Source organism: Daejeonella sp. (assembly GCF_030684675.1).
Classification (GTDB): domain Bacteria; phylum Bacteroidota; class Bacteroidia; order Sphingobacteriales; family Sphingobacteriaceae; genus Daejeonella.
Genome location: NZ_JAUXXZ010000009.1, coordinates 57,672 through 115,342 on the forward strand (window position 1 = coordinate 57,672; position 57,671 = coordinate 115,342).

Genomic DNA, 57,671 nt, shown 5'->3' on the forward strand with positions numbered 1-57,671 from the left:
GCGGAGGCGGTGTCATTGCAACCAATCCCGTCGGAGGCTTTTATAAACACATAGGCAAGCAGATTTTGATGTAATGCCGAAGGGTTTAAGCGTGTGGTATATTGAAGAATGGTATTTTTTAGTTCCAGTTTTTTTACCCTTTCGAGCACAGCAGATGGGGCCATGCTCAGTTCCCTTGCAATATCAGCATTTGAGATTCGGGCATTTCCCTGCAACAGGCCAAGGATTTCCCGGTCTACCTGATCCAGTTGATATTCTTTTTGATGCATTGTTCGGTAAAATTATTTTATTCGGAATAAAATTCAAAATATTTAACTATTAATTGAATAAAATTCTGTCACTTGTAAAAAAATCCATTGTCCTGAAACCTTGTGAATTAGAATTTGCTGAATTTTTGTTGGGATAGACATGTTCTTTAGCCTTAATCTGAAAGATATTTAGGAAACAAACATAAAAAAGTGGAAATTTGAGATACTGGAAAATATTTGCTTTGGGGTACTTACATGGGGATGTTTAAACGTTTATACAGTATTATTCTTGTATTATTTCTGATTAACTCATTTGCTTTCGCGCAGACAGACAGTCTCAGACTTAATTCAAATACTCCAGTTTATCAAACTTATGATGCAGCCGGCCTTGCCAGAAGAGCTGCTTACAGAGATTCTATCCAAGCCATAAGAGATTCATTGTCTGTTGTCTGGATTAAAGCTCCTGATCCGGATCGCGCCAATCCATTCCTTGACAGCCTCATTAGTTTGTATAAAGTAGAGAACCTCGATTTTTCTGCCTGGGCTGCAAAATTTCCAAAGAAAGACAGTCACAATAGGTATGGAATAGTAAGACCCAAAGGCGAAGCATGGATTATTGGTGTTATTTTGTTTCTGGTAATATTCTTTTCGCTAGTCAGGTATTTCTTTCCGGCAGAGTTGAATAGCATAGTTATGGCCTTTTACAGTAACCAGATTCTGACCAGAATTAATAAAGAAGACAGTCTGTTTAATTCCTGGCCTTTCGTTTTTTTCTATTTACTCTTTGGTCTTATTATTGGCCTCTACCTGTATTTATCAGGTAAGTATATGCAATTAACCTATCCATTTGATGGCTTTGAACTTTTCCTTTTCCTGACTGCACTTGTCATTGGTTTGTTCACTTTCAAAATAATAGTACTTCGGGTTTTAGGGTTTTTGTTTGATGTTAAAAGGCTTGTAAGGGAGTATGTATCAGTATTATATCTAAGCTATTTCAATGCTGCAATTTTGTTTTTGCCAGTGGTTATTGCCTTTAGTCTCACTTCCAGTCGTTTTGCAGGAATTTACAGTTATATTGGAATTGTGATGCTTCTCGGAATTTTCGTTGTTCAATTTCTCAGAGCGGGGGCAAATATTTTATCAAATTACAAGTTTCCAAAAGTTTATTTAATTATTTACCTTTGTGCCCTCGAATTTTGTCCTTTAATTATCCTTTTTAAAGTACTCGGGTATTAGCCTTTTTAAGAAATATGCAAGTAAGTCCAATTGAAAAACCAAGGAAAGTCAAAAGTATCCTTGTTACTTTGCCAAAGCCTGATTCGGAAAAGTCGCCTTATTTTGATTTAGCTAAAAAATATAATCTGAAAATAGATTTTAGATCCTTCATCCATGTAGAGGGCGTTCCGGCAAAAGAATTTCGTAAAGAGAAAATAAATTTAGCGGATTTTACTGCAGTAATATTCACAAGCAGGAATGCGGTTGATCATTTCTTCAGGATATGTGAAGAAATGCGATATGATGTACCTGCTGATATGAAATACTTCTGTATATCGGAAACAATTGCGCTCTATCTTCAGAAATATATTCAATATAGAAAACGCAAAATATTCTTTGGAAAACAAACTGCAGCTGATCTTGCAGATCTTTTGAAAAAGCATACATCCGAAATTTTTTTATATCCCTGTTCTGATGTTGCAGCCGAAGAAACTCAGAAATTCCTTTCCGCAAATGGCTATGATTTTAAGCCTGCGGTTTTATTTCATACCGTATGCAGTGACCTTTCTGACCTTGCAGAGGTTTTTTATGATGTAATTGCATTTTTCAGTCCGAGCAGCATTCATTCACTCTTCATTAACTTTCCCGATTTCAAGCAGAATTATACCCGAATTGCTGCCTTTGGTGTAAGCACCCATAAAGCAGTTCTGGAACATGAACTGGTCCTTAATATACCTGCACCCACTCCTGAAGCGCCCAGTATGACGATGGCACTTGAGCAATATATTAAACAAGTCAATAAATAAATTGAAACAAATTGGAAGCGGATTCGTTTTTATTTTTAAATAGTTAAACCCTGGACTTGATTTATACGTACTAATAAGAAATCGCGGATAATAATAATGCGATATTTTGGCAAATTAATTTATCCTTAAATTTTGATATTTTTAATATGAAAAGTTTAATATCAACGCAGATAGATTAGTTTTGTCGTATATGATATATGCTTTTTTATTATATTCGAAATTATATTGTTGAGCGAATGCAAACTGGAATCATATAAAATGAGAAAAATATACTTTATCGTTCTTGCAGCTATCGCCGTTTTGGGCACCAGTTGTGGTAAAGGTGGTACAAACGGTGAATTGATTGGTGTTGCAACTAAAAAGTTTAAAAACAATCAGGTACCCTACGGGATGGTTTACATTCCCGCCGGAACTTTTATTATGGGTCAAACCGACCAGGATATCACTTTTGCTCAGATATCTCAGAACAAGCAGGTAACCGTACAGGCGTTCTACATGGATGAAACTGAGATTACTAACAGCGAATACCGTCAATTCGTGAATTGGGTACGCGATTCTATAGCAATTACGACCTATCTGCAGGATGAACAGTATTATCTTAAACCTAAGGGCAAAGTTGATCCCAATGATGCAGGTAAAAAGTACATTAACTGGAAAAAGGTCGGCAATGGCAGTGCAATATGGGGTGGGAAAAAAGGTGCATCTGCTAATGGACCCAAATTGCAAGCCATGTATTATCAGGGTGAAGACAGGGTATTTGACCGGAATGAAATTGATGTTAGATTGCTGAAATATAATTTCGCGATAATGAAATTAAGGGAAGCAGCAAATAATCGTAATAATAGAGAAGCTAAACGTTCTGATTTTATTCTGAGGGATACAGTCGGTGTATATCCGGATACTCTTGTGTGGTTATCCGATTTCGCCTATGCTCAGAATGAGCCTATGGTTAAGGGATATTTTTCGCATCCTGCCTTTGCAAACTACCCTGTAGTTGGTGTTAACTGGCGTCAGGCACGTGCCTTTACAGTTTGGAGGACACGTTTCAATGAAGCTTATATGGATAGTCGACGCCTTCCAAAACGTGCTGATTATGATCTTCCTACTGAAGCAGAATTTGAGTATGCTGCAAGGGGAGGCCGGGTTGGAACAAGTTATCCATGGGGGGGGCCGTACATTAGAAATGCAAAGGGCTGTCTGATGGCTAATTTCAAACCAGGAAGAGGTAATTACATTGATGATGGCGGTCCATTTACGGTGAATGTAAAGGCTTATTATCCAAACGACTATGGTTTATATAATATGGCAGGAAATGTCTCTGAATGGACTTCTTCTGCATTTGATGAATCTGCTTCTACATTCACTCATGATATGAATCCTACCTTCAGTTATGAGGCCCGCCCGGAAGATCCTGAAGTGATGAAGCGTAAGGTTGTTCGCGGAGGTTCATGGAAAGATATAGGTTATTTCCTTCAAAATTCAGCAAGTGCTTTTGAATATCAGGACACTGCAAAATCTTACATCGGTTTTCGTTGTATAACCAAGTATCAGGGTCGCGATATCAAAGATAAGCTCTAAATAAAAACTACAATCCTCTCTAATATTAAAAGCGTTCATATTATGGCTCAAAAGAAAAAGTTTAAACTGGGTATTAATACCTTAATTTCATGGGGTGCCTCCGTAGTTATTGTTGGTCTGATGTTCAAGATCCTGCACTGGCAGGGTGGAGAGATCATGATCGCAGTGGGATTGATCACAGAGGCTATTCTGTTTTTTATTTTGGGTTTTCAGGCAGAGTCCACCGACCCCGACTGGACAAGGGTTTACCCTGAACTTGATGAAGAATTTAAGGGTGATTTAGCACAGGCCTCATTAAGCGGTTCTGGTTCATCAACTGCAGCTTTGGATAAAATGATGGTGGAAGCCAAAATCGGACCTGAACTTATTGAGAGCCTTGGCTCAGGTTTAAGATCTTTTGGAGATAAAGTTTCTGCGATTTCAGGAATTGCTGATACTGCAAGTGCAACTACTGAACTGGCAGCTAAAGTTAAAACCGCTTCAGGTAGTTTTGATAGTCTGAACACAGCTTTCGATAAGGCAACAGTCAGCCTCAGGGAAATGGCTGATACCAATATTGATTCTAAATCATACCATGAGCAGGTAAATAACCTGGCAAGAAATATTTCAGCACTCAACGCTGTATATGAGCTTGAATTACAGGATTCAAGTGCTCATTTGAAGTCAATGAACAAATTCTATCAGAATCTTTCTCTGACCATGCAAAATTTTAATGAGTCAATGGAAGATTCCAAACAATTCAAAGAGGAAGTAGGCAAACTGGCGAAGAATTTATCATCCTTAAATTCTATTTACGGAAATATGCTTTCTGCTATGAATCAACCTAATCGGTGATAATTGCCAAACGAATTATAGATCTTTAATTTTTTAAATATAATTGCATGGCTGGAGGTAAACAAACCCCAAGGCAGAAAATGATTGGAATACTTTACCTGGTGTTATTGGGTTTAGTAGCACTGAATATTAGTGATTCAATCTTAGAAGCTTTCAAAAATTTAACGGACAGTTTAAATGCTTCAACACAGAATGTCCAAATTGGTGTTGATGCAACTTATGCTTCATTTGAAGCAACTAAACTAAAAAATGAGCCCGAAAGAGCGCGTCCAATTTATGAGAAGGCTAAAAAGGCAAGTTCATATACAAGTGAATTAAATGCTTATGTTGAAGAACTCCAGAAACTTTTTGAAACTGAGGGTGGCGGATATAATGAGTCGACGGGGGACATAAGCAAAAGAGATAATCTTGATATTTCTCCAAGGTTAATGATCAATAAGCCACGTGCTACTGAATTGAAGAATAAAATCAATGCAACACGAGAAAAGTTAATTTCATTAATGGATGTAAAAGATCGTAAAAATGTCAGTTTTTCTCTAGAGGCGAAAGATCCTGCAAATCGCGGTGGTGTTAACAGAACCTGGGAACAATCAAATTTTGGTGATGGTATTCCATTGACTGCAGCTTTAACCGCATTGGCAAAGATAAAGGCAGACAGCAAAAACGCTGAGGCTGAAGTTGTAAAGAGGATACTTGGGCAGATGGATATGGCTGTTGTCAATCTGGATCAGTTTTCTGCAGTTGCCGTTGCCCCAACTTCCTATCTTATTGCCGGTCAGCCATATACAGCTGAGGTGTTTTTGACTGCATCAGATTCGAAATCTAGCCCCGAAATATCTGTTGGTGGTTCAAGATTGCAGGTAAAGGAAGGGAGAGGAACGTATACAGTCAATACTTCCAGAGAAGGAATGTTCAGTTGGACAGGTACTGTTCGTGTTAAGCAAACAGATGGAACAATAAAAACCTACACTACTACAGAACAGAAATATCAGGTAGCCCGCCCTTCGGCAGTCGTTTCTCCGGATAAAATGAATGTATTCTATGTGGGTGTTCCGAACCCTGTATCAGTTTCGGCTCCAGGCATTCCCAAAGAGAACTTAGTGGTTACCATGAGCGGAGGAACAATATCAGGGTCCAATGGAAAATATACAGTTACAGTAAGTACTCCCGGAACAAATGCTAAAGTAAATGTTTCGGCGAATGTTAGTGGTAAGGTTCAAAACATTGGTTCAAGTGATTTCAGGGTTAAGCGGATTCCGGATCCCAAAGCGAAATTTGCAGGTAAAACCGGAGGAGCTTTAAGTTCTGTAGTTATAAAATCACAAAATTCAATTTTTGCGATTCTTGAAGGTTTCGATTTTGATGCCAAGTTTAATGTTACCCGCTTTAGTTTGGTGATTGCCAGACCTCGTGCAGATGTTGTTGTACTTCAAACAAATGGAAATACGTTAAGTGCTCAAATGAGTGCAGCTGTGGCCGCAATAACACCTGGCACAAGGGTAATATTTGACGATATAGTTGCCGTTGGCCCTGATGGAACCCAAAGACAGCTTGACCCTATGGCTTTTAAAGCAAATTAAGTGCTATGAAAAAGATATTTTTTGCCCTGATTTTGATTGCCGGTACTCTTCAATTGAGTGCCCAGGCACCTAATTTAACGAATGATACCAAACCAAAAGCGGTAGAAAAGCCCCTGGATGGATATTATCAAAAGACCAATGTTATTAATGCTAAGGTTGCTCCATATGCCAGTCTGAGAGAATCGGATGTGATGTTCAGCAAACGTGTATGGCGGGAAATAGATGTCCGCGACAAGGTGAATATGATTTTTGCATCACCTAAAGCCCGTCTGATTACAATTTTAACAGATGCAATTATTGCTGGTGAGCTTACTGCATACGATGCCAGCAGCACTAAGGATGATGTTAATGGAGATGAGTTTAATGTCATTTTGAAACCTGAACAGGCAATGGCAAAGTTTGCTGACAGTGTTTTGGTTCCAATTTTTGATACAGATGGTAACCAAACCGGGACGGTAGTAAAAGCTGGGGAATTCAACCCTGACAGTATCTTAAAATTTCGTATAAAGGAGGATTGGATTTTTGATAAGCAACGTTCAGTTTTTGAACCGCGTATCATCGGTATAGCACCAATGATTCGTATTTCAGCAGCTGGTCAATCTTTTGATGAGCAACCTGCATTCTGGATATACTTCCCTGAAGTTCGTCATTTATTGGTAACTAAGCCCGCAGTAAACAGAAATAATGACGCCACCGGACTCAGTTTTGACGATTTATTTATGAAGCGGATATTTGCGAGTTATATTGTAAAGGAGTCTAATCCCGAAGATTTACGTATTAAAGATTATGCAATGGGAATAGATAAACTTTATGAATCTGAACGTGTGAAGAAAGCCCTGATGGATTTTGAACACGATCTCTGGTCATATTAATCAGGATCTTAAAATATTTAGAAATGCCGCCCTGTTATTTATTCGGGACGGCGTTTTTATTTAAAGTAATCCAATAAGGCAGCAGTCTGACTTTTATTCAATACCTTCAGCAGTTCTATTTCAGAAGCTTCTTTTATCTTTTTGACAGACCTGAAATGTCTCAGCAATTTTTCGGCAGATGCCTTTCCTACTCCAGGAATACTTTCAAGTTCACTTGCCAGAGTCGCATTATTTCGTTTTTTTCTGTGAAATGTAATTCCAAAGCGGTGGGCTTCGTCCCTTAACTGTTGAATAATTTTTAATGTTTCAGACTTTTTATCCAGATACAATGGGTATTGATCTCCTGGATAATAGATTTCTTCGAGTCTTTTGGCAATGCCAATAATAGTTACCTGCTTATCTATTCCCAATAATCTTAAGCTTTTTATTGCAGATGATAACTGTCCTTTGCCGCCATCAATTACGATCAGTTGTGGCAGACTTTGTTCTTCATCAAGCAATCTTCTGTATCTTCTGAAAACAGCTTCCTCCATGGTCGCAAAATCATCAGGGCCTTCAACTGTCTTTACATTAAAATGCCTGTAATCCTTTTTGGATGGCTTTGCATTCTTAAAAACTACTATTGCCGACACCGGAAATTTTCCATGAAAGTTCGAGTTGTCAAAACATTCAATATGTATTGGCAATTGATTTAAACGGAGATCTTTCATCATCTGGGCCAGAAGTCGGTCTGTTCTTAATCCCGGATTCAGTTTTTCATATTGATCTAATTTTTCACGCTTGAAATAGGCCACATTCTTTTGTGAAAGTTCCAGTAATTTCTTTTTCTCGCCAAGTTTTGGAACAGTGAATTTAATTCCTGAGTCGGGAATCTCAAGTTCAAAAGGAATGATAATCTCTTTTGAATTGCTGTCAAACCTCGATCTGAATTCGGTTATCGCTATACTTAGCAACTCTTCATCAGATTCGTCAAGTCGTTTTTTGATTTCCAGGGTCTGAGTCTGAATAACTGTCCCATTCATTACTTTCAGGAAATTCACAAAGGCATGTTTATCGTCTGTTGCGATACTGAATACATCCACATCTGTTATGGATGAATTCACAATAGTCGATTTGCTTTGATAGTTATCGAGCAGGTCGAGCTTTTGCTTCAGGCTATGTGCAAGTTCAAAGTTTAGTCCGCTTACAGATTCTTCAAGTTGACTTTTAAGGCGTCTGATCACGGAACCTGTTTTTCCGTTCAGGATTTCTTTGATCTCCGAAATGCTCTGATCATAATCATCCTCTGATTGATAGGCCTGGCAAGGTCCTTTGCAATTACCAATCTGATATTCCAGACAAACTCTGAACTTTCCTGAATGAATATTTTCACGGGTCAGGGGCAATGTGCAGGTCCTTAAAGGATAAATTTCTTTGATCATCCCTAAAATGGTGTGCATCATCCCCACGGATGCATAAGGTCCAAAATAGGTTGAACCATCGCGGATAATCCTTCTTGTCCAAAAAATGCGGGGAAACTTTTCGTTTTTGATGATGATCCATGGATAGGTCTTATCATCCTTGAGCATCACATTGTACTTCGGTTGATGTTTCTTGATCAGGCTATTTTCAAGCAGCCAGGCATCGATTTCGGTATCTACAATGGTGAAGGTGATTTTCCTGATCTTGCTGACCAGAATCCGGGTCTTAGCATTCACCCGAATATTATCTTTATTGAAATAGGATGAAACCCTGTTTTTTAAGTTCTTGGCCTTACCGATATAGATAAGCTCTTCGGTCTCCGACCAAAATTGGTATACACCGGGTTTTTGCGGAATATTCTTTAACTCAGGCCGGGGATCAAATTCTTTCATGTCAGGATAATGGTCAAGGCAGAACCTGATCTGCAAAATTGCAAATTGTAAAGAAAAACATTAATATCAGAAACCCAGCTTTTTATCAAGTTCGCTCACTCCTGATTGCTGTTTGGTATATTCACCGCAATCAATAACAGTGGTAATCCCACCTTTTGGAGGAGGAAAATCACCTTTGCTATATTTCAATGCGGGATCTGCATAAACCTTTTGCATATAGATCGCAAATACTGGGAGTGCCGTATTTGCACCCTCACCGAAATTGGTTGTACTGAAATGGATGGCACGGTCTTCCGCACCGGTCCAAACACCGGTTACCAGCTCAGGGGTAATTCCCATAAACCATCCATCAGAATTATTCTGCGTGGTGCCCGTTTTTCCTCCGATAGGATTAGTTAGTTTATATTTCCAGCCTAATCTGACACCAGTGCCTTCTGTAACTACGGCCTTTAACATATCGGTCATAATATAGGCCGTCTGTTCATCCAGAACAACCTTTATTCTTGGACGACGTTCGTAAATAACGTTTCCATTCTTATCAGCTATTCGTAAGAGGTAGATAGGTTCTGTCCAAACACCATGATTTACAAATACAGAATAAGCACCTACCATGTCGTAAACAGAAGCATCGAATGAACCCAGACAAATCGAAGGTACTGCCGGCACATCACTGGTAATACCCATATTTTTCGTCAGGGTTGCAACAGCGGTCTGACCTACCTGTTTCATCATATAGGCAGTAATATAATTCTGTGAATTAGCCAATGCCTTTTTTAGTGTAAGCGTTCCTGGTATTGGCTTGTAAGCTTTGGGATACCAGGTAGTGCCGTCACCTGCGTCTATACCAACGGGCTCATTTGCAACGGTGTAACATGGCGAATATCCGCCATTACCAATCGCAACCGCATAGGTAAAAGGTTTTGCTGTAGATCCCACCTGACGGGTTCCCATTTTTACCTGATCATATTTAAAATGGGTGTAATTCGTACCTCCTACCCATGCCCTGACATAACCGGTTTGGGGTTCCATTGACATGAGGGCATTACGAAGCATGAGTTTGTAATATTTAATGGAATCGACAGGCCTCATCAGGGTATCGATTTCACCTCTCCAGCTAAAAATTGTCATTTGGGTTGGTGTCCTGAAATTTTTGAGGATCTCTTCTTCAGTTTTCCCCTCAGCTTTTAGTTGCTGATAGCGGTCAGAACGGCGCATACCCTGATTTATCAGTAATTTTGCTTCCGGGATATTAAAAGGGTCGCGGCCTTTCCATGAATTATTGAACTGAACCTGCAGTGTTTTTAAATACTCCCTCTGAGCATCTTCTGCATATTTCTGCATCCGTGAATTGATTGTTGTATAGATCTTGAGGCCATCTCTATCCAGATCATAAGGTGTGCCATCAGCTTTATAGATCGAATTTTCTTCAAGTGTCTGCTGAATATCTTTCTTGAGTACAGCCCTGAAATAGGGTGCCGATCCTTCGTTATGATCAGAAGGATTGAATGCGAGATTTAAGGGGCTTTTTTTCAGAAGTTCAACTTCTGCATCACTGATGTAATTTGCGTTATGCATGTTTTCCAGAACCGTATTTCTGCGTCTGAGGGCTCTTTCAGGATTCCGGTTAGGATTATATAATGAAGGACCTTTCAGCATCCCGATAAGAATCGCAGCTTGTTCAGGTTTAAGCTTATCAGGTGTTGTACTGAAATAAGTTCTTGCCGCCGACTTAATTCCAAATGTATTGTAAGACCCAAAATCTACTGTGTTGAGGTACATCGTAATAATCTCCTCCTTGGTATACTGCCTTTCCAGTTTTACGGCAACGATGAGTTCCTGTGATTTCTGAATCAGTCGCTTGGTAAAGTTTCTGGATCTTCCTTCTTTTGAGAATAGGTTCAAAGCAAGCTGCTGGGTAATCGTACTTGCGCCTTGTCGTTTTCCTACCAGGTTATAAAAAATAACTGTAAACGTACGTTTGAAATCAATACCCGAGTGACTGTAAAAGCGGATATCTTCAGTTGCGATCAGTGCATTAATGACATTAGGGGAAATCTCATCATAGCGAACATTAGAGCGATTTTGAACATAATAGGTGCCCAATACAATATCATCACTCGAAATAACCTCTGAAGCCTGATAGCTCTTTGGATTTTCAAGCATGCGAAGGTCAGGTAGTCTCCCAAATAATCCCAGACCGATGCTGAAGATCAGTATAGCTCCAAATGCAATCAATCCCAGGATCCATTTCCAGAACAGGATAGTATAGCGATTTAAGTCATGCTGCGTCAGCTTGGTATTCATATAAAGCTTGTATTAATAGTTCTTTTTGTAATACTCGACATAAAGGTCGAGTGTCTCTTTATCAATTATTTTTTCGAGATTCTGAGAATTAATTATGAAGGTATTGTATTTGCCAAGGGGTATCTTCATAATTGCCCTCATCAGGGGGCTGATATTTGTAAAATAAGTTGTGACCAGTTCCTTTCCTGCGAACGGGCCTACAAATATCAGTTGATTTTGGTTAGCAACCGATTTTAATTGATGTTTTATTGCTGATCCAGGTAAATTGGCCCGGTTAAACTGCCCGATCCCAAATCGGGATGAACTTAAGTTAACTGAAGGGTCAGAAATATTCACTACGAAATAATGCTCTGCAGAATCATCCTTCCTGAAAAGACCGGTTTCTAACTCAGTTTCTAATTTGACGGTTTGAGGTTTCTCCTTATTATCAGCAATTGGCTTATTGTCATTAGGTTCCACGACTAAGATCGCAGGCTGTTCAATTTCGGCCTCCTGTAAAAATCTGTTATTGAAATCCAGGTCACTTAATGCTACAATCCGATCTGCCATTGCGACCCTGTTCGAATCGATGAATGCAAGATGTTGCTTAATGAGAGGAACGATTAGTTTTTCGTCGGGGAAATTGCTGACTATCTCTTTAAAAGCATTTTCCAGACCTGGAAGTTTTTGCGTATGGCCAATGGCCAGCGAATTTAAGTAAGCTAATTGTGCAGGCACTTTTTGTACCCCTGAAACTTGTCTGTACTTTTCAACAGAATTAAGCATTTCTGTATAATTCTTTTTAACGTAAAGGTCGTAAATGTCATTATATAGACGGTTGAAGGCAGCTTCCTGCTCATCCTGCTTTTGACTGAAATTCGGGTCCAAAATTATTTTTGCAAATGGGGACTCAGGGAATTTAGTAAGAAGGATATTTTTGTATTCGTCAGAGCGTTTCTTGTTGGCAGTGCTGTAAAGTCTGTATAAATTATAATAGACGGCCAGTTTGTCCTGATTTTCAGGGAAGCGGTTTAATAATTGTTCATAGGTTTTTACGGCTTCGGCAGTATCGGCAGAGATATCACGATAATAATTGGCAATGTCGTATAGTGCTACTGCTATTTTCTGATTTGACTCGGCCTTTTGTTCAGGGCTTATAGGAACCGACAGGAGATATTCCTTTATCCGGGCATCCATATTGGCCTCAGTTTTTATTTCCTGCATCGGAAAAGGGTTTGCGCCACTGCCCGGGTCCGGTAGAATTGCAGAAGGCATCTCAGATACTGATCTCTGGCTTCGTCGCCAGTTATCTTCCAATTTTCTTGGACCCCAGCGTTTCTTAAAATCGGCGAGACCCTGACTTAATGCCGCTGAATTATTAAAATAGAATCTCGTATCCCTGGAATTAGTAGAAATTTGAGTTGTTGGCATAAATGCATTTCCGCCAACAGGAATTCCTGAACCAGCCTGTGCTTTTTCGGTTTGTGCCAGCATTATTTTGCCAATTCTTTCTTTGCGCTCAGCATCAGACAATTGCGCCAACATTTGCAGGGTATCCTGCTGGGCTATGATATTTAAACTGTTTGCCAGTACCTCCAGATTATCGGCTTTCTTTTTAATCAGAAGGTAATCAGGGTAGTTTTTAGGTAAGCTGATGAGCGTACTGTCATAATAGGCCTTGGACATCAGAAAATCTGACTTCGTAAAGTAAATTTCGGCAAGCTCAAGATAGGCCAGTCCTTTCAGGTTTAGATTTTTTGTGCTTTTCGATACCGCCAGATTATAATTTTCGATTGCTTTTTCAAAATTATTTACTTGTGCATAGCTATTGGCTATCTGAAAATAGACCTGGTCAAGAAGTTCCCTGTTTTTGTCATCCTTAAGAAGAGCCATGATCTCTCTGGTTCTTCCTGAAGTATCCCCGCTTAATTCAGTTTTAAGATTAATTCTACTAAGGTTTGCATTAAATGCCATATCGAAAGGGGCATTGCTTTTAATTACTTTCGTATAATTCGATAATGCATTCTGTGCCTGGTCGGTAATTTCATAAAGCTGAGCAGTAAGATAGGTCCAGCGGATCTTCTTCTGTTTATTTTTGACCGTTTTCAGGGCCTTTTCGAGCAAGTTTATTGCTTCCTCATCCTGCTTTGCATAAATGTAAAGCTGAGCACGTGTTGCATATATATCAGCAACAGATTTTTTTTCTGATAATATATTGCTGATGGCTGTGTCAAGGGTGCTTTCAGCTTCCTCCAGACGGTCGGATGCAATCAGGGATCTTGCTTTCCATGAAAGTGCCGCCTGCCTTATCTCTTTCTCTGTGGGATAATTAATATACACGTAGTTAAAAAATTCAACTGCATTGAAAAAATTAGACTTCAAATGGTTTGCCTTAGCGATTAGAAAATAAGCATCATCAACATACTTACTCAATGACTTTTCATTGGCAATGGTGTTTGCCTTTAAAATTGCATCATCCAGATTTTTTAATTCTGATCGTGAAAGACTCTCATTAGGCTCTTTATATACAGAAATCACCCGGTCATAATTATCAGCGTAATTTAACTGAATGTTTTTTTCGCTTAGATTAATCAGTTCTTTAGCATTATAAAGGATATTATAATGCGCTGTTAAATTCTGCATACCTCTGCTGGCCACAGTTTCTTTCTGTGAGCTGCATGAAAGCAGGCAAAAGCAAAAAAAGCAGCTTAGGAATATAAAACGAAATGCAATCAGAATATTTGAATTCAATTTAATCTTGCTTGAAATATATAACAGAATCTTTGCAAAGATATTTTATCATAACGGATTTGTCCTGATAAATATAAACTCTTTCTGTCATAAAACTCTTTCAATAGAGGGCGCTAACTATTTTTGGCTTTGATTTATTTCGTTGAATGCAGCTTATATTTTGATAATTTTGCGATATAAAAATGAGTTTATGGAGCAGGAGGATGAAAATCACAAGAATAGTGACAAAACTGACGGAATTGAAGCTGAAAAGCAGGCCCTGAACAGTTATGTAAAATATACCGGTGTGGCTTTTCAGATGATGGCTATTATCGGACTTTCGGCATATATTGGTTATAAGACCGATCAGTATTATGAACATAAGACGCAGTGGGTAACGGCAATTGCCTGTGTTTTGGGTGTCTTTTTATCAATTTATCAGACCATCAGACAGTTAAAGCCATGAATACTAGTCGTTTTTTCATTTATTTCATTCTGTTCACAATTTTCCTGGCCATTGCTCCCCTGGTATTTCAGTTCTTTTATCCTGAAATTAAGTTCCTGATTCCAAAATTCTGGGCCCTGTTCTGGATATTTGAAATTTTAACCTTAAGTATCTATCTCCTGGCTTCCTGGAGGATGAGAATCAGCGATAAAGCATCCGGTCAGGCATTGCTTGGCAGTGTTACTATAAAGTTGCTTTTTTGCATGATAATAGCCTTTGTTTACATCAACGCAAACCCGGTTGATCCCTTTAAATTTATCATCAATTTTTTTTATCTATATTTCTTTCATACAGTGTTTGAAATATATTGTTTGTTATGTAACTTGCGCAACCAAAAATTTAAGTAAATTCCTTATAATAAATGGATTTGAGCCATATTTTCAATTCAAAAAAATTCTTCAGCGTAGCTATTTGTGCAGTTTTATTTTCGTTTTTGAGTTTTTCCGCTTTTTCTCAGGAGCATGCATCATCAGATACAGCACATGCTACAGCAGCAGAGGCACATGATGCTAAACCAGAAAAAGAAGAAGATATTTCAAAGGTAATTCTTCATCATATCGCGGATTCGCACGAATGGCACTTTTTTGGTCATGTAGCACTTCCTTTACCGGTTATTTTGTGGACTGATAATGGATTGGTTAGTTTTCTTTCCAATAAGTTTGGACATAATGATCATGGGACTGAATTGTTAGATGCGGATGGGACTAAATTGGTTTATTATCATGGAAAGTATTACTACCCGGAATCGGTAAAAAGTGCAGATGGAACTTACATCGCATACAACAACAAGGGGGAGATCATGAATACTAAGCCTCTTGATATTTCAATTACCAAGAATGTGGTTTCTCTGTTAATCTCAGTTACAATTTTGCTTGTGGTGTTTATCGGCGTTGCAAATGCTTACAAGAAGCGTGAAGGTAAAGCCCCAAAAGGTTTGCAGTCTATTCTAGAGCCAATCATCATCTTTGTCCGCGACGATATTGCCAAGCCACAATTAGGCCATAAATACAGAGGTTTTATGCCCTATTTATTAACGGTATTTTTCTTTGTATGGTTGAATAACCTGATGGGATTGATTCCTTTTTTCCCGGGAGGTGCAAACTTAACTGGAAATATTGCGGTGACTATGATGTTAGCACTCTGTACCTTTATTTTAACAACTGTAAATGGTAACAAGAATTACTGGGGTCACGTATTTACCCCACATGTTCCATGGTGGTTATATCCATTAATGATCCCGGTTGAGATCATTGGTTTGTTTACCAAGCCCATCGCTCTGATGATTCGTTTATTTGCAAACATTACTGCAGGTCACATCCTTATTTTAAGTTTGATCTCTCTGATCTTTATCTTAAAGTCGGTTCTTGTTGCAGGTATTGCAGTTCCGTTTGTTCTTTTTATCAGTGTGATCGAGCTAGTGGTAGGTTTTATTCAGGCATTTATTTTCACAATTCTGTCGGCCTTATTCATAGGGATGGCAGTTGAAGAGAAGCATGCTGAGCATTAATATGAATTTATTTTTTGTTTAATATATATTTAAAAATCAGATTATGATCGTAGGAAGTATCGCTGGTATTGGTGCAGGATTAGCTGCTATCGGAGCAGGCATTGGTATCGGAAACATTGGTGGAAAAGCCATGGAAGGTATGGCTCGTCAGCCAGAAGCAGCATCTAAAATTCAAACAGCAATGTTAATCGCAGCAGCATTCGTTGAAGCGGTAGCACTGTTTGCAGTGGTTGTTGCGTTCTTAGGAACAGGACAAGTAAACTAAAAAAATAAGGCTTGTGCGATTGGCACCGGCCTTATTTTATTGTTTTGATTGATTTATTAAATAATATAACAAAATGACATTACTGGCATTAAATCCATTAGTTTCTCCGGATCCGGGTTTATTTATCTGGTCAACAGTAGCTTTTTTAATACTGTTCTTCCTTTTAAGCAAGTTTGCATGGAAGCCGATTGTAAAGGCACTTGATGAGCGTGAGCGTTCAATTGAGGATGCTTTATCGAAAGCCGAAATGGCGAAGGCTGAAATGGCTAAGCTAATCAGCGAGAATGAGGATCTTTTAAAAGAAGCACGTTTAGAGAGAGACAACATCCTTAAAGAAGCCAAAGAAATTAAAGATCAGATCATCAATGATGCGAAAGATCAGGCTAAGACTGAAGGAACTAAATTGATCGAAAAAGCAAAAGACGAGATCACGAACCAAAAGCTTGCTGCTATGGCAGAGATCAAGAATCAGGTTTCAAGCTTGTCATTAGCTATTGCTGAGAAAGTATTGCGCAAGCAACTGGAGGATCAGGATAAACAACAGGCTCTTGTAAATGACCTGTTGAAGGAAGTAAAACTTAATTAAGTTGACACCCGATAGCTATCGGGTTGAAAGTGGAGAATGGAGAGTTGAGAGTGGAGAATGGGAGTAGGACTTAACAATGGAAAGGCCAAACGACCAACAACTAGCAACCAACAACTAATACAATATGTCAGAAATACAAGTTTCATCGCGTTACGCAAAATCTATCATTGACCTGGCTGTTGAGCAGAATGCTCTTGAACTGGTTAAGAAGGATATTGAGTTGTTTCTCGGAACATGCAGAGAAAATCCTGCTTTACAGGCAATTCTAAAGAATCCGATTATAAGCCTTGAAAAAAAGGCAAATATTCTGGATGGCTTATTTGGTGATAAGTTGCATAAGATGATTCTTTCTTTTTTCCATATTGTGATCAGGAAGGGTCGTTCAGAAATTTTATATGCAACAGCTAAGGAATTTATCAGTCAGTACAACATCATTAAAAATGTGGTAAAGGCTACTGTAACCTCAGCTTCTCCATTGAGTAAAGAAAATATTGCTCAGATAGAAGATGTGGTGAAGCAGGCAACAAAGGGTGAGGTTATCCTTTCGGCTCAGGTTGATCCTGATCTGATTGGAGGGTTTATTCTGAAAGTTGGCGATAAGCAGTTTGATACCAGTTTATCCAGCAAGCTGAATAAGCTGAAAAAGGAATTTGAAAATAACTAAATAACCCCAAATCCTTTAAAGGGCTATTGATTGCTTCCTTATAGGGGTAGGGGGCGTAAGATTTACAATATAAAACTCAAAAAATACTACTATGGTAGAGGTAAGACCAGATGAAGTTTCGGCGATTTTAAGACAACAACTGTCGGGCTTTAAGTCGGAGGCTGAACTCGAAGAGGTTGGCACCGTGTTACAGGTGGGTGATGGTATCGCACGTGTATACGGTTTAACTAAGGTTCAATCAGGAGAGCTGGTTGAATTTGAAAGCGGTTTACAGGGTATCGTATTAAACCTTGAAGAAGATAACGTGGGTGTTGTATTGCTTGGCGCTTTTGATGAGATCAAAGAAGGTGCTACAGTAAAACGTACCAATAAAATTGCTTCCATCAAAGTTGGTGAAGGAATGCTTGGCCGTGTTGTTAACACACTGGGTCAGCCAATTGATGGTAAAGGACCAATTTTGGGCGAAACTTATGAGATGCCATTGGAGCGTAAAGCACCGGGTGTAATTTATCGTCAGCCGGTTACTGAGCCATTGCAAACTGGTATCAAGGCAATTGATGCGATGATTCCAATTGGTCGCGGACAGCGTGAGCTTGTGATCGGTGATCGTCAAACTGGAAAAACTGCGGTTTGTATTGATACTATCATCAACCAAAAGGAATTTTATGAAGCAGGCAAGCCTGTATTCTGTATATATGTGGCCATCGGTCAGAAAAACTCTACGGTAGCTCAAATATTAAAAGTATTGGAAGAAAATGGTGCATTACCATATACAGTGATTGTTGCGGCTTCTGCTGCTGATCCTGCTCCAATGCAGTTCTATGCTCCTTTCGCTGGTGCTGCAATTGGTGAGTTCTTCCGTGATACCGGCAGACCTGCATTGATCGTTTATGATGATCTTTCAAAGCAGGCTGTTTCTTATCGTGAGGTTTCTCTTTTATTACGTCGTCCTCCGGGCCGTGAGGCTTATCCTGGAGACGTATTCTACCTGCACAGCCGTTTACTGGAGCGTGCGGCAAAGATCAATCAGAACGACTCTATCGCACAGTCAATGAATGATCTTCCTGAGTCAATTAAGCATATCGTTAAAGGTGGTGGTTCCCTAACTGCTCTGCCGATCATTGAAACTCAGGCAGGTGACGTTTCTGCATATATTCCAACCAACGTAATTTCGATTACTGATGGTCAGATCTTCCTTGAGTCTAACTTATTCAACGCAGGTGTTCGTCCGGCTATCAACGTAGGTATTTCGGTATCACGTGTGGGTGGTAATGCGCAGATCAAATCGATGAAGAAAGTTGCAGGTACCTTGAAACTTGATCAGGCTCAGTACCGTGAATTAGAGGCTTTCTCAAAATTCGGTTCCGACCTTGATGCGGCTACTAAATCTGTCTTGGATAAAGGTGCGCGTAACGTGGAATTGTTAAAGCAGGCACAATTCTCTCCTGAGACAGTTGAAAAGCAAGTTGCAATTCTTTACATAGGTACCAAGAACCTGATGAGAAATGTTCCGGTTAATAAAGTGAAAGCTTTTGAAGCAGAATTCATCCAGCAATTGGAGCAACGTCATCCGGAAGCTTTACAGGGTTTAAAAGCCGGTAAACTTGATGATGCTATTACAGGTGCTCTGGAAACAGTAGCGAAAGAGCTAAGTGATAAATATTAAAAGATATTAGTATTGAGTATTGAGTATTGAGAAACACAAATCTCACTACTCAAACTCACTACTTTGTACTCCTTAAAATGGCTAATTTAAAAGAAGTAAGAAATCGTATAGCATCTGTCAGCTCGACTCAGCAGATCACCAAGGCCATGAAAATGGTTTCTGCAGCAAAGTTGAAACGGGCAACCAGTGCGATTATTCAGCTGCGTCCTTATGCAAATAAGATGAAAGACATTCTTTCAAATCTTTCAGCAAGCATGGACGGTTCCAATTCTCCATATACTCAGGAGCGTGAGCCGAATAAAGTATTGATTATCAGTATTTCATCTAATCGGGGTCTTGCAGGAGCATTCAATATGAATGTGATCAAGACGACCAATAATCTGATTTCAGAAAAATATTCAGAGCAACTCCGTAAGGGCAATGTTCACATTGTTGCTATCGGTAAAAAAGTTCAGGATTTTTATGAGAAGAGAAAATATACTGTTGTTGGGAATAACAATGAATTATTTAGTGATCTGAGTTTTGAAAATACCTCTAAGATTACTGAATCGGTGATGACTGCTTTTGCAAAAGGTGACTATGACAGGGTTGAACTGGTGTATAATCAATTCAGAAATGCTGCTGTACAGATCCTTACAACCGAGCAATTGTTACCTGTACCTAAATCGGATAACCTTACAGCAAAAACAACACAGGTTGATTATATACTTGAGCCTTCACAGGATGAGATTGTTGAACAACTGATCCCTAAATCAATCAACACTCAGGTTTATAAAGCTGTTCTTGATTCCCATGCTTCCGAGCATGGTGCACGTATGACTGCAATGGATAAGGCAACTGAAAATGCGGGCGACTTATTGAAAGCTTTAAAACTTTCTTACAACCAGGCCAGGCAAGCTGCTATTACAACTGAGTTGACAGAGATCGTAAGTGGTGCTGCTGCTTTATCGAATGGCTAATATTTAGCAGATTCAGTTTTGAACTGTAAAATAGATTTGTAAATTTATACTTTCTCAATAAAAGGAAATGGAAGACACATCAAACAACAATAACTCTACCGCTGAAGCTAACGATCCTTCACATTATACCACTATTACGGTAGGTATAGTAATCGGTCTTATCGGTATCTTTTTACGTTTTACCGGTACATGGCCTATGATCGACATCGTGTCGAACATTATTTGGGTTGTTGGAATTGTAATCTGCTTAAGATCAGTTTTAAAAATATTAAAATAAACTTGTTTTAAGGTGAAGGGCTCATATCCTAGCGGTTATGGGCCTTTTTTTATTTTGCGGCAAGCAGACTTTTTAGTTTAGAGTCTGTTTTCAGTTTTCTTAAAGCTGCTTCATAAGATAACCAGAATATCTCTTCAGTTTTTCTAACATCAAATACACTGGTTGCCCCCATACCATGGGGCTCGATTATTACATCACAATATTCTGCTTTCACGGCCATGTCTGAATTGATTGACATGATTATTGACCGTTCTACGAGCCTGCGATAGCTTTCAATTCTATCAGCTTCAGGCAGATGGTTACAGGATGAACCGATAATAAAATCGCATTCTGATCGTATTGGCTCAACCGGGAAATTATTTAAAATACCACCGTCGATATAAATTTTTCCGCCCATATGGATTGGTTTAAAAAAGACAGGTATAGCGCTTGAAGCTAATATGGGATTAATTAATTCACCGGAACGGAAATAGGCTACTTTACATTCATTAAAATTTGTAGCGGTAATAACCGTAGGAATCTTGAGGCCTTCAAATGAATCGTGCGGAAGGTATTCCAATAAAAGAGTTCTGATTTTATCCAGTGACATCAGTCCTTTAGCCCCGAAAGCAGGTCTGATGTATTTATAAAGATGGGTCTTCATAAAGACCTTAAGAATTTCGGCAGGTTCAATACCTTGTGCGAAAAGTGCGCCAACAATCGAGCCTGCACTGGTTCCACTGATCATGTCAAATTTAATCCCAGCTTCTGTAAGTGCCTGGAGAACACCTAAATGTGCTACACCTCGTATTCCCCCTCCGGATAGTACCAGCCCTATTTTCATTTCCTTAAGCCATTAATCTCTTGGTTTGTATTTAGATCCGGCAAGAATTTTTTGCGCATCTTTCTCAAGCATTAGTTCTTGAAGACTAATATCCGGATTCTTTTCCATGTATTGTCTGACGATTTGCCAACCTGTCCAGACCCCCAATTTAGGAGCCGAGGAGGAGTTTTCTCCGATTCCGGGAGTGAAAGGGGCCTCAGCAAGATATTTTTGAATTTTAAGATAATCGCTTTCGAACAGAAGTTCATTATCCAGAAAGTATGCCCAAATTCCGGCTTCAGAATCCTTGCACCACTGTAGCTGTTCTGTGGTATAGCCTATTTTCAGAATATCAGGAGTGTCAGCTAAAACGGCGTCCATGAAATATAGAATTTTGCCATTGTAGATCATTTTTGATATCAGATTTCGATCTGAATCATTCTCAGGGAACATCTCTTCACGGATGAAGGCCTCAATTACCCGGGGACTAATATTCTCCGGACTGAATCTTCTGGAAATGTATTGAGGAATGCTCTGTCTTAAAGCCGGATAGAACCGGTCGCCATTCTTTCCCAGAAACATGTCGAGACCAATTCCGATATAATCATTACCGATGGGGGTTTGTACTGCAAATCCCGAAATAAAGCTGATGAGACGGGGAAATTTCTGCTTTGGGTAATAGTAGCGGATATACTTAAATGCCTGATCAAGTTCGAGCTGCTGCTTATTCAAATCAGGAAATGTTTGGGCTACTGTTGACCGGAGTTCGAGGTAGTCCTTATTTCCAAGTATTGTACGAAGATTGCTGTAATAGGCCGTGTCTCTGGTATATCCTGCGCTGATCATCTTTTCCATATAATCATCGTAGAACCAGGTATATTTTTTTCTGAGATCGGGAGCTTTTACTTCAATAGAACCAGGATTTACATTATTGAGTTCCTGGTCAAACCGCTCAATAGGAATACTGACTTTGATCTTGCTGATATCAGGTGACTTTTTGTTATTGCAGGAAAGAGCTGCAAGGCATATAAAAAAAAACAGGTAAATTTGAAGGTGTCTCATGGATACAGATTATCTGCTAAATTATAAAAATGCTCATGAAATATTTACGGACCCTCTTCTTAAATTGGCCGGAAAAAATTCATAGCCTTTCATATTAACGAAATACGGGATGAAGATTGCGCTTGCTCAACTAAATTACATTATTGGCGACTTTGAACACAATACACAGAAAATAATCGAGACTATTCAGGATGCCCGAAAAAAGGGTGCTGATCTGGTAGTTTTTGCAGAGTTGTCTGTATGTGGCTATTCACCCAGGGATTTTCTTGAATTTTCTGAGTTTATAGAACTGTCTGAGCAATCAGCAAAGAAAATAGCAGCTGCCTGTACGGATATTGCCTGTATCCTGGGGCTGCCAACTCCAAATCCTAAAATCGAAGGGAAGGATCTTTACAATTCAGCTTGGTTCATTGAGAACACAAAGGTAAAGGCAATTGTAAACAAGGCTTTATTACCCAATTATGATGTTTTTGATGAATACCGTTATTTCGAACCTTCTGTAGATTTTGCATGTGTAGATTTTATGGGGCATAAAATTGCTTTGACTATCTGTGAGGACCTGTGGAACATCAATGATAATCCGATGTACACAATTTGCCCCATGGATGAACTGATCAAAGAGAAGCCTGATCTGATGATAAATATTGCCGCTTCTCCTTTTGCATATAATCATGATGAAGAAAGGGTGCGGATACTCGGAGATAATTGCCGGAAATACAAACTACCACTATTCTATGTAAATCAGGTCGGAGCGCAGACTGAAATCATTTTCGATGGTGGTTCATTGGCTTTCGATGATTCCGGGATGCTTTTGGATGAAATGGCCTATTTCTCTGAAGACCTGAAGATATATGAGTTTGAAGGCCGAAAAGTGAAAGGCTTTGAACCCAAAGTTCACGATGCCCAGAATGATATTCATCAGGTTCATGATGCGCTGATACTCGGAATTAAGGATTATTTTCAGAAATCAGGGTTCAGCAAAGCCATACTCGGACTTTCAGGTGGTATAGATTCGGCCCTTGTATGTGTCCTGGCCGCAGAAGCTCTTGGCCCTGAAAATGTGATGGCAGTGCTAATGCCATCAGAGTTTTCTACTGATCATTCTGTACAGGATGCTTTGGATCTGGTTAAGAACCTGGGGTGTAAACATGAAATCATACCGATCAGGGAAGCAGCTTCAGCATTCGAAAATATGATGAAGCCGGTATTTAAAGACCTGCCTTTTAGTGTTGCTGAAGAGAATATCCAGGCAAGGAGCCGGGCAATTATTGTAATGGCGATGTCGAATAAGTTTGGATACATATTGCTTAATACTTCTAATAAGAGTGAGTGTGCTGTAGGCTATGGCACCCTATACGGAGATATGGCAGGTGCTATTGCGGTACTTGGGGATGTTTATAAAACACAGGTATATAAATTGTCAAATTATATTAACCGCGAAAGGGAAATTATCCCAATGAATAGTATTACCAAACCGCCTTCAGCCGAACTGCGCCCCGGACAGAAGGACTCAGATTCCCTACCTGAATATGATATTCTGGATGCAATATTATTTCAATACATCGAACTTAAGAAGAGCTCCGCAGCAATAATTGAACAGGGATTTGATGAAAGCCTTGTAAAAAGGGTGCTACGAATGGTTAATGTTGCCGAATTTAAGCGAAATCAGGCACCACCAATATTAAGGGTGTCTCCTAAAGCTTTTGGGATGGGCAGGAGACTGCCGATTGTAGGGAAATACCTTAGTTAATTGAGAGTTGAGAATTGACAGTTGAAAATTGTTGAAACTCCAGACTAAATAAAAAACCTCCGAAAGGAGGTTTTTTATTTGTAAAAATGGGGTTTACCTTGTATTAATTATTAGGCTTAACCTTTACACTATCGCCATCTATCTTCACTTTACCGTCTTCATCTTTCATCTTCATCTCATCTCCGTCAATTTTGATCTTAGCACCATCCGGGTATTTAATTTTGATCTTATCACCATCGCGTTTAACTTTTGTTTCATCAAGCATCCATTTACCATCTGCTTGCATGAGCGCATGATTCACAACCAAACCTGTTTGAAATAAAGTATCACCCGCATTATTGGTATAGAACTCTACAGGAACTCTTTCAATACTGTCAATAGCCCATCCTGTTTGTGGATCCATAATGATATAAACTGTCTTTCCGGTATTCAGATTCGTATAATTCCCGGGTACGACTCTGGCTTCAGCTTCGGTATACTCAGACTCAGTAGCCATCGTTGAATCGCCATCCATATCGTTCTTTTTATCGCTGTTACATCCTATAAAAGCTGAACTTATAATCACAGCAAATAGAATTGATTTAATGTTTTTCATTTTTTTTAGTTTTAAAAGGCTTAATGATTAGAAAGCAATGTGGCGTGTTTTGCTTATCAGAAAAGAATGTTCTTCAATCCCACATAACAAATATTCCATTTGTAATACTCTCTTAATTTTTATATATGAAATTTAATTTTTTTGTTTTGTGACAACTCCGTCTTCAATTTTTGTTTTTGAATCGCCGTCTTTGATCTTTACATCGCCGTCTTCATCAATTTTCTTTTTGTAGTCACCATCTTTGATCTTTATATCACCATCACCTTCAACTTTGATCTTGTAATCACCATCTTTAATTTTATAGTCATCACCATCAACTTTTTTCTTGTAATCGTCATATTTGATCTTTATTTCTTCATCATCAATTTTAACCTTGGTTTCATCCACATCATAGTATCCTCCTTCTGAAGCAATAAGTTTATCGTTTACAATAATACCGGTAGTGAAGATGGTGTCCTTATTGTTGTTAACGTAGAGATAAACCGGCTTCCTGGTTTCACTGTTGATGGCATAGCCTGTTTCCGGGTCGGCAATAACCATAATTGAATCTCCGGTATTGAGATCTACATAGGTTCCGGGTTCAACTTTGCCTCCATTGTTACAGGATGCGAGAGCCAGTAAGGATACTGCGCTCATTAATTTAATAGAAGTTTTCATAGTCATTTTTGGTTAATAAAGGGTTAACAATCAATCTGGTAAAAGTTTTAAAAAATAAAACCGGGTAATTAAGAATTCAGACTGAAGTTTGAGAATGGAAAATTTCATATTTCCCATTCCCTATTCCCATTATTAAAAATGCCTATATCATCGTTGCACGTACACGTTCAAGCAGGGCTTTGGTTTTAAGGATACCTTCATATTCTCCCAATTGCTCCCCTTCGTATTCAATCCCCACATAGCCTTTAAATCCTGAATCCTTAACAATTTTAAGCATTCTATTATAATCGGTTTCGATGCAATTACCTTGTGCATCAAAGTCCATAGATTTTGCACTTACCGCTTTGGCATAAGCCATCATTTCATAAGTACCTTTATATTTATCATATTCTTCAATGCATTTATTCTTACTATCACGAGTGAGGCAAAAGTTATTAAAGTCTGGTAGGGTACCTACATTTTTCATGCCAACATTCTTCATTACGGTCGAAAGCCAGTAACCATTTGAGCTATATCCTCCATGGTTTTCAACGATGACATTGATATTCTCTTTTACAGCATACTCACCTAAAAGTCCGAGACCCTCAATAGCTGCCTTCTGTACATCTTCTGCGCTGCCTACCCCATAAGCATTCACCCGGATAGAGCTGCAGCCCAGATATTTGGCAGCTTCTACCCACTTTTTATGGTTATCTACAGCCTGAGTGCGCTTTGTGGTATCGAGTTCTCCTAAATTGCCTTCTCCATCACACATGATCAGATGATTTTTTACACCATTATCAGAGCAGCGTTTCAGTAATTCGTTCAGGTATGCGGTGTCCTTTGCTTTATCCTTGAAAAAGGTGTTAACATATTCCACTGCACTGATACCAAATTCTTTTTTGGTTATCACCGGAAAATCCAGATTGTCTATTTTTTTGCTACGAAGTGTTCTGTGCAATGACCACTGTGCAAGAGAGATCTCGAAAAATGAGTTTTTTATATCTGCTGCGTTTGAATGATTACGCGGGTTCATTTTCCCTGAACATGAATAAAATGCAGAGGGCAAAATTGCAATTCCTGCAAGGCCTGTGACCTGTTGTATGAATTTACGGCGGTTGTTAGACATGTATCGTTTTTTTAAATTGGTGAATTTTGAATTTACGATAAATAAAATTATGGTGAAAATTTAAGGGAGATAATATTTAATGGTCAATTATTGGAATCGTGTTTTAAATGCCGGAATTAATCATTTATCATAGAACCGTCAGATGCTTGTAACAAAGCTGAAAATTGAACATTTTGCCCTTCAAAATACGTTCCTTTGTATAGTGAATTAATGAATTATAAAGGTTCTGTGATCCTTATATAAAGCACGAGCCTGAATAAGATCTGGTTTTTAGTTTAGTTTTAGTTTAGTGAGATCCGTTCTTTTCAGAACGGATCTTTGTTTTTAAAATACCTCAGAATTTCGTTTTTTCAATAATGCTATTACCAGAATAAGTGCAAATACACCACTTCCTATTGATCCGCCTCTGGCTATATAATCGCCAAACCTGACATAAAAACTAAGTTCTTCATTCAGGTTAATATCCTGTTTAATAGCTCCCTGAACCCACCATTGGGTTCGCTGAACAATATCGCCACGTTGGTTAATAAATGCTGAAATTCCGGTGTTTGCCGACCTTGCCACCCATCTTCTGGTTTCAATTGCCCTGAGTTTGGCATAGTGCAGGTGCTGATCTTTGCCTGAAGTATTTCCCCACCAGCCATCATTGGTAATTATCGCAATGAATTGCGCGTCTTTTTTTATGTATTCGGCTACATATTCACCCCAGATTGATTCATAACAAATTACAGGAGCAGAACCAATGCCACTTTGGGAATAAAATACCGAGGGTTCATCCTGCTTTCCATAACTCCCGGTAGCTCCTCCAAATGCAGCAAAAGCAGGTTTTAAGAAGGATAATGCGTTCGAAAAGGGGGTTTGTTCGACACCCGGAACAAGTTTCGACTTATGATAGAATTGCAGTGTGCCTGAATTTTCTATAGATACTGCAGCATTGAACACATCAAAATAAATTCCGCTATTTCTGTTGTATCGCGCAGTAACTGTCGCAGCTGAATCATAAATGGCAAAACTCTCAATTCCGGAGATTAGATTTGAATTTTTGTACTTATTCAGAAAATTCTGAATTGTTTTAAAGTTTTCATCCTCCCTGAATGTTTTCTCTTCCGTGCCCTGTGATATTGCAGTTTCCGGCCAGATGAAATATTCGGTATTGCTTTGCCCCACTGAATCCGAAAGATGAATCAAACGATTAATTTGTTCGGAAGGTGGCATGGTTCCGAATTTTTTATAGGGATCGATGTTAGGTTGTACGACAACAATATTAGCCGGATTTGATTTTTCAGTGTGGGTGAAATAAATGAATAGTGAAATTAATATCGGTAATGTGACCAGTATTAATGTTGGTAAAATCAAGCGGATTCTATTCAATTTTAAAGTACCAGCCTTTATGGCCAGCCAGATCTCAAAAAATAAAATATTTGAGAGGAGGACCCATAATGTACCACCGTAAACACCGGTATACTCATACCATTGTACCAACTGATGAGTAGCTGCGAAACCATTTCCGAGGTTCATCCAGGGGAATGCGAGGTCCCAGCTTTGATGCAGGTATTCGTAGCCAATCCAGAAACAGATTAGTCCGGCATAAGCCCATACTTTTGAAGTGATTAATCTTAATCTATAGTAGAGCCAGAATGCAAGAGTCATTAAAACTGCTCCCAAACCAAAGGGGATCAGTGAAATCAGGGCAGCAACCCAGGTAGGTATTGCCGAATCCAGGGAATTGAAAACCCAGTAAATACTGGCTGTATTCCATGCAAAAAAGCAAAGAAAGGCTGTCCGGAAAATCAATTTCCCTTTTTTCTTTGCTTGCGCCCCAATAATGTTTTCTGTCGCCAGTAATATAGGAACAAGCGCTATTAGTAGAATTGGGGAGCTGAATGGAATCGGTGGCCAGGCGAACCAAAGTAAGAAGGCGCTTAAAAGTGCAAGCTGATAATTTCTTTTCATCAAAGTCTGGCTAAGATTTCGGCTTTTTTATTTTCATACTCTTCCTGACTGATGAGTTGTTTTTCGTACAGCGTTTTTAGTTTCTGCAGCTTTTGGGTTAGTTCGTCTTCAGGCTCTGCTATTTGTACCTCTGCAATTGATGGAGGAGTCTGATCCTCGATTTCTATGTATGATGCATAGTCATCCCCAAGATTCTCATTCTGCAAGACGCTGATTTTTTCATCAAATCCTGGCAAGGTCTTTACTTTTTCCAGTTGTTCATTGCAGAACTGATAGAGTTTACGTGCCTGAACTTTTGGAATGAAATCTATGGCGATGTTTTCACCTCTCTGCGGGATGGTAATAAACTTAGATCCAAAGAACTCTTCTTTGAAAGAAACCTCTTTCACTTCAGCCCATGGGAACGTTTTATAAGCCGTAGTAAGCCCCAGATTTTCAGGTATACAAAATACAATACGTTTATTGGTTACTGCGATGCAATCTGGAATCAGGGTTACGGCAGGCTTTTTTTGTATTGCCAGATAGATAACGGCCTCACCTGAGGTAAGCATATCCCGTAGTTTCCCTAGAACTTTTTCTGCAGTTCTTGGATCCTGATCATCTGTTAAATATTGTTCAATTAACATAATCTAGTATTTAATAATTATAAATTTTATTTGCCTGCTACACAAATAACTATCTCACCCTTTAAGGTATGAGTTTCAAAATGTATTTTAATTTCCTCAAGAGTGCCTCTAACAGTCTCTTCAAACAGCTTGGTTAATTCTCTCGAAACTGACGCCTGTCTCTCTGGTCCAAAGTACTGTGCGAACTCTTCGAGTGTTTTTAAAAGTCGGTGTGGCGATTCGTAAAATATCATCGTCCGGCTTTCGTTTACCAGTTCTTTCATTCGCGTTTGCCGACCTTTCTTAACTGGCAGGAAGCCTTCAAATGTAAAACGATCGGCAGCCAGACCTGAATTAACCAGGGCAGGAACAAATGCAGTAGCACCCGGCAGGCATTCTATTGGCAGATCATTACGGATTGCTTCACGAACGAGTAAAAATCCCGGGTCGGAGATCGCCGGTGTACCTGCATCAGAAATTAATGCGATTTGTTTGCCCTCTTTAAGGAAGCGAATTACCTCTGTTACCGACTTATGCTCATTATGCTGGTGGTGCGAAAATAATTTCTTGTCTATCCCAAAATGCTTCAGCAGAGGCGCGCTGGTGCGGGTATCTTCTGCCAGGATCAGGTCTACTTCCTTCAGAATGCGAACTGCCCTGAAACTCATGTCTTCCAGATTGCCGATCGGTGTAGGTACAAGATAAAGTCTGCCGCTCATTATTTCTATTCTTTTTCGGTTATTCATTCTGGAAAAACTCCAAAATCAAAGCCCAAACCCCAAACTGTTTATATCTTTGTCTAAAATTATTAAAGATGCTGCAAGTTAGTTATATCCGCGAAAATAGGGAGGAAGTTTTAAATCGTTTATCTGTCAGGAATTTTAAAAATCCTGAACTGGTTGATCAGATCATAAAGCTTGATGATGACCGTCGTCAGACTCAAACTCTTTTGGATTCTATTGCTGCCGAGGCTAATGCCGCTGCAAAAAGGGTTGGAGAACTGATGCGTCAGGGCTTAAAAGAGGAGGCTGAAGCAATAAAGACACAGACTACAACATTCAAAGAACAAACACGTATGCTCGGAGATAAACTTTCTGCCATTGAAATCCTCTTGCAGGCTGAGTTGGTGCTTTTGCCTAATTTACCTCATCAATCGGTACCCAAAGGCTTTGGAGCCGATGATAATCAGGTTGCATCAGAACATGGAGTGATTCCCCAGCTCATGCAGGGTGCCTTACCTCATTGGGAACTCGCCGCAAAATATGACATCATAGATTTTGAACTGGGCAATAAAATTGCCGGTGCCGGTTTCCCGGTTTATAAGGGTAAGGGTGCGAAACTACAACGTGCGCTGATAAATTTCTTTCTTGATAATGCAGATGCAGCAGGTTACCGTGAGATGCAGCCACCAATTGTTGTGAATGAGGCCTCAGGTTTCGGTACCGGACAACTTCCCGATAAGGAAGGACAGATGTATCATATTACCGGCGATAATCTTTATCTGATTCCTACTGCCGAGGTTCCGGTCACAAATCTATACCGTGACGTGATTCTGAAAGAGGAAGAATTACCGATAAAAAATTGCGCATATACCCCATGTTTCCGCCGTGAAGCAGGGTCTTATGGTGCACATGTTCGCGGATTAAACCGTCTTCATCAGTTCGATAAGGTTGAGATTGTACAGGTTGTTCATCCTGATCACTCTTACGATGTTTTGGAAGATATGAGCAATTATGTTCAATCCTTATTGAAAAAACTTGAATTGCCATACCGTGTACTTAGTTTGTGCGGTGGTGATATGGGCTTCACTTCTGCAAAAACTTATGACATGGAAGTTTGGTGTGCTGCCCAGGCACGCTGGCTGGAAGTTTCTTCAGTTTCCAATTTTGAAACATATCAGAGTAATCGCCTTAAACTGCGTTATAAGAGCGGCGATGGAAAGCCTCAGCTCGCTCATACTTTAAATGGAAGTGCACTGGCATTGCCGCGTATTGTGGCTTCTCTGTTGGAAAATAATCAGGATGAAAAGGGTATAAAAATTCCGACTGCTCTTGTGCCTTATACAGGTTTTGAGTATATCAACTAGGCTTTTTAACAGAATACGTTTAATTAACCTGAATCGATATAAGGAAGGGTAAAATAATACAGTTATAATTTCCAAATTAGGCTCCAGAGCCTGAATAATTTGATTTTGTAAAGCAATACCTGCGTGTTATAGGCTAGTTCAGCCCTTTCCTCCGGAGTAGTTCCGGCAAGAAATCGCGTTCTACATCAAATTACCAATAGCCGGAAGCTACCTCCTCCGGCAAGGTTTATTTTACCCGCACCTGTATTTCATCGGGAAGGGCAGCCCGGCAAAAGGACCACCTGGCATTTGAAATAAACCCGGGTGGCGGCTCTAGCTTTTTTGCTTAATGAATTTCATAATATCTATTAAATCTGATGCAAAAAACCAGGGCAGAACACGGGACTGCCGGAACCGAAGAGGCACAAACCCTGCTTTCTAAAACAAGAGAAAATCTGTCAAATAAACTTAACTCAGTAAGAGTTGATATCTCCTCAAGTTAATTTAAAAAAGGTCAATAATCAATTCCAGGATTTTCCACATCAGCCAGACAAAAATCAGAATAAAGATGATAAGGAAGATTACGATCCAGAGTAGCGTACCCTTACCACTGCCCTGATGTTTTCCTTCTTCATAATATTCTTTCAGGAGACGGATGTTTCTTGAGTTTGATTTATAGGCAAAGTCAAATACTTGCCCAATGATTGGGATTGCGCCAATGGTTGAGTCCAGAATCACATTCAGAAACATCAGAATTAGAACTTTCCGGCTTAGGCCATGTCTTGCCATGGTGAGTATCAACACAATCGAAACTGCAAAACCCGAAATATCCCCCAAAACCGGAATTAAATTTAAGAGGGGGTCGATGCCAAATCTGAAATTCGTTCCGGGGACACGAAATCTTTCGTCCATCAGGTAGGAAACACGTTCTGCCCAGCTCAATTTTGGACTCAGCTTTTTTTGCATAAAAAATTGTTTAGTTTATTTTATCCAGATGGCTATCCAAATTAGTGCCATTTTCATCAAAAAAATAAGTTTTTGAACCAAAATCTTATTTGGTATCAGGTTTTTAATTTTTTACCTTAGGAACAAATTAGGTTATTTATGAATATCAAGAAAATACTGATAGCAAACAGGGGAGAGATTGCAATCAGGATTAGTCGAGCATGTAATGAATTGAATATACAGACTGCGGCTATTTATACTTACGAAGATCGCTATTCTCTTCATCGTTACAAGGCGGATGAGGCCTATCAGATTGGAGAGGATAATGACCCCCTAAAACCCTACCTTGATATTCAGGCCATTATTGAGATGGCTAAATACTGTAAAGCCGATGCTATCCACCCCGGATACGGCTTTTTATCAGAAAATCCTGAGTTTGCCCGTCAGTGTGCTGAAAATGGAATTATTTTTATCGGGCCAAGGCCAGATGTAATGATTGCATTGGGGGATAAGATTACAGCAAAAACTGTTGCTAAAAATGCTCAAATCCCTATCATTGAAAGTAACGAACCGGATCTGAGCAGTCTTGAAATTGCTCTTTCGGAAGCTCATCGTATTGGCTTTCCAATGATTTTAAAGGCAGCTTCCGGTGGTGGTGGACGGGGAATGAGGGTTGTTAGAACTGAAGAAGAGCTTAAAAAAGCCTTTCCGGAAGCCAAAAGTGAGGCAAAAAATGCCTTTGGTGATGATACTGTTTTCCTTGAGAAGTTCATTGAGCGCCCCCGTCATATAGAAGTTCAGATTGTTGCTGATAACCATCAAAATGTGATGCACTTGTATGAGCGTGATTGTTCAGTTCAAAGGCGTTTCCAGAAGGTCGTAGAGGTAGCACCTTCCCTGAATTTAAAGGATGAGACCCGCGAGAAATTATATCATTATGCTGTAAGCATCGCTAAAGCTGTTAACTACAATAATGTTGGAACGGTTGAGTTCCTTGTTGACTCGGATGAACAAATCTATTTCATTGAGGTTAATCCAAGGATACAGGTAGAGCATACCGTTACAGAAATGATTACCGGTATAGATCTGATCAAAACTCAGATTTACATTGCCGATGGTTATGAACTATCAAGTCCGGAGATCGGACTTCCGGATCAGGCTCATGTCATGAAAAATGGTTTTGCGATGCAATGCCGTATCACCACCGAGGATCCATCAAACGGATTTAAGCCTGATTATGGAACATTGATCACCTACCGTAACGCAACTGGTTTTGGCGTGCGTTTGGATGAGGGGAGTACCTATCCGGGTATGAAGATCAGTCCATTTTTTGATTCCATGCTCGTTAAAGTTAGTACCCAGGGAGCTACTTTAATTGATGCGGCCCGTAAAATGAACCGTGCATTACGCGAGTTCAGGATCAGGGGTGTTAAAAACAATATTCAGTTTCTCGAGAACCTGATCAATCATCCCGTTTTTGTTGAAGGCAAGGCTACCGTAAATTTTATACAGGAATATCCGGAATTGTTTGCCATTACCACCGGGCTTGACCGTGGGACACGTGTTTTATCCTTCCTGGGCGACATTTCATTGAACGGCAATCCCGATGTAAAAAACTTTGATCCGAAGGTACGTCTTGAAAAACCACCGATTCCTGAGTTTGATCATATTGCCCCTTATCCAAAGGGTACCAAAGATATGCTTACTGAAATGGGTGCTGAAGGATTTTGTACCTGGTTGAAGAACGAAAAGAAGATCTATTATACCGATACAACTTTCCGTGATGGTCATCAGTCATTACTGGCGACACGCATGCGTACCTATGATATGCTGAAGGTTGCCGAAGCTTATGCCAAGGACCATCCGCAAACTTTTAGTATGGAGGCATGGGGCGGTGCAACTTTTGATGTATGCCTGAGGTTCCTTCACGAAGATCCATGGATCAGATTACAGAAGCTTAGGGCTGCAATGCCAAATATCCTGATTCAGATGCTGATCAGGGGTTGTAACGGTGTTGGATATTCGGCTTATCCGGATAATCTCGTTGAATCATTTGTTCAGAAAAGCTGGGAGAATGGAGTGGATGTATTCCGGATTTTTGATTCCCTGAACTGGATGGAAAATATTGCTCCATGTATCGATATGGTGCGCAAAACAGGCGGTATTGCCGAAGGTGCATTATGTTATACCGGTGATATTCTGGATCCAAAACGTACAAAGTATAATCTTGATTATTATTTACGCCTTGCCAAAGATCTTGAAAATGCCGGAGCGCATATTCTGGGTGTTAAAGACATGTCGGGTTTACTTAAACCCTACGCAGCCAAAATATTAATTGAGGCATTAAAAGATACAGTGAAGATCCCAATTCACCTGCATACTCATGATACTTCCTCATTGCAGTCGGCAACTTATATGCAGGCTATTGATGCAGGCGTGGATGTTGTGGATTGTGCTTTGGGTGCATTATCCGGCATGACTTCACAGCCTAATTTCAATTCCATAGTTGAAATGATGCGTTTCCATGAGCGTGAGAACCCTTACAATATTAAATCTTTGAATCAGTTCAGTAATTACTGGGAAAGTGTTCGTGATTATTATCATCCCTTTGAATCTGGCATGAAATCCAGTTCTGCGGAAGTATTCCAGCATGAAATACCGGGTGGCCAATATTCCAATCTGAAACCCCAGGCGATTGCCCTGGGTCTGGGAGATAAATTTGAAGAGATCAAGGAGCGTTATGCTGATGTGAATGAGATGTTTGGAGATATTGTTAAGGTTACACCAAGTTCGAAAGTGGTTGGTGATCTTGCCCAGTATATGGTTGCAAACAATATCAGTAAGGAAGATATATTTACCAAAGGAGATCAGATCTCTTTCCCTGAATCTGTTGTTTCTTATTTTATGGGAGAGCTCGGACAGCCTGAAGGTGGATTCCCTCAGGAGTTGCAACGAATCGTGTTGAAAGGCAAAGTGCCTCTTACTGACCGTGCAGGTAAACATATCCCCGCATTGGATCTTGACCAGGATTTTAAGGATTTTAAGAAAAAATTTGGTGATGATCTTCCCTACACTACCTATCTGTCTTATAAGTTCTATCCTAAAGTAACTGAAGATTACCTGCTCATGTTCAGGAAATATGGTGATGTAGATGTTGTGCCTACCAAATATTTCCTTTACGGGATGAAGCCGGGTGAGGAAACAACGGTGCAAATTGCCCCGGGTAAAACCCTGCTCGTCAGACTGCAATCTATTGGCCCTGCTGATGATAAGGGAATGCGTACAGCATTCTTTAAGTTGAACGGCCAAACCAGGAATATTGAAGTTCAGGACAGGTCGATTAAGGTGATCCGTCAGGAAAACAAAAAGGCTGAAAAAGATAATGAACGTCATGTTGCTTCACCTTTGCAGGGGATGCTTTCCAAAGTTTTTGTTAAAAAGGGTGATGAAGTGAAGAAAAATCAGCCTTTGTTTATGGTCGAAGCCATGAAAATGGAAACCAATATAGCAGCAAATAACGATGGTATTGTTGGGGATATTATTCTAACGCCCGGTACATTAGTTAATACGGATGATTTGGTACTGGAGATAGCATCTAGGTAGATATGAGATATGAGATATGAGATATGAGATGTGAGATGTGAGATGTGAGATGAGGTCCCTCCTGCGTCGGGATGACAGAGAGTGGAGAATGACTATTAATTTGACATTTAGCAGGACATCCCTGACAACTGGCAACAGATAACCCACTAGCTCATTCTCTTTCCAACAATCTGGTGCAAGCTTTCAAAAACCAGTTTCCCCATCATATCACAGCTTTTGAAAGCCGGGTTCTTATGATAGGATGCAAGTTCTTTGCCTAGCTGGATGACTTTTTCTTCAGGTGCTATGGAATCAGTATTCATAACTTCGAACAGATCCTGCAAACGGTAGTATCCTGAACGAAAGCGGTTGGCGATCAGACTTCTTTCTTCTTCCTGATACTGCCGCATAGTAGTGAGATCCATATGCTGCATCCCAAGCTGAACCAGGGCCAGATTTTCCTTGAAGTAATGCGGAAGGTACATTTTTAGCCTTCCTTCATAGGATTGCTGATCAAAATCGATTGCCCTGAAACGGTATTGATTGCCTTCAATATCCGGAGTGATATCGACAACGAAATTATAAGAACGCATATCTCCCAGCAACCTAACAAAACAGCGCTCATTGAATTTAACGAACTCCTTGCAAATACGAATCTGATTAAATTTCGAAGTGTGGAGGCTTCGCTTAATAAACTCATCGCCAGGCAGACCGGGAATATGCTCTTCAATAAGTGTATTCCCATCCGTCATATAAATTATCCGGTTTGGGGATAAAACATGCTCAAGTTCAAGTCCATAAACACGCGATGCATCCCCAACCTTGATGTAGAAATGATCATAATTATCATTCAGACGGTTGATGATCCGCACCCTGAAAGGCCTTGTATTGGCAAAGGTGCAGTAATCGATACGGGCTACCGAAAGGTGCTCCATCACTGCGGTATCACCATCGGTATTCATTAAGGCATAGATATAAGTGAGATTCGGGAATAATTCCTTCATCTCACTTTCATCGTAATATACTGTATACCAGAGCGTATCACGCCCTTCCTTATCCCGAAGAGGGGTTTTTAGATTGAAGCGAAGTAAATCTTTGTATTGTACAGGTAGCTTTACCTCACGGTCGTATTTGATCAGATAATCACGAAGCCCAGCCCTGATCGGGTAAAGTGTTTTTTTCTTCGAGGGGACAATACCTCTGGGCTCCTTTTGTACATGCATGTTTTAGTTGGTTGGTTGTTAGTTGGTTAGTTGTTGGTGATGTATTACTACATTGTCAAATTAGTAATACATTCTAAATTTTCAACTATCAATTAAATTCCTATCTGAATGCCGGCAAGGCCGACGCAGGAGGGATCCATCTTCACTCTCAATTCTCCACTCTCAATTCTCAATTAAATTTCTACTTTATTTCAAACACCGCTCTCATCTGGTAATTCAGCTTGATCTTTTTGAAATCAATGTCGGGCATTGCTGCTTCAGTTGAAGCCATAGCATCGGCTTTCATCATTACGTTGGCACGATACATTGGCTGAGGATAATATTCATTATTGATTTCCTGAATCTCCATTGGTCCACCCAAAGTTCCCCCAATTGAAGTAATCAGATAGTCTGCTTTATTTTTTGCAGCCTGAAGTGCTTTTATTTTCAGCTCTTTTTTCAGGGATTCAATTTTAGAATAATCGTAGCTCTCAATATTGCTATATTCTATTCCTTTAGGATCTACAGCACTCATAATTTCATTGAATTTGGTCAGATCAGTGACTTTAATCCTGTATTGCTTGCGGGCCAAAAAATCAGGTGCTTTTTTCTTTTCCCACCAGTTATTATAGCTGGAAATATTGTTGATTGTAAAATTTTCCTGAGGAATGCCTGCTTTCAGAACCGCCGACTGTAACTGACGTTCAAGTTCTTCGATCTCAACTTTCTTCTTGTTATTTGAATCCCTGAAGTATTCTTTCAATGACATTCCGATATAAATAATATCCGGTGTTACTTCAGCTTCTGCTGACCCGTTTACTTCAATTTTTCTTCGTGTGTCTATATTTTGGGAAAAGGCACTTAAGCTGAATACACTTAAGAGGGCAATAGCTAAAATATTTTTCATGTTTCTTTGTTTAATTAAATCTATAAATATAGGATGAAAAATTCGTGCCAAATCCATAAGAAGAGTTGAGAGTTGAGAATTGAGAGTTGAGAATTAAGATTGGATTTCAGTTTAAAATACGTTAAAGGCAACAAAAAAGGCCCTTTCAGGCCTCGGTTTTATTCTTCAATACTTTCATTGTGTGGGAAGACTTCTTCTTCCTTTTCTTCTTTAAAATATCTTTTCTGGTAGATGAGTATTAGGATTACCCCAATAGATATGGCTGAATCGGCTAAATTGAAAACCGGACGGAAGAAAATGAATTCTTCACCGGCCCAGAATGGAAACCATTGCGGATAGATTCCCTGAAGGATAGGGATATAAAACATATCGACCACTTTACCATGGAAGAGGCTGGAATAGCCTCCTTCGGCAGGAAAAAGCACTGAGGGTTCATAATAAGAACTTTCATTGAAAATGATACCATAGAAGGTTGAATCAATGATATTTCCCAGCGCTCCGGCAAATATGAGCGCAAGATTCATGATCAGTCCCCGATGATACTTCTTTTTAATTAAATGGACCAGCCCATAACCAATCCCGCAAACGGCCACAATTCGGAATAAGGACAAAGCAAGTTTCCCTGCTTCACCTCCAAACTCGATACCGAATGCCATTCCATTGTTTTCGGTGAAATGTATAATCGCCCAGTTACCAAATATTTTGTACTCCTGTCCTAAGGACATGTTAAGCTTAATCCAGAATTTTAGTGCCTGGTCGGCTAAAAGAATAAGAAAAATTGCAACAAAGGGCTTAGTATAAGCTTTCATTTACGCTTGCTTCAATTTAGCTTCCATACTTAAAGTAGCATGCGGAACAGCTCGTAAACGTTCTTTTGGAATTAGCTTGCCGGTTTCTCTGCAAACACCATAAGTTTTATTTTCAATACGAACCAAAGCGTTTTCAAGGTTATCGATGAATTTTCTCTGGCGTGCCGCCAACTGATTGATTGATTCTTTTTCAAGGGTTGCAGAACCATCCTCAAGTGTTTTGTAGGTTCCTGCAGTATCATCTGTCCCGTTCATATTCGGATTGCTTAACGATTGCGTTAAGGCAGCTAATTCTTCTTTTGAGCTACGGAGCTTCTCAATAATGAGAACTTTAAATTCCTGTAATTCTGTATCGGAATATCTGGTTTTTTCGTGCTTATCCATTTCTATCCTTTGTTTATTTGTATTATTAAATTCTTATCATCAATGCTTACCGTTTCACCCGAATCAAGATCTGCCACAAGCTCTAATGAGTCAGCCAGAATTTCCGCGCAAATATAGGTTAAATTATTTTTCAGGGCTTCAGAAATATACGGATGGTCCTTTACCCGTACCCTGATCTTATCCGTTACCTCAAAACCAAGTTCTTTTCTGAGATTCTGGATGCGGTTTACCAATTCTCTTGAAATCCCTTCCTGCTTCAATTCTTCGGTTATTGTAACATCCAAAGCAACAGTTAAGTTTCCAAGGTTTGCAACCTGCCATCCCGGAACATCCTCAGCAAGAACTTCTGCATCTGCAAGATCCACAACATATGAAGTTCCCGGAATAGCAATACTGCCTTCATTCTCAAAGCGACTGATATCCTGTTGCGACATCGTGTTCAATGCTTCTGCCACAAGTTTCATATCCTTACCAACTTTCGGGCCTAAAGCTTTAAAATTTGGTTTTATTTTTTTGCTGATGATTCCTGAGGTATCGGTAATGTATTCAATACTCTTCAGGTTTGTCTCAGAAAGGATAAGATCTTTTACCTTTTCAACCTTTGTTTTGAAGCGTTTGTCCAATACCGGGATCATCGCTTTACTCAATGGCTGCCTTACATTGATACTTACCTTTTTACGTAGTGAGAGTATCAGCGAGGAGATATCCTGTGCCAATGCCATGCGTTCTTCGAGGGCTTTGTCTACCAGCGTCTTGTTATAAACCGGGAAGTCTGCAAGGTGAACTGAAATTACCTCTTCTTTACCGGTTGCTTTGTTCAGGTCTATGAATAATCGATCGCTGAAGAATGGCGCAACAGGAGACATTAATTTTGCGATTGTACTCAAACAGGTATAAAGTGTCTGGTATGCCGAGATCTTGTCTTCGGTGTATTCACCTTTCCAGAATCTGCGGCGGCATAAACGCACGTACCAGTTGCTCAAATGTTCGTCTACAAAATTTTGAATAGCCCGTGTAGCCCGTGTTGGTTCAAAATCTGCATAATAGTTATCCACCTCAAGACTAAGGGAATTTAATAAGGAAATGATCCAGCGATCAATTTCAGGACGTTCTTTAATATCTTCTTCTTTATAGCTGAATCCGTCGATATTGGCATACAATGCGAAGAATGCGTAAGTATTGTGCAGGGTTCCGAAAAACTTGCGGCGAACCTCATCAATTCCTTCAATATTGAATTTCAGGTTATCCCATGGTGATGCATTGCTGATCATATACCATCTGGTTGGATCTGCACCATATTTTTCAATGGTCTCAAACGGATCAGCTGCATTCCCAAGACGTTTGGACATCTTATTGCCATTCTTGTCGAGCACAAGGCCATTTGACACCACGTTTTTAAATGAAATGCTATCATGCAGCATCACCCCAATGGCATGCAGGGTAAAGAACCATCCGCGGGTTTGGTCAACTCCTTCTGCGATGAAATCGGCAGGGTAGATTGAACCCGGTTCACTGTCAGAACCTGTATGTTTATTCCAATATTCTAAAAATGCTTCCGGACTGATATTACCACTCTTACCTTCTGCCGTTGGAGGGAGACCCCATTGCGCATAAGGCATAGCTCCTGAATCGAACCAGACATCGATCAGATCAGTCTCACGGATCATTTTCTTGCCTGATTTGGAAACAAGGATTACATCATCCACATAAGGACGGTGCATATCATTGATCTCAAATGAAGCATCCATAAATCCGGCTGCCACCGCTTTTTTGATCTCTAATCTGAGTTCGTCAACAGAACCGATACACTTTTCTTCAGCTCCGTCAACTGTTCTCCAGATTGGCAGTGGGGTACCCCAATACCTTGAACGTGATAGATTCCAGTCCACCAGGTTTTCGAGCCAGTTGCCGAAACGACCGGTTCCGGTTGATTCGGGTTTCCAGTTAATAGTCTTATTCAGTTCAACAAGGCGATCTTTTACCGCTGTTGTTTTTATAAACCAGCTATCTAAAGGATAATACAGAACCGGTTTATCAGTTCGCCAGCAATGCGGGTAACTGTGTTCGTATTTCTTAACGTCAAAAGCCTTGTTATCTTCTTTTAATTTGATCGCAATGAGGACATCCGTAGGCCTGAAATCAGGGTCTTTGCGTTCCTCGTCGCTGTAATATTCTTCTTTTACAAATCTTCCTGCAAAATCACTGACCTCCTGAACAAAACGTCCCTGTTTGTCGACAAGCGGCAGCTCATTTCCTTTTTCATCAGTGATCATCACTGATGGCACATTGTTTTCACGGGCCGCCCTGAAGTCATCTGCACCAAAAACAGAAGCAGTATGCACAACACCGGTACCGTCTTCAGTAGTTACGAAGTCGGCAGGAATAACACGGAAAGCATTCTTCTCAAGATCAGCATTGCTTACGTAAGGCATTAATTGATGATAACGCAAACCGACAAGATCAGAACCCTTAAAATCAGCGACCTGATTCCATGGAATTACTTTGTCGCCAGCCTTATAATCGTCAAAGGGCAAGGCTTTGTGTTCCTCTTTAAAGTATTTCGAAACCAGATCCTTTGCAAGAATCACACTAACCGGTTGGAAAGTATATGGATTGAACGTGCGGATCTTTACATAGCTGATTGATGCTCCAACAGCCAGCGCGCAGTTCGATGGTAAGGTCCATGGGGTAGTTGTCCATGCCAGTATTACGGTGTCCTCTTCTGCATTCTCAAACACTTTATCCATCAGTGGATGATCCTGATCCCTTTTTAAATGGAACTGAGCAACGATGGAAGTATCCTTAAGCATTTTGTAGGTGCCGGGTTGATTCAATTCATGAGAACTTAATCCGGTTCCTGCAGCAGGAGAGTAGGGCTGAACAGTATAACCTTTGTATAAAAGGCCTTTTTCATGAAACTGCTTCAGTATCCACCAAAGCGTTTCGATGTATTCATTTTCATAAGTGATGTACGGATTTTCGAGATCAACCCAATAACCCATTTTCTCTGTCAGGTCGTTCCAAACGTCGGTATACTTCATCACCTCAGTACGGCAGGCAGCATTATAATCGTCAACACTTATCGTTTTGCCGATATCATCTTTAGTAATTCCCAGCTTTTTCTCAACAGCCAGTTCGATCGGCAAACCATGGGTATCCCAACCTCCTTTACGCTCCACCCGATAACCTTTCAGGGTTTTATAACGACAGAAAATATCTTTGATTGAACGGGCCATTACATGATGAATTCCCGGCATCCCATTCGCAGATGGAGGACCTTCATAAAAGATATAAGGTTTAGTAGCAGGACGGTTGGAAATACTTTTATCGAATACCTGGTTTTGTTTCCAGTAATCTAAGATCTCTTTCCCGGTTTTTGATAAATCAAGTTGCTTATATTCTTTGTACATCAGTGCTTTAACTCCCAAAATTTAAGGATGCAAAGTTAAGAAATTTAAGCCTTAAAATGCAGATTTTTGAAATCATTAATCCGCGTTTGGATGAACAGAATTCAAAATAAGTATTTTGCTTACCTTTGTATCAAACTGATTGAGTTCTATGGGAAATAAATACATGCGTCGCGGCCTTTGGTTGATCCTGATCGGAATTGCATTTAACTTCCTTGGATATTACCTGATGGAAGGGGATGAATTCAAATATGGTTGGGCAATGGTCATCGGAACAGTTGCATTTGGCCTTGGTTTTTTGCTGGTGATCTATAGTTTAATCCGCAAAATGGACAGGAGTGCCTTGATTAAAGGACGTTCTGAGACAGAAACAGAAGAATAGGTTTGTTTAGGTCTGCTTGCTAGCGCACGCGTGTGCTTCTTTATTTAATTCCTGGAACCCCCCTTCCCAATTCGTCATTCTGATAAATGCTGGAACTCCTCTCCCAATTCGTTATTATAGTAAAAGGGAACCTCCCAATCCTTAAATAATGAAATTGAGCACAGGAGTGCCCTTCTCTTAGTTCACATAATTTATGAGAATAGCACACCCAGCATCCAACAAAGGATTCAATAAAGAATTGCAAGTCTGCAATTCTTAGAGTATTTTTGAAAAAAAACTAAAATCAAAATACAATGAATTTTCCTGCAGAATTAAAATACACTAAAGATCACGAATGGGTACGCGTTGAAGGTAATCATGCTTATGTTGGTATTACTGAATTTGCACAGCACGAACTGGGCGATATCGTGTATGTCGATATTAATACTCTGGGAAAAGAAGTAGCTCGTGAAGATGTATTTGGAACGGTGGAGGCTGTAAAAACAGTTTCAGATCTGTTCATGCCACTAACAGGCAGAATTCTTGAAATCAATAAAAAACTGGATGCAAAGCCTGAACTGGTTAACAGTGATCCTTATGGAGACGGTTGGATGGTTAAGATCGAGTTGACAGAAACTGCCCAGGTTGAAGAATTATTGTCAGCCGGAGATTACAAAACACAGATAGGGGTTTAATGTTCAAATCCTTACGATACCAGTATCTTTCAATTCTTTGGGCCATTTTCGTGGTCATTCTCTGTGAGATGCCCCCAACTGATACTAGTAAGGTAGGCCTCACCTTCTTTGAAGGGTTTGATAAATTAGCCCATACAGGCTTTTTCTTCGTCCTAACAGTATTTTTATTTTATGGGAAAATCAGACAGCAGGCAAGTTATTCTTATCGCCCTCTGACTATCCTGAAAATTCTGGGAATTACATTGTTTTTAGGTGCCGGTATTGAAATCCTGCAACTCGAGGTTTTCACTTACCGTTCTGCCGAATGGTGGGATTTATTTGCAGATATGACCGGAGTTGGAATGGGAATCTTTAGCTATATTTTTTTACATAGAGTTCGTTTCAATGAAAAATTGCTTTAAAATTGCCTTTCTGCTGGTTTTCTTAAGTCTGAGTTCCTGCAGTGTATTTAAGAAGGGGTGTAACTGTCCAAAATTCTACCGGGCTCCTGCTTCTGCCGGAATTCCTCTTCAACCCTGATTTCTAATTATTTTGTAAAATCAATTTTCTTATTTGGAATTAATTCAAATAAGCATTATTTTTGGTTCAGAATTAAACAGGGATATGAAGCTTTCACAATTAATACCGGGGCAAACAGGGATTATCAAAGAATTTACTGATCTTGAGATGTCTGTTAAGTTGATGGAAATGGGGTGTTTACCGGGTGAATCTATCGTTGTTGAGCGTTTAGCTCCACTAGGTGATCCTATGGCCATCAGGGTTTCAGGTTATCAGTTAACACTGAGAAAAAAGGAAGCTTCGACCATTATCATGCAATAATCACCAGGTGAACGGCGATTTAAAAATTGCATTAGTTGGAAACCCTAATTCCGGAAAATCTACACTATTTAATGTTCTAACTGGTTTAAACCAAAAGATCGGTAATTTCCCGGGAGTAACTGTCGAGAAGAAGACAGGATATTGTAAATTCCCCGACCAGCGAACTGCTCAAATCACAGATCTTCCCGGTACCTACAGTTTTTATCCCAAAAGCAGGGATGAGCGTATTGTGCTTGATGCACTTAGCGATAAAAGCGGGCCTGACTTTCCCGATTTGATCATTTTTGTTGCTGATGCATCCAATCTTAAAAGAAATTTACTGCTTTTCTCTCAGATCGCAGATCTGAATATTCCTATCATTATCGCCCTGAATATGATGGATCTGGCTGCACGCTCAGGGATTGAAATTTCTGTCGATGAGCTGGCGCTGAAGCTTGGAGTTCAGGTTATTCCTGTTTCTGCCCGGAAGCAGGAGGGGATTGACCGTCTGAAGCAGGCTATACTGAATAATAGTTCTATTCCTCTTCAGTTGCCTTCCATTGAGGTTGAAAGCATAGCACCCGAGCTGATTAAAGCGATTCAGGATGAACTGAAGATTGATAAGCCTTATACCGCATTGCAGATCGCTCATCAATACGAAGACCTGGCCTTTCTATCCGAAATGGAGAAACAGAAGGTCACCGGACTCAATAAGGAATTTAACTTTCATTCGCAAAAAGCACAAGCAACCGAGACTATTGCCCGGTATAATTTCATCAACGATGTGCTTTTCGACACTGTGAAAATTCATTCTGATCCCAAACAGGAGACAATGAGTAACCGGATCGATAAGGTTCTTACCCATCAGATATTTGGTTTCGTTATTTTTTTCGCGATACTTTTCATGATATTTCAGGCCATATTCTCCTGGTCTGAATATCCAATGTCACTGATTGAGGGCCTGTTCATTTGGTTAACGGAAGTAAGCCTGCAGATCCTGCCTCCGGGAGTATTTACCGATCTGCTTGTGAATGGGGTACTTGCCGGATTAAGTGGGGTTGTAATTTTTATTCCGCAGATTGCTATTTTATTTGCTTGTATCTCCGTTCTGGAGGATACCGGATACATGTCGAGGGTTACTTTCATGATGGATAAGATCATGCGCAAAGTGGGCCTGAGTGGTAAATCTATCGTTCCATTGATCGGTGGATTTGCCTGCGCAGTTCCCTCGATCATGAGTTCCCGGAATATTGAGAGCTGGAAGGACCGGATGATTACTATCATGGTCACTCCATTGATAGCCTGCTCTGCACGTCTGCCGGTATATACCTTATTGATCTCACTGGTGGTACCTGATGAGAAGGTTTGGGGCTTTATTAATATGCAGGGACTGGCATTGATGTCATTGTATCTTCTGAGTATTGTGAGTGCAATTTTAGTCGCCTGGGTAATGAAGCACATGATCCGCGCACGCGAACGCGGATACTTCATCATGGAGCTTCCGGTTTATCGAATGCCGCGATGGAATAATGTGCTTTTGACCATGTATCGCAGTGTAAAGGCCTTCGTAATTGAAGCCGGGAAAGTCATTATTGCAGTATCCATTATTTTATGGGTGCTTTCATCTTACGGACCATCAGATCGCTTTGATAAAATTGATAGCAAGTATAACGAAGTTTCAATAAGAAAACAGCTTCCACCTGCAGAAATTGATCGTCTGATTGCTTCCGAAAAACTTGAGAACTCCTATGCTGGAATTTTAGGCAAATCTATTGAGCCGGTAATCCGGCCGCTGGGCTTTGACTGGAAGATAGGTATCGCATTGATTACTTCCTTTGCTGCACGTGAAGTATTTGTAGGTACAATGGCAACCATTTACAGCGTGGAAGGGGATGATTCCCACCTGGAATCTGTACGTCAGAAAATGGCTTCTGCACGGAATCCGGAAACGGGATTGCCTGTATTTACTACTGCCGTGGCCTTTTCACTGATGATGTTCTACGCTTTCTCAATGCAATGTATCAGCACCATCGCCGTGGTTTACCGTGAAACCAAGGGCTGGAGATGGCCTTTAATTCAAATTGTGTACATGACCACTTTGGCTTATCTTGCAAGTCTGTTTGTATACCAGCTTCTGAAATAAAATTGGATAAGATTACAGTTCTGAATAATTACCTGCCACCCGGTGCGGCGCCTGTTATCGCGCGCTGGATAGATTATTTTGAATGTGAGTTTAAGGTCTCCAGAAACCGAAGTACCAAGCATGGCGATTATCGCCACCCTTTTAAAAATGCCGGACACCGGATTTCGGTTAATTATAATCTCAATCCCTATGCCTTCCTGATTACATCAGTTCATGAATTTGCTCATTTGTTGACCTGGAATGAATACAAGCGGAAAGCAAAGCCCCATGGACAAGAATGGAAAAATAATTTTAAGCGAATGATGAAGCCCTTTTTTGAGCAATCCATCTTCCCGCCGGATATTAATCATGCCATACAAAATTATCTCGAAAACCCGGCCGCTTCCAGTTGCGTTGATCTCAAGCTTTACCGCGTTCTGAAGCAATACGACAGTAAACCGGACCACATTGTTTGCGTAGAAAAACTTCCGATGAAAACCCTGTTCTCATTACCTGATGGACGCGTGTTCAGAAAAGAAACTTTGGTCAGAAAACGCTATCGCTGCGTCGAAATTAAAACCGGTGCTGTGTATTTGTTTAACGCGCTTTCTGAAGTAACGGTTTTTGAGCCTAAGCTTTAAGCATAAAGGTCTACTGGATTCAAAATCACCTCATTTCAGTAGATTCAGATAATTCTTAGACATAATTTAACGTCAGTTCGACATATAAATATCTAACCACATAGATTGACTTAAATTATGCATTAAAGGAAACATAGATTGAAGCGAAGCTTCAAGGCTATCTGTGTCTAAAATGGAGGTTGGTAGCTATAAAATGCTATGTTTCTATGCGGTTTTTAAGTATTATGTCGAGTTCACATTAATTTAGATTTTGATCCGAAATGGAACCTGGCAGTTTTATTGCATTAGAATTTTGTTTAAAATATTTATCAAACATTATACTCATGAAAATATTTAATATTCTAATCCTCGCAGTTCTTTTGGCCTCATGTAATACTCAGGTTAAGGAAACAGAAACAAGCAGTTCAACTATTGCAAATAAGGATGAACCTTCATCTACAAATTGTTATTTGTATGCCGGTGCGGCTGATACGGTAAGTTTAAACCTAACCCATTTAGGAGACTCAGTTACTGGCTCTTTGATTTATAATTTTAAAGAAAAGGATAAAAATACCGGAACCATAAATGGAAGGATGAATGGAAATATTTTACTTGCAGAGTATACATTTCTTTCTGAAGGTGTTCAATCCTGCAGGCAGGTAGCTTTTAAGTTAGAGGGTGACAAGTTTATAGAAGGCTATGGAGAAAGTTATAGCCGAAATGATAGATTCTTTTTCAAATATCCGGACTCTCTGAACTTTGATAGTTCTTTTAAATTAAGAGAAACAGACTGTCAATAATCATCAGCCTTAACTACGTTTTGCCAGAGAGCCAGCAGTCGTGGGAACTTCATAGCAAAAGAATGATTCATGCTGTAATTCAATCATTAAGCGAATGAATCCGAGGTGTAATTGCTATAATTTAGTTAGAAAAGCCTCTTTAAATGGCAATCTTGTAAATTAGATCATTTACTTTTAATGTTTATGTGTATATAAAAATGTTTACTTAAATATAAAAATGTCAATATTTATATTTACTTTTATTAGACATTTCGATTATTATGAGAACAAAAGGGAAGTTATTGGTTGAGCAACTGGATAGAAAACTCAAACCATTTTCGGATACTGTCAATATAATAATACCTGATCGGGGCTGGATTAACACAATCAGAGTAACGCTGAATATGACATTAGAGCAATTGGGAAGCAAGCTTAAAATGACCAGACAGGGAGCAAAAAAAGTAGAAGAAAGTGAATCATCCGGGTCAATATCTTTAAGAGCGTTAAAGGAAATTGGAGAAGTTCTGGAAATGAAATTTGTTTATGGTTTTGTCCCTAAACATGGATCACTGCAAGACCTGATTAGTTACAAAGCAGAGTCTCTTGCTGAAAAAATTGTGCTAAGGACGAGTCAGAATATGAAGCTGGAGAACCAGGGGAATAATGATGAACAAATTAAACGGGCTATCATTGATTTGGCAGATGAATTGAAAAGGGAAATGAGTAAATCTTTATGGGATTAGAAATTGCTTATGAAGATGGTCAAACACCCCTCAGTGAAGAGGAGAAAGAGGGTCTGCTACTGAAAATGATTACTACTCATGCTGATTTAGATGAGCATGAGCAATTAAATATTGAAAAGGCTGTTGAGGGGACAATTAAAACCAAATTCAGAAAAGAGCAGATACTGACTGAAAAATTTATAAAAGTGCTCCATAAAAAGATGTTCGGTAATGTTTGGTCATGGGCAGGGGAGTTCAGAAGATCTGAAAGAAATTTGGGAGTAAAATGGATATTAATTGCCACAGAACTGAAAGCCTTACATGATGATACCAACTTTTGGATTGATAAAAATATCTATCCAAAGGGAGAGATAGCTATCCGGTTTAAACATCGTCTGGTTAATATCCATTGTTTTTCAAACGGAAATGGGAGACATTCCAGAATGATGGCGGATATTATAATGGAAAGCATATTTTTCGAAAATCCTTTTTCCTGGAGCCAATCCAAAATGAACAGGCCTGATCAGACCAGAAAAAATTATATCAATGCGTTAAAAGAAGCCGACAGGGGAAATATCCGGGATTTGCTGGATTTTGCAAGAAGCTAATAATTTGTGATTTTGCTTGTTTGATATTGTGCCAATTCTGAAAATTCCAAAAGTATAGGATGGCAAATTGGATTGCTTTTGCGAATAAAAGTATCAGTCATTTAATGAAATAAGGTTTATTTTTATTCGTGACAGGATATGCGTTTTCCTAAGCCCTGATGGTAAATATGACCACCCTTAAAATTGGATAAAATACAGATCATAGCTCTCAGTTTAAAGAAAATTACTTATTATAGTCAAATATTAGTGATTCGGGCATTTCTTGCCAGACTGAAGCCTGGTAAGCCGGAATTATCTAAAGTTTATATCATTTGTAACGACATGGATACCCGGCTAATTGTCCGGAATCAAACGAATAATAATTATTTAAAACAGATAGATGAATAGAAGAGAAGCAGTCAGGAGGGCTACCTTTTTATTGGGAGGAGCAATTACTTTTTCAGGCTTTGGAGCATTGGCCGATGTGCTGAGCCCGGTTTCGGGGAAAGGTATTGAATCAAAATCAATAGCTTCACAGGAAGCATTAATTGGAGAAATTGCCGACACCATTATTCCAGATACCAAAGGAGTACCTGGTGCCAAAGCTGCAGGCCTTGGCCCGTTTATAGTGATGATGATGCAGGATTGTTATACCGCAGACATTCAAAAGCATTTTGCGGATGGTTTAATGAGAGTAGATGAGGTTTCACAAAGCCAGTATAAGAAATCATTTACATCATTAACTCTTAAAGAACGCGAAGGGATATTTAAATTCTTTAAAGCTGAGGTTCAGGCACAGATCGCTGCCGGAACTACTCCTTCTCATTTTTTCCAGCTGATGTACGAACTTACCTGCCTCGGTTATTATACTTCTGAGATAGGAGCTACTCAGGCCTTGCGCTATGTCCATATTCCGGGCAAGTATGAAGCCTGTATTCCATTGCAGCCCGGACAGAAAGCATGGGCTACCTAATTATTGATTAACAGAATATTGAATAAGATACATGAATATTAATATAAAAGCAGAGAAGCAAAATACCTACGATGCAATAGTAGTTGGTTCGGGTATTAGCGGTGGTTGGGCAGCCAAAGAATTGACGGAGAAGGGATTAAAGGTCTTAATGCTGGAGCGCGGTCGGAATGTTGAGCATGTTAAGGATTATGATACGGCCTTAATGAAGCCATGGGAATTCAAACACAGAGGAAGAATCACTCCCGAGGAGCGTAGCCGCCATTTGGTACAAACCCGTGCCGGTCAGTACAGCGAGTTTAATGCAAAGTTTTGGGTAGATGATGTTGATTGTCCTTATACTGAAGTAAAACGATTTGACTGGTATCGTGGCTATCATGTAGGTGGAAGATCTCTTACCTGGGGACGTGGTTGTCTCCGTTTAAGTGAGATGGATTTTTCGGCCAATGCAAAGGATGGCTATGGCGTTGACTGGCCGGTACGTTATAAGGATATTTCACCATGGTATGATTATGTAGAGCGCTTTGCTGGTATCAGCGGACAAAAGGAGGGGCTTGCTCAATTGCCTGATGGAATTTTTCTACCTCCATTTGAAATGAACTGTGTCGAGAAAGCAGTGAAAGAGCGAATCGAAAAACATTATAACAAAGAGCGGATGATGACCGTTTACCGGATGGCCAACCTGACCGTTCCGCATAATGGCAGAGGTAGCTGTCAGAATAGAAATCTTTGTAGCAGGGGATGTCCTTTCGGTGCTTATTTCAGTACACAATCGGCGACTCTGCCCGCCGCAATGGCCACTGGTAACCTGACCCTTCGTCCGTATTCGATTGTAAGTGAGATTCTTTACGATAAAGAAACCAGGAAGGCAAAAGGAGTTATGGTGATTGATTCAGAGACCAATGAGCATATTGAGTATTCTGCAAAAATTATCTTTATGAACGCCTCAACTCTGGGTACTACACAAATCCTATTGAACTCAACTTCTGATACCTTCCCTGATGGGTTGGGTAATAGCAGCGGCCATCTTGGGCATAACCTGATGGATCATCACTTTCAGATTGGAGCATCAGGAAGGGCAGAAGGCTTTGATGATAAATATTACTATGGTCGTCGCCCGATTGGAATCTATATTCCGCGTTACCGCAACCTCGGTGATAAGCCGGAGCGGGATTATTTACGCGGTTTCCACTACGGAGGAGGTGCAAGCCGTACAGGATGGCAGCGTGCTATTCCAGAAATGGGTTTTGGACAAGACTTCAAGGAGGAAATGACAGAACCAGGTCCATGGACTATGGGACTGGGATCTTTCGGTGAACATTTACCGGAATTTAAAAACCGTGCTTTTCTTGACAGAACAAAGAAGGATAAATGGGGACTTCCATTGCTTGCAGTAGATTGTGAGTTTGGTGAGAACGAGCGGAAAATGAGAATTGATATGAGAAACGATGCGGCCGAGATTCTGGAGGCTGCCGGAATGAAAGATATTCAGTCGTTCGACAGACCGGCAATACCTGGAATGGCAATCCACGAAATGGGTACCGCACGCATGGGGCATGATCCCAAAACTTCAGTCCTGAACAAATGGAATCAGATGCATGATGTGAAGAATGTATTCGTTACGGATGGTGCTTTCATGACTTCAAACGCCTGTCAAAATCCGTCATTGACTTATATGGCTTTCACCGCAAGGGCTTGCGATCATGCGGTAGGTGAATTAAAGAAGGGGAATTTATAAAAAAAAACAATTATGTAAACTGTAAATCGGCAGGCAAGAATGATTTGTTTTTAACCACATAGATACATAGTTCTGCATTAGTGCAGAAATGTGAAAACTGTGTTTCTATGTTGTTACATTATTAAATACATCGAAGTATTTTCAGTATGATCAACAAATGATAACGCAAAGATATTTGGACGAATTGACTTATGTTGTTGTGGGTGCGGCCATTGAAGTGCATAAAATAATGGGAAGAGGCTTGCTTGAAAGCGTTTATCATCAATGTTTAAAAGAGGAATTAGCACTATATGAAACTGTTAAAATCTCCAAAAGGTATTTTAATAAACTTCAATTGTAATAATATCTTTAAAGAAGGACAAAAAACCTATGTAAACGAGTATTTTAATTTATTACCTAAAAATTAATCTCTATGTTTCTATGTGGTTAAAAAAATAACCTCACAGAAATTATAAAACCTATACGCTAACATCAATAAATTGAACGATATCTAATATGCAAAATCAAGTAAAACCAGTACGTGTCCTTGTTTTAGGTTGTGGAAACATGGGTGCTTCCCATGCCATGGCTTATCATACAAACCCGGGATTTGAGGTCGTTGGACTTGTATCCCGGGGGAAATCCAAGGAAATATTGAATGCCAGAATGGGGAATAAGTATCCATTATTTAACGATATGGATGAGGCGATGGAAGCTACAAAACCGGATGCGGTTTGTATCTCTACTTATCCGGATACTCATGAGAAGTATGCTGTTCAGGCTTTTGAGGCGGGCTGTCATGTCTTCATTGAAAAGCCGGTTGCCGATTCTGTGGAAGGTGCAGAACATGTAGTTGCAGCTGCGAAGAAAGCAAATAAAAAATTGGTGGTAGGTTATATCCTGCGCCATCATCCATCATGGGAGAAATTTATTGAACTGACCGGAGAATTGGGTAAACCACTGGTCATGAGGATGAATTTGAACCAGCAGAGTGATGGTGCAATGTGGACCCTGCATCGTAATTTGATGAGTACCCTTAGCCCTATCGTGGATTGCGGGGTTCATTATATTGATGTAATGTGTCAGATGACCCGTTCCAAACCGGTGCAGGTATATGCTATCGGAGCAAGATTGACTGAGGATATTCCTGCCGGTAATTATAATTATGGACAGCTCCAGATCCGTTTTGAGGATGGTTCGGTGGGATGGTATGAAGCAGGTTGGGGGCCAATGATCAGTGAAACGGCCTATTTTGTTAAAGATGTATTCGGTCCGAAAGGCTCTGTATCCATTGTAGCTAAAAATGCCGGTGGCGCAGGTAAATCCTCATCCATTGAATCACATTCCAAAACAGAATCAATACTTTTTCACCACGCAGATCTTGACAAGGATGAAATGTTCGCCAAAGAAGATCTCGTAATCAATCTGGAAGATGAGCCCGATCATCAGGAACTTTGTAATCGGGAGCAAAGATATTTCCTGAAATCAATCGTAGAAGACCTCGATCTGACCGCTCATGCTGAAGATGCAGTGAACAGTCTGAGGATAGCATTTGCCTGTGATGAATCAGTAAAAACCGGTAAAGTAGTTCCCTTAAGTTAATTAGTGGTATTCTATTGAGATTCATAGAATGATCAATAAATAGTTATAATAAGTGTATGTCAATCAAAACAAATGAAATTCCTGTAGGTGTTATCGGTCTGGGCCTTATGGGTTGCAGTATTACCACCTGCCTTCTGATGGCCGGACATCCTGTGGTGGCAATTGCACCGATCAGCATCGATATGACCACCGCCGAATCGCGTATCCGAAAACATTTTGTTAAGGCAAAAGAGGAGGGACTGGTCAGTGAAGATCCGGAGTTCTATTTTAAGAACCTGATTATTACTGAAGATTATAGAGCGCTGAATCCTTGCAAACTGGCTATCGAATGTACCCTTGAAAGTGAAGAGATTAAAAAGGTAGTTTATGGCAAGATTGAAGCCGTTATTGCTGAAGATGCATTGATGACCAGCAATACCTCGGCAATTCCGATCAGTATTTTGCAGAAGATGACCAAACACCCTGATCGTTTCTTCGGATTGCACTGGGCTGAGCCTTCGCATACCACCCGCTTTTTGGAGGTGATTTGCGGCGATCAAAGTGATATTGAAAAGGGAGAATACCTGTATGAGCTTTCTAATTACTGGAACAAGGAAGCGACTTTGGTTAGAAAGGACATCCGCGGGTTTATCGGCAATCGTTTAATGTATGCCATGTACCGTGAGGCTTTTTATCTGGTTGAAAACGGGTATGCAACTGTTGAAGACGTTGACAGGGCATGCCGCAATAATACCGGCTACTGGATGACGCTTGTAGGTGTATTCGGGTGGATGGACCTGACCGGAGTACCTGCCTATCATAATGTAATGAAGGATCTCAATCCGACCCTTTGTAATGATACCCGTGTGCCAAAGCTGATTGATGATATCGTGAAGGCTGGCGGAAAGGGAGTTGCAAATGGTCATGGTTTTTATAAGTACACACCCGAAGAATCGAAGTTGTGGGAAGAAACCTTTGCCGATTTCAATTATGAAATCAGGAATCTGGCGATGAAATATCCTTTTGATATCGTAAAAAGAAAGCTGGCTAAACTGAAAGAAGAAAAAGAAGCTAAGGATAGTTAATATGAAGACTCTTTCTGTTCCTTATATCCATGCAGATAACATTTATGCTGTAGACGAAATCTCGGCGAAGCTGGATCATGTTCATCAGGAACTAATTAAAATCACACCCTGGGCGGCATACCCCTACAAACCCGAGCTAGCTTTTGCAATAGCTTATAGCGATCAGGCTGTATTCCTTAAGTTTTACGTCGAAGAAAAACATATCCGGGCTGTTTATTCTGAACCCAATGATCCGGTTTATAAGGACAGTTGCGTAGAATTTTTCGTCTCTTTTGGGGATGAAAAGGAATACTATAATTTTGAGTTCAATTGTGCAGGCACCTGTCTGCTAAGCTTTGGGGAAAAAAGATCTAACCGTATTATGTCTGGTGATGAGCTGATCAAAACAATAAGCTCACGCAGTGCAATAAAGCCTGCCAATAGTAAAGATTCCAATATTGGTTGGGAGTTGACCATTTCAATCCCATTCAGCGCATTTCAGTACCATCAGTTCAAATCCCTGAAAGGGAAAAAATGCCGCGCGAACTTTTATAAATGCGGAGATGATCTTCCTGAACCACATTTTGTGGTCTGGAATGAGATAAAAACCGAAGAACCGGATTATCATCGGCCGGAATTTTTCGGTTCAGTAGAATTTAATTAACAAATTATTAAAAATATTAATCACAAAGAAAATGGAAAAAATAGAAATACAACACCCGGATAAGGCAGATAAAAGTTTTACTACCGGAGCATACTCATCAGGGGTTTTGGCGGCAGGCGACTGGCTGTTTGTAAGCGGACAGGCTGCAGTAGATTTTACAACAAGTACTTTCGTTTTGGGTACTATTGAGGAGGAAACTCATCTGACTATTCACAACGTTAAGCGTATTTGTGAAGCAGCAGGATTTACTCTCGATGATATAGTAAAATGTACGGTTCATTTGAGTGATATCAAAGATTTTGATCGTTACAATGCGGTTTATGCGACTTATTTTACAAAAGTTAAGCCGGCGCGTACAACTGTACAATCAGGTTTGGGCCATGGCATAAAAGTGGAGATTGATGCAATTGCATTTCGCCAGGGACGGTAATTTTAGTATTAACCACAATTCGATTGTTAATATAGGTTAACCACATAGACACATAGTCTTTTTGTTTAAATATGAGTGTAATATAGATCCCTAAAGGAATTTCACATAGTTAGAAGCCCGGAAGCCGGGCTTCTAACTATGCCCCTAACATATACACCCTAAAACTATGTATCTATGTGGTTTTTAATTGCGACATAAAGAAAGAAAATTTAGCTTTTAAATATTTCTCTTTACTTTTCAGAATAAAGAAATGACTGAAGAATCAATATTTATTTTTGATTGCCATCTCGATCTGTCGATGAATGCGATTGAATGGAACCGGGATCTTAAAAAATCTGTTTATGAGATCCGGGAGAGTGAGATGGGAATGACAGATAAACTTGATCGGGGTCTTGGAACGGTAGCATTGCCTGAATTACGCAAGGGTAAGATTGGTCTGGTGGTTGCCACACAGATTGCCCGTTATGTAGAACGGGGCAGTCTTATTCCGGGCTGGAATTCTCCTGAGATTGCATGGGGAATTTCTCAAGCTCAGTTAGCCTGGTACCGTGCGATGGAAGATCAGGGTGAGATGGTGCAGATTACTAACCTCAGCCAGATGGAAGCCCATCTGGCACTTTGGTTTGATAAAACCATTCCTGATAAAGGGAAACCGGTGGGATATATACTCAGTCTTGAAGGCGCAGATTCCTTCGTCAATATTTCTTATCTTGAAAAAGCATATGCTTATGGCCTAAGGGCTTGCGGTCCGGCACATTATGGTCCGGGCAGGTATGCTGCAGGTACCGGCAGGACCGAAGGACTCACAGCCGCAGGCAGGGAGCTTGTTGCTGAGATGGATCGTTTGAATATGATTCTGGATGTTACCCACTTAACAGATAAAGGCTTTGATGAGGCAACATCCATGTATCAAGGACCGGTATGGGCAAGCCATCATAATTGCCGTAAACTGGTAGATAACCAAAGGCAGTTAACAGATGATCAGATTAAAGTTCTGATAGAGAGAAATGCTGTGATTGGCGGAGTTTTCGATACCTGGATGCTGACTGACAATTGGGTGCGTGGAAAAGACGATCCTAAAGAAAGAAATGTACATCTGGAGCTGATTGTAGATCATTATGACCATATCTGCCAACTCGCAGGAAACAGTCTGAACGTTGCCATTGGCAGTGATCTGGATGGTGCTTATGGGAAGGAACAGTCGCCTTATGATCTTGAAGACATTTCTGATCTGCAAAAACTGAATGGGATGTTAAAGCGTAGAGGATATTCAGCCGAAGATATTGAGAATATATTTTATAAAAACTGGTTGCGCTTCCTAAGAAAAGCCTGGGCCTGATTTAATGATTATCCGATGAACTGGTACACAATAAAAGATGTAGAAAATATTGATTCTCCGGCACTTGTGGTCTACAAGGATCGGGTTGAGCATAATATCCGGAAGGTTTTGACTATGGTCAAAGATCCGGCACAGCTCAGACCTCATGTTAAGACCAATAAAATGCTTGAGGTCTGCAAAATGATGCGGGATTCAGGAATCAGGAAATTTAAGGCTGCCAGCATAGCTGAGGCAGAAATGCTCGGAATGGCAGGCGCTGAAGATGTGATACTGGCCTATCAGCCTGTAAAGCCAAAATTTCTTCGTCTTTTGAAGCTGATTGATGCATATCCTGCTACAAAGTATTCCTGTCTCGTAGATAACATTGAATCTGCCCGCATGTTCTCCGAACTAATGTCAGCCAGGACCCGGATCGGGTCCGGGTTGACAGTGTTCATTGACCTGAATGTTGAAATGAACCGAACCGGGATAAAACCTGCTCAGGCATACGACTTATTTAAAGAATTGCAGAAGCTCCCAGGCATTGAATTCAAAGGTTTTCATGCCTATGATGGCCATATCCGGGATTATGATCTGGCAGAGCGTATTGCCCATTGTGACCGTGATTTTAAAGAAGCTGAAGAGCTTCGAAATAAAATTCAGTCTGAAGGTTATGGTTTACCACTGCTTGTCGCGGGTGGAACGCCAACATTTGCCATTCACTCATCAAAACAAAACACAGAATGCTGCCCGGGAACATTTATTTTCTGGGATAAGGGCTATCATGATGCCTTGCCTGAGCAGGACTTTCAGTATGCAGGGCTTGTCCTGACGAGGGTTATTTCACTACCGGCTGAAGATAAAATATGCATCGATCTTGGGCATAAATCGATTGCTTCAGAAAATGATTTGCAGAAGCGGGTTTACTTTTTAAATCATCCGGAACTGAAGCCCCTTGGTCAGAGTGAAGAACACCTGGTTA

General features: G+C 40.0%; 54 protein-coding genes (2 of these 54 cut by a window edge). 36 read left to right on the forward strand and 18 right to left on the reverse strand.

Annotation, left to right across the window (positions count from 1 at the left end):
* Window positions 1-269 carry the 5' portion of an Lrp/AsnC family transcriptional regulator gene (locus Q8M41_RS01335; protein ID WP_305363434.1) on the reverse strand. The gene continues 208 nt to the left of window position 1, outside the view, so the window shows 269 of its 477 coding nt (coding positions 1-269); it begins with the start codon at window positions 267-269; its stop codon lies off the left edge, out of view.
* A gap of 240 nt (window positions 270-509) precedes the next feature.
* Between Q8M41_RS01335 and Q8M41_RS01340 the strand changes: the two genes are divergently transcribed.
* From Q8M41_RS01340 to gldN, 6 genes are all read left to right on the forward strand, one after another.
* Complete coding sequence (locus tag Q8M41_RS01340; RefSeq protein ID WP_305363435.1) at window positions 510-1,484, forward strand: DUF4271 domain-containing protein; 975 nt, start codon at window positions 510-512, stop codon at window positions 1,482-1,484.
* A gap of 14 nt (window positions 1,485-1,498) precedes the next feature.
* Window positions 1,499-2,269 (forward strand): uroporphyrinogen-III synthase, encoded by a 771-nt coding sequence (locus tag Q8M41_RS01345; RefSeq protein WP_305363436.1) that lies wholly within the window; start codon window positions 1,499-1,501, stop codon window positions 2,267-2,269.
* Between the two features lie 258 nt (window positions 2,270-2,527).
* Window positions 2,528-3,847, forward strand: coding sequence for an SUMF1/EgtB/PvdO family nonheme iron enzyme (locus tag Q8M41_RS01350; RefSeq protein ID WP_305363437.1), 1,320 nt, complete (start codon window positions 2,528-2,530; stop codon window positions 3,845-3,847).
* A 42-nt stretch (window positions 3,848-3,889) separates the two neighbouring features.
* Window positions 3,890-4,681 (forward strand): gliding motility protein GldL, encoded by a 792-nt coding sequence (gldL, locus tag Q8M41_RS01355; RefSeq protein ID WP_305363438.1) that lies wholly within the window; start codon window positions 3,890-3,892, stop codon window positions 4,679-4,681.
* Between the two features lie 47 nt (window positions 4,682-4,728).
* Window positions 4,729-6,261 (forward strand): gliding motility protein GldM, encoded by a 1,533-nt coding sequence (gldM, locus tag Q8M41_RS01360; RefSeq protein ID WP_305363439.1) that lies wholly within the window; start codon window positions 4,729-4,731, stop codon window positions 6,259-6,261.
* A gap of 5 nt (window positions 6,262-6,266) precedes the next feature.
* Entirely contained in the window at window positions 6,267-7,133 is an 867-nt protein-coding gene (gldN, locus tag Q8M41_RS01365; protein WP_305363440.1) for a gliding motility protein GldN, read from the forward strand.
* Window positions 7,134-7,189: 56 nt separating this feature from the next.
* Here the strand turns inward: gldN and uvrC are convergent, their stop codons facing one another.
* The 3 genes from uvrC to Q8M41_RS01380 all read right to left on the reverse strand — a co-directional run bounded on the left by uvrC (window position 7,190) and on the right by Q8M41_RS01380 (window position 13,927).
* Complete coding sequence (gene uvrC, locus Q8M41_RS01370; protein WP_305363441.1) at window positions 7,190-8,986, reverse strand: excinuclease ABC subunit UvrC; 1,797 nt, start codon at window positions 8,984-8,986, stop codon at window positions 7,190-7,192.
* Between the two features lie 66 nt (window positions 8,987-9,052).
* A complete protein-coding gene (locus Q8M41_RS01375; RefSeq protein ID WP_305363442.1) occupies window positions 9,053-11,290 on the reverse strand; it encodes a transglycosylase domain-containing protein in 2,238 nt (745 codons plus the stop codon).
* A 12-nt stretch (window positions 11,291-11,302) separates the two neighbouring features.
* Window positions 11,303-13,927, reverse strand: coding sequence for a tetratricopeptide repeat protein (locus Q8M41_RS01380; protein ID WP_305363443.1), 2,625 nt, complete (start codon window positions 13,925-13,927; stop codon window positions 11,303-11,305).
* Window positions 13,928-14,189: 262 nt separating this feature from the next.
* On the opposite strand from Q8M41_RS01380, the gene Q8M41_RS01385 reads away from it, so the two are divergent.
* The 8 genes from Q8M41_RS01385 to Q8M41_RS01420 all read left to right on the forward strand — a co-directional run bounded on the left by Q8M41_RS01385 (window position 14,190) and on the right by Q8M41_RS01420 (window position 20,428).
* Window positions 14,190-14,465 (forward strand): AtpZ/AtpI family protein, encoded by a 276-nt coding sequence (locus Q8M41_RS01385; RefSeq protein ID WP_305363444.1) that lies wholly within the window; start codon window positions 14,190-14,192, stop codon window positions 14,463-14,465.
* Between the two features lie 472 nt (window positions 14,466-14,937).
* Window positions 14,938-16,011, forward strand: a complete 1,074-nt coding sequence (gene atpB, locus Q8M41_RS01390) for a F0F1 ATP synthase subunit A (protein ID WP_370870419.1) — start codon at window positions 14,938-14,940, stop codon at window positions 16,009-16,011.
* Window positions 16,012-16,057: 46 nt separating this feature from the next.
* The gene (gene atpE / locus Q8M41_RS01395; RefSeq protein ID WP_090705041.1) at window positions 16,058-16,276 is read left to right on the forward strand and encodes an ATP synthase F0 subunit C; all 219 of its coding nucleotides are present in this window, start codon (window positions 16,058-16,060) and stop codon (window positions 16,274-16,276) included.
* A 73-nt stretch (window positions 16,277-16,349) separates the two neighbouring features.
* Window positions 16,350-16,862, forward strand: a complete 513-nt coding sequence (locus tag Q8M41_RS01400) for a F0F1 ATP synthase subunit B (RefSeq protein ID WP_305363446.1) — start codon at window positions 16,350-16,352, stop codon at window positions 16,860-16,862.
* Between the two features lie 124 nt (window positions 16,863-16,986).
* Entirely contained in the window at window positions 16,987-17,526 is a 540-nt protein-coding gene (gene atpH / locus Q8M41_RS01405) for an ATP synthase F1 subunit delta (protein WP_305363447.1), read from the forward strand.
* Between the two features lie 91 nt (window positions 17,527-17,617).
* Window positions 17,618-19,192, forward strand: a complete 1,575-nt coding sequence (gene atpA, locus Q8M41_RS01410) for a F0F1 ATP synthase subunit alpha (protein WP_305363448.1) — start codon at window positions 17,618-17,620, stop codon at window positions 19,190-19,192.
* Window positions 19,193-19,269: 77 nt separating this feature from the next.
* On the forward strand, window positions 19,270-20,151 hold the full coding sequence (gene atpG, locus Q8M41_RS01415; protein WP_305363449.1) for an ATP synthase F1 subunit gamma: 882 nt from the start codon (window positions 19,270-19,272) through the stop codon (window positions 20,149-20,151).
* A 67-nt stretch (window positions 20,152-20,218) separates the two neighbouring features.
* Entirely contained in the window at window positions 20,219-20,428 is a 210-nt protein-coding gene (locus Q8M41_RS01420) for a hypothetical protein (RefSeq protein ID WP_305363450.1), read from the forward strand.
* Between the two features lie 49 nt (window positions 20,429-20,477).
* Here Q8M41_RS01420 and Q8M41_RS01425 read toward each other — a convergent pair whose 3' ends face one another.
* Together Q8M41_RS01425 and gldB are read right to left on the reverse strand one after the other, a co-directional pair.
* Window positions 20,478-21,251: a patatin-like phospholipase family protein gene (locus tag Q8M41_RS01425; protein WP_305363451.1), complete on the reverse strand. Its 774-nt coding sequence runs from the start codon at window positions 21,249-21,251 to the stop codon at window positions 20,478-20,480.
* 12 nt (window positions 21,252-21,263) lie between these two features.
* Complete coding sequence (gene gldB, locus Q8M41_RS01430; protein WP_305363452.1) at window positions 21,264-22,292, reverse strand: gliding motility lipoprotein GldB; 1,029 nt, start codon at window positions 22,290-22,292, stop codon at window positions 21,264-21,266.
* Between the two features lie 109 nt (window positions 22,293-22,401).
* Here gldB and Q8M41_RS01435 point away from each other — a divergent pair, with 109 nt between their 5' ends.
* Window positions 22,402-24,042 (forward strand): NAD+ synthase, encoded by a 1,641-nt coding sequence (locus Q8M41_RS01435; RefSeq protein WP_305363453.1) that lies wholly within the window; start codon window positions 22,402-22,404, stop codon window positions 24,040-24,042.
* A 103-nt stretch (window positions 24,043-24,145) separates the two neighbouring features.
* Here the strand turns inward: Q8M41_RS01435 and Q8M41_RS01440 are convergent, their stop codons facing one another.
* The 6 genes from Q8M41_RS01440 to rsmI form a co-directional block, all read right to left on the reverse strand.
* On the reverse strand, window positions 24,146-24,637 hold the full coding sequence (locus tag Q8M41_RS01440; protein ID WP_305363454.1) for a hypothetical protein: 492 nt from the start codon (window positions 24,635-24,637) through the stop codon (window positions 24,146-24,148).
* A gap of 132 nt (window positions 24,638-24,769) precedes the next feature.
* A complete protein-coding gene (locus Q8M41_RS01445; RefSeq protein WP_305363455.1) occupies window positions 24,770-25,294 on the reverse strand; it encodes a hypothetical protein in 525 nt (174 codons plus the stop codon).
* 142 nt (window positions 25,295-25,436) lie between these two features.
* On the reverse strand, window positions 25,437-26,402 hold the full coding sequence (locus tag Q8M41_RS01450) for a sugar phosphate isomerase/epimerase (protein ID WP_305363456.1): 966 nt from the start codon (window positions 26,400-26,402) through the stop codon (window positions 25,437-25,439).
* 324 nt (window positions 26,403-26,726) lie between these two features.
* The gene (gene lnt, locus Q8M41_RS01455) at window positions 26,727-28,355 is read right to left on the reverse strand and encodes an apolipoprotein N-acyltransferase (protein ID WP_305363457.1); all 1,629 of its coding nucleotides are present in this window, start codon (window positions 28,353-28,355) and stop codon (window positions 26,727-26,729) included.
* Window positions 28,355-28,981, reverse strand: coding sequence for a PH domain-containing protein (locus tag Q8M41_RS01460; RefSeq protein WP_305363458.1), 627 nt, complete (start codon window positions 28,979-28,981; stop codon window positions 28,355-28,357). The genes lnt and Q8M41_RS01460 overlap by 1 nt, the downstream gene beginning before the upstream one ends.
* 26 nt (window positions 28,982-29,007) lie before the next feature.
* Window positions 29,008-29,679, reverse strand: coding sequence for a 16S rRNA (cytidine(1402)-2'-O)-methyltransferase (rsmI, locus tag Q8M41_RS01465; RefSeq protein WP_305363459.1), 672 nt, complete (start codon window positions 29,677-29,679; stop codon window positions 29,008-29,010).
* Window positions 29,680-29,774: 95 nt separating this feature from the next.
* Here rsmI and serS point away from each other — a divergent pair, with 95 nt between their 5' ends.
* Window positions 29,775-31,046 (forward strand): serine--tRNA ligase, encoded by a 1,272-nt coding sequence (gene serS / locus Q8M41_RS01470; RefSeq protein ID WP_305363460.1) that lies wholly within the window; start codon window positions 29,775-29,777, stop codon window positions 31,044-31,046.
* A gap of 356 nt (window positions 31,047-31,402) precedes the next feature.
* Window positions 31,403-31,528: a hypothetical protein gene (locus Q8M41_RS01475; protein WP_305363461.1), complete on the forward strand. Its 126-nt coding sequence runs from the start codon at window positions 31,403-31,405 to the stop codon at window positions 31,526-31,528.
* A 1-nt stretch (window position 31,529) separates the two neighbouring features.
* Here Q8M41_RS01475 and Q8M41_RS01480 read toward each other — a convergent pair whose 3' ends face one another.
* On the reverse strand, window positions 31,530-31,991 hold the full coding sequence (locus Q8M41_RS01480) for a DUF4112 domain-containing protein (RefSeq protein WP_305363462.1): 462 nt from the start codon (window positions 31,989-31,991) through the stop codon (window positions 31,530-31,532).
* Between the two features lie 138 nt (window positions 31,992-32,129).
* On the opposite strand from Q8M41_RS01480, the gene Q8M41_RS01485 reads away from it, so the two are divergent.
* On the forward strand, window positions 32,130-35,573 hold the full coding sequence (locus Q8M41_RS01485) for a pyruvate carboxylase (RefSeq protein ID WP_305363463.1): 3,444 nt from the start codon (window positions 32,130-32,132) through the stop codon (window positions 35,571-35,573).
* A 146-nt stretch (window positions 35,574-35,719) separates the two neighbouring features.
* Here the strand turns inward: Q8M41_RS01485 and Q8M41_RS01490 are convergent, their stop codons facing one another.
* The 5 genes from Q8M41_RS01490 to ileS all read right to left on the reverse strand — a co-directional run bounded on the left by Q8M41_RS01490 (window position 35,720) and on the right by ileS (window position 42,264).
* Window positions 35,720-36,775: a hypothetical protein gene (locus tag Q8M41_RS01490; protein WP_305363464.1), complete on the reverse strand. Its 1,056-nt coding sequence runs from the start codon at window positions 36,773-36,775 to the stop codon at window positions 35,720-35,722.
* Window positions 36,776-36,956: 181 nt separating this feature from the next.
* Complete coding sequence (locus tag Q8M41_RS01495) at window positions 36,957-37,661, reverse strand: SIMPL domain-containing protein (protein ID WP_305363465.1); 705 nt, start codon at window positions 37,659-37,661, stop codon at window positions 36,957-36,959.
* Window positions 37,662-37,819: 158 nt separating this feature from the next.
* The gene (locus Q8M41_RS01500) at window positions 37,820-38,470 is read right to left on the reverse strand and encodes a lipoprotein signal peptidase (protein WP_305363466.1); all 651 of its coding nucleotides are present in this window, start codon (window positions 38,468-38,470) and stop codon (window positions 37,820-37,822) included.
* Entirely contained in the window at window positions 38,471-38,854 is a 384-nt protein-coding gene (locus Q8M41_RS01505; RefSeq protein ID WP_305363467.1) for a TraR/DksA C4-type zinc finger protein, read from the reverse strand. It abuts the gene before it with no gap.
* A gap of 2 nt (window positions 38,855-38,856) precedes the next feature.
* Entirely contained in the window at window positions 38,857-42,264 is a 3,408-nt protein-coding gene (gene ileS / locus Q8M41_RS01510) for an isoleucine--tRNA ligase (RefSeq protein ID WP_305363523.1), read from the reverse strand.
* A gap of 148 nt (window positions 42,265-42,412) precedes the next feature.
* Between ileS and Q8M41_RS01515 the strand changes: the two genes are divergently transcribed.
* The 18 genes from Q8M41_RS01515 to Q8M41_RS01600 form a co-directional block, all read left to right on the forward strand.
* Window positions 42,413-42,643: a hypothetical protein gene (locus tag Q8M41_RS01515; RefSeq protein WP_305363468.1), complete on the forward strand. Its 231-nt coding sequence runs from the start codon at window positions 42,413-42,415 to the stop codon at window positions 42,641-42,643.
* A gap of 293 nt (window positions 42,644-42,936) precedes the next feature.
* Window positions 42,937-43,317 (forward strand): glycine cleavage system protein GcvH, encoded by a 381-nt coding sequence (gene gcvH / locus Q8M41_RS01520; RefSeq protein WP_305363469.1) that lies wholly within the window; start codon window positions 42,937-42,939, stop codon window positions 43,315-43,317.
* Window positions 43,317-43,718 carry a VanZ family protein gene (locus Q8M41_RS01525; protein WP_305363470.1) on the forward strand — a complete coding sequence of 134 codons (402 nt, stop codon included), beginning with the start codon at window positions 43,317-43,319 and terminating at the stop codon, window positions 43,716-43,718. The genes gcvH and Q8M41_RS01525 overlap by 1 nt, the downstream gene beginning before the upstream one ends.
* Window positions 43,719-43,920: 202 nt before the next feature.
* On the forward strand, window positions 43,921-44,136 hold the full coding sequence (locus tag Q8M41_RS01530) for a ferrous iron transport protein A (protein ID WP_305363524.1): 216 nt from the start codon (window positions 43,921-43,923) through the stop codon (window positions 44,134-44,136).
* Window positions 44,137-44,143: 7 nt separating this feature from the next.
* Window positions 44,144-46,258: a ferrous iron transport protein B gene (gene feoB, locus Q8M41_RS01535; protein WP_305363471.1), complete on the forward strand. Its 2,115-nt coding sequence runs from the start codon at window positions 44,144-44,146 to the stop codon at window positions 46,256-46,258.
* Window positions 46,259-46,260: 2 nt separating this feature from the next.
* Window positions 46,261-46,878 carry a SprT-like domain-containing protein gene (locus tag Q8M41_RS01540; RefSeq protein ID WP_305363472.1) on the forward strand — a complete coding sequence of 206 codons (618 nt, stop codon included), beginning with the start codon at window positions 46,261-46,263 and terminating at the stop codon, window positions 46,876-46,878.
* Window positions 46,879-47,201: 323 nt separating this feature from the next.
* Entirely contained in the window at window positions 47,202-47,657 is a 456-nt protein-coding gene (locus Q8M41_RS01545) for a hypothetical protein (RefSeq protein WP_305363473.1), read from the forward strand.
* 260 nt (window positions 47,658-47,917) lie between these two features.
* A complete protein-coding gene (locus Q8M41_RS01550) occupies window positions 47,918-48,379 on the forward strand; it encodes a mobile mystery protein A (protein ID WP_305363474.1) in 462 nt (153 codons plus the stop codon).
* Window positions 48,370-48,966, forward strand: coding sequence for a mobile mystery protein B (locus Q8M41_RS01555; RefSeq protein WP_305363475.1), 597 nt, complete (start codon window positions 48,370-48,372; stop codon window positions 48,964-48,966). The genes Q8M41_RS01550 and Q8M41_RS01555 overlap by 10 nt, the downstream gene beginning before the upstream one ends.
* A gap of 379 nt (window positions 48,967-49,345) precedes the next feature.
* On the forward strand, window positions 49,346-49,918 hold the full coding sequence (locus tag Q8M41_RS01560) for a gluconate 2-dehydrogenase subunit 3 family protein (protein WP_305363476.1): 573 nt from the start codon (window positions 49,346-49,348) through the stop codon (window positions 49,916-49,918).
* A gap of 31 nt (window positions 49,919-49,949) precedes the next feature.
* Window positions 49,950-51,653 carry a GMC oxidoreductase gene (locus Q8M41_RS01565; protein ID WP_305363477.1) on the forward strand — a complete coding sequence of 568 codons (1,704 nt, stop codon included), beginning with the start codon at window positions 49,950-49,952 and terminating at the stop codon, window positions 51,651-51,653.
* Window positions 51,654-51,810: 157 nt separating this feature from the next.
* A complete protein-coding gene (locus Q8M41_RS01570) occupies window positions 51,811-51,993 on the forward strand; it encodes a GxxExxY protein (protein WP_305363478.1) in 183 nt (60 codons plus the stop codon).
* A 155-nt stretch (window positions 51,994-52,148) separates the two neighbouring features.
* The gene (locus tag Q8M41_RS01575; protein ID WP_305363479.1) at window positions 52,149-53,234 is read left to right on the forward strand and encodes a Gfo/Idh/MocA family protein; all 1,086 of its coding nucleotides are present in this window, start codon (window positions 52,149-52,151) and stop codon (window positions 53,232-53,234) included.
* Between the two features lie 56 nt (window positions 53,235-53,290).
* The gene (locus Q8M41_RS01580) at window positions 53,291-54,298 is read left to right on the forward strand and encodes a 3-hydroxyacyl-CoA dehydrogenase family protein (protein ID WP_305363480.1); all 1,008 of its coding nucleotides are present in this window, start codon (window positions 53,291-53,293) and stop codon (window positions 54,296-54,298) included.
* A gap of 1 nt (window position 54,299) precedes the next feature.
* Window positions 54,300-54,941, forward strand: a complete 642-nt coding sequence (locus Q8M41_RS01585) for a carbohydrate-binding family 9-like protein (protein ID WP_305363481.1) — start codon at window positions 54,300-54,302, stop codon at window positions 54,939-54,941.
* Between the two features lie 31 nt (window positions 54,942-54,972).
* Complete coding sequence (locus Q8M41_RS01590; protein WP_305363482.1) at window positions 54,973-55,371, forward strand: RidA family protein; 399 nt, start codon at window positions 54,973-54,975, stop codon at window positions 55,369-55,371.
* Between the two features lie 250 nt (window positions 55,372-55,621).
* The gene (locus Q8M41_RS01595; protein ID WP_305363483.1) at window positions 55,622-56,710 is read left to right on the forward strand and encodes a dipeptidase; all 1,089 of its coding nucleotides are present in this window, start codon (window positions 55,622-55,624) and stop codon (window positions 56,708-56,710) included.
* A gap of 15 nt (window positions 56,711-56,725) precedes the next feature.
* Window positions 56,726-57,671, forward strand: the 5' portion of a protein-coding gene (locus Q8M41_RS01600) for a D-TA family PLP-dependent enzyme (RefSeq protein WP_305363484.1). The gene runs 167 nt beyond the window's last position; only the first 946 of its 1,113 coding nucleotides appear in the window; it begins with the start codon at window positions 56,726-56,728; the stop codon falls past the right edge of the window.

Coding starts and splice junctions, on each gene's coding strand:
- Q8M41_RS01340 (WP_305363435.1), top strand. CDS start 510: ATGTTTAAACGTTTATACAGTATTATTCTTGTATTATTTCTGATTAAC.
- Q8M41_RS01345 (WP_305363436.1), top strand. CDS start 1,499: ATGCAAGTAAGTCCAATTGAAAAACCAAGGAAAGTCAAAAGTATCCTT.
- Q8M41_RS01350 (WP_305363437.1), top strand. CDS start 2,528: ATGAGAAAAATATACTTTATCGTTCTTGCAGCTATCGCCGTTTTGGGC.
- gldL (WP_305363438.1), top strand. CDS start 3,890: ATGGCTCAAAAGAAAAAGTTTAAACTGGGTATTAATACCTTAATTTCA.
- gldM (WP_305363439.1), top strand. CDS start 4,729: ATGGCTGGAGGTAAACAAACCCCAAGGCAGAAAATGATTGGAATACTT.
- gldN (WP_305363440.1), top strand. CDS start 6,267: ATGAAAAAGATATTTTTTGCCCTGATTTTGATTGCCGGTACTCTTCAA.
- uvrC (WP_305363441.1), bottom strand. CDS start 8,986: ATGAAAGAATTTGATCCCCGGCCTGAGTTAAAGAATATTCCGCAAAAA.
- Q8M41_RS01375 (WP_305363442.1), bottom strand. CDS start 11,290: ATGAATACCAAGCTGACGCAGCATGACTTAAATCGCTATACTATCCTG.
- Q8M41_RS01400 (WP_305363446.1), top strand. CDS start 16,350: ATGACATTACTGGCATTAAATCCATTAGTTTCTCCGGATCCGGGTTTA.
- atpH (WP_305363447.1), top strand. CDS start 16,987: ATGTCAGAAATACAAGTTTCATCGCGTTACGCAAAATCTATCATTGAC.
- atpA (WP_305363448.1), top strand. CDS start 17,618: ATGGTAGAGGTAAGACCAGATGAAGTTTCGGCGATTTTAAGACAACAA.
- atpG (WP_305363449.1), top strand. CDS start 19,270: ATGGCTAATTTAAAAGAAGTAAGAAATCGTATAGCATCTGTCAGCTCG.
- Q8M41_RS01420 (WP_305363450.1), top strand. CDS start 20,219: ATGGAAGACACATCAAACAACAATAACTCTACCGCTGAAGCTAACGAT.
- Q8M41_RS01425 (WP_305363451.1), bottom strand. CDS start 21,251: ATGAAAATAGGGCTGGTACTATCCGGAGGGGGAATACGAGGTGTAGCA.
- gldB (WP_305363452.1), bottom strand. CDS start 22,292: ATGAGACACCTTCAAATTTACCTGTTTTTTTTTATATGCCTTGCAGCT.
- Q8M41_RS01435 (WP_305363453.1), top strand. CDS start 22,402: ATGAAGATTGCGCTTGCTCAACTAAATTACATTATTGGCGACTTTGAA.
- Q8M41_RS01440 (WP_305363454.1), bottom strand. CDS start 24,637: ATGAAAAACATTAAATCAATTCTATTTGCTGTGATTATAAGTTCAGCT.
- Q8M41_RS01445 (WP_305363455.1), bottom strand. CDS start 25,294: ATGAAAACTTCTATTAAATTAATGAGCGCAGTATCCTTACTGGCTCTC.
- Q8M41_RS01450 (WP_305363456.1), bottom strand. CDS start 26,402: ATGTCTAACAACCGCCGTAAATTCATACAACAGGTCACAGGCCTTGCA.
- lnt (WP_305363457.1), bottom strand. CDS start 28,355: ATGAAAAGAAATTATCAGCTTGCACTTTTAAGCGCCTTCTTACTTTGG.
- Q8M41_RS01460 (WP_305363458.1), bottom strand. CDS start 28,981: ATGTTAATTGAACAATATTTAACAGATGATCAGGATCCAAGAACTGCA.
- rsmI (WP_305363459.1), bottom strand. CDS start 29,679: ATGAGCGGCAGACTTTATCTTGTACCTACACCGATCGGCAATCTGGAA.
- serS (WP_305363460.1), top strand. CDS start 29,775: ATGCTGCAAGTTAGTTATATCCGCGAAAATAGGGAGGAAGTTTTAAAT.
- Q8M41_RS01475 (WP_305363461.1), top strand. CDS start 31,403: ATGCAAAAAACCAGGGCAGAACACGGGACTGCCGGAACCGAAGAGGCA.
- Q8M41_RS01480 (WP_305363462.1), bottom strand. CDS start 31,991: ATGCAAAAAAAGCTGAGTCCAAAATTGAGCTGGGCAGAACGTGTTTCC.
- Q8M41_RS01485 (WP_305363463.1), top strand. CDS start 32,130: ATGAATATCAAGAAAATACTGATAGCAAACAGGGGAGAGATTGCAATC.
- Q8M41_RS01490 (WP_305363464.1), bottom strand. CDS start 36,775: ATGCATGTACAAAAGGAGCCCAGAGGTATTGTCCCCTCGAAGAAAAAA.
- Q8M41_RS01495 (WP_305363465.1), bottom strand. CDS start 37,661: ATGAAAAATATTTTAGCTATTGCCCTCTTAAGTGTATTCAGCTTAAGT.
- Q8M41_RS01500 (WP_305363466.1), bottom strand. CDS start 38,470: ATGAAAGCTTATACTAAGCCCTTTGTTGCAATTTTTCTTATTCTTTTA.
- Q8M41_RS01505 (WP_305363467.1), bottom strand. CDS start 38,854: ATGGATAAGCACGAAAAAACCAGATATTCCGATACAGAATTACAGGAA.
- ileS (WP_305363523.1), bottom strand. CDS start 42,264: ATGTACAAAGAATATAAGCAACTTGATTTATCAAAAACCGGGAAAGAG.
- Q8M41_RS01515 (WP_305363468.1), top strand. CDS start 42,413: ATGGGAAATAAATACATGCGTCGCGGCCTTTGGTTGATCCTGATCGGA.
- gcvH (WP_305363469.1), top strand. CDS start 42,937: ATGAATTTTCCTGCAGAATTAAAATACACTAAAGATCACGAATGGGTA.
- Q8M41_RS01525 (WP_305363470.1), top strand. CDS start 43,317: ATGTTCAAATCCTTACGATACCAGTATCTTTCAATTCTTTGGGCCATT.
- Q8M41_RS01530 (WP_305363524.1), top strand. CDS start 43,921: ATGAAGCTTTCACAATTAATACCGGGGCAAACAGGGATTATCAAAGAA.
- Q8M41_RS01545 (WP_305363473.1), top strand. CDS start 47,202: ATGAAAATATTTAATATTCTAATCCTCGCAGTTCTTTTGGCCTCATGT.
- Q8M41_RS01550 (WP_305363474.1), top strand. CDS start 47,918: ATGAGAACAAAAGGGAAGTTATTGGTTGAGCAACTGGATAGAAAACTC.
- Q8M41_RS01555 (WP_305363475.1), top strand. CDS start 48,370: ATGGGATTAGAAATTGCTTATGAAGATGGTCAAACACCCCTCAGTGAA.
- Q8M41_RS01560 (WP_305363476.1), top strand. CDS start 49,346: ATGAATAGAAGAGAAGCAGTCAGGAGGGCTACCTTTTTATTGGGAGGA.
- Q8M41_RS01565 (WP_305363477.1), top strand. CDS start 49,950: ATGAATATTAATATAAAAGCAGAGAAGCAAAATACCTACGATGCAATA.
- Q8M41_RS01570 (WP_305363478.1), top strand. CDS start 51,811: ATGATAACGCAAAGATATTTGGACGAATTGACTTATGTTGTTGTGGGT.
- Q8M41_RS01575 (WP_305363479.1), top strand. CDS start 52,149: ATGCAAAATCAAGTAAAACCAGTACGTGTCCTTGTTTTAGGTTGTGGA.
- Q8M41_RS01580 (WP_305363480.1), top strand. CDS start 53,291: ATGTCAATCAAAACAAATGAAATTCCTGTAGGTGTTATCGGTCTGGGC.
- Q8M41_RS01585 (WP_305363481.1), top strand. CDS start 54,300: ATGAAGACTCTTTCTGTTCCTTATATCCATGCAGATAACATTTATGCT.
- Q8M41_RS01590 (WP_305363482.1), top strand. CDS start 54,973: ATGGAAAAAATAGAAATACAACACCCGGATAAGGCAGATAAAAGTTTT.
- Q8M41_RS01595 (WP_305363483.1), top strand. CDS start 55,622: ATGACTGAAGAATCAATATTTATTTTTGATTGCCATCTCGATCTGTCG.